At 66.6% G+C, this 57204-nt stretch carries 56 protein-coding genes, 1 other RNA gene and 1 riboswitch (2 of these 58 cut by a window edge); of the genes, 24 read left to right on the top strand and 33 right to left on the bottom strand.

All coding sequences use genetic code 11. The features are described 5' to 3' along the window. From panB to OG716_RS41630, 4 genes are all read left to right on the top strand, one after another. Positions 1 to 11: the 3' portion of a 3-methyl-2-oxobutanoate hydroxymethyltransferase gene (gene panB, locus OG716_RS41645; RefSeq protein WP_405140284.1), read on the top strand. The gene continues 823 nt to the left of window position 1, outside the view; the window shows 11 of its 834 coding nt (coding positions 824–834); the start codon falls outside the window, past its left edge; its stop codon occupies positions 9 to 11. A 165-nt stretch (positions 12 to 176) separates the two neighbouring features. Continuing rightward, positions 177 to 653: a hypothetical protein gene (locus OG716_RS41640; protein WP_405135653.1), complete on the top strand. Its 477-nt coding sequence runs from the start codon at positions 177 to 179 to the stop codon at positions 651 to 653. Continuing rightward, positions 653 to 1609: a prolyl aminopeptidase gene (gene pip / locus OG716_RS41635; RefSeq protein WP_405135652.1), complete on the top strand. Its 957-nt coding sequence runs from the start codon at positions 653 to 655 to the stop codon at positions 1607 to 1609. The genes OG716_RS41640 and pip overlap by 1 nt, the downstream gene beginning before the upstream one ends. Next, positions 1610 to 2683 carry a CHAD domain-containing protein gene (locus tag OG716_RS41630; RefSeq protein ID WP_405135651.1) on the top strand — a complete coding sequence of 358 codons (1074 nt, stop codon included), beginning with the start codon at positions 1610 to 1612 and terminating at the stop codon, positions 2681 to 2683. A 10-nt stretch (positions 2684 to 2693) separates the two neighbouring features. Here the strand turns inward: OG716_RS41630 and OG716_RS41625 are convergent, their stop codons facing one another. Next, on the bottom strand, positions 2694 to 3002 hold the full coding sequence (locus OG716_RS41625) for a Uma2 family endonuclease (RefSeq protein WP_405135650.1): 309 nt from the start codon (positions 3000 to 3002) through the stop codon (positions 2694 to 2696). Between OG716_RS41625 and OG716_RS41620 the strand changes: the two genes are divergently transcribed. Further along, entirely contained in the window at positions 2997 to 3128 is a 132-nt protein-coding gene (locus OG716_RS41620; protein WP_405135649.1) for a hypothetical protein, read from the top strand. The two genes, OG716_RS41625 and OG716_RS41620, sit on opposite strands and share 6 nt — an antisense overlap. A gap of 139 nt (positions 3129 to 3267) precedes the next feature. On the opposite strand, the gene OG716_RS41615 is transcribed toward OG716_RS41620, so the two are convergent. The 4 genes from OG716_RS41615 to rnpB form a co-directional block, all read right to left on the bottom strand. After that, positions 3268 to 4740 carry an RNB domain-containing ribonuclease gene (locus OG716_RS41615; protein WP_405135648.1) on the bottom strand — a complete coding sequence of 491 codons (1473 nt, stop codon included), beginning with the start codon at positions 4738 to 4740 and terminating at the stop codon, positions 3268 to 3270. Positions 4741 to 4769: 29 nt separating this feature from the next. Further along, positions 4770 to 5138 (bottom strand): hypothetical protein, encoded by a 369-nt coding sequence (locus OG716_RS41610; protein WP_355127024.1) that lies wholly within the window; start codon positions 5136 to 5138, stop codon positions 4770 to 4772. A gap of 383 nt (positions 5139 to 5521) precedes the next feature. Beyond that, positions 5522 to 6415: a slipin family protein gene (locus tag OG716_RS41605; protein WP_405135647.1), complete on the bottom strand. Its 894-nt coding sequence runs from the start codon at positions 6413 to 6415 to the stop codon at positions 5522 to 5524. An 84-nt stretch (positions 6416 to 6499) separates the two neighbouring features. After that, an RNA gene (rnpB, locus tag OG716_RS41600) (RNase P RNA component class A) lies at positions 6500 to 6924 on the bottom strand. A gap of 30 nt (positions 6925 to 6954) precedes the next feature. On the opposite strand from rnpB, the gene OG716_RS41595 reads away from it, so the two are divergent. Continuing rightward, positions 6955 to 7842: an alpha/beta hydrolase gene (locus tag OG716_RS41595; RefSeq protein ID WP_405135646.1), complete on the top strand. Its 888-nt coding sequence runs from the start codon at positions 6955 to 6957 to the stop codon at positions 7840 to 7842. A gap of 180 nt (positions 7843 to 8022) precedes the next feature. Here OG716_RS41595 and OG716_RS41590 read toward each other — a convergent pair whose 3' ends face one another. Both OG716_RS41590 and OG716_RS41585 read right to left on the bottom strand, forming a co-directional pair. Further along, complete coding sequence (locus OG716_RS41590) at positions 8023 to 9711, bottom strand: bifunctional RNase H/acid phosphatase (RefSeq protein WP_405140282.1); 1689 nt, start codon at positions 9709 to 9711, stop codon at positions 8023 to 8025. Between the two features lie 456 nt (positions 9712 to 10167). Continuing rightward, a complete protein-coding gene (locus OG716_RS41585; protein ID WP_405135645.1) occupies positions 10168 to 10905 on the bottom strand; it encodes a zinc ribbon domain-containing protein in 738 nt (245 codons plus the stop codon). A 156-nt stretch (positions 10906 to 11061) separates the two neighbouring features. Here OG716_RS41585 and OG716_RS41580 point away from each other — a divergent pair, with 156 nt between their 5' ends. Then, complete coding sequence (locus OG716_RS41580) at positions 11062 to 11505, top strand: OsmC family protein (RefSeq protein ID WP_405135644.1); 444 nt, start codon at positions 11062 to 11064, stop codon at positions 11503 to 11505. 82 nt (positions 11506 to 11587) lie between these two features. Here OG716_RS41580 and OG716_RS41575 read toward each other — a convergent pair whose 3' ends face one another. Beyond that, positions 11588 to 12688: a Nif3-like dinuclear metal center hexameric protein gene (locus tag OG716_RS41575; protein ID WP_405140280.1), complete on the bottom strand. Its 1101-nt coding sequence runs from the start codon at positions 12686 to 12688 to the stop codon at positions 11588 to 11590. Between the two features lie 95 nt (positions 12689 to 12783). Then, complete coding sequence (gene cobC, locus OG716_RS41570; protein ID WP_405140278.1) at positions 12784 to 13863, bottom strand: Rv2231c family pyridoxal phosphate-dependent protein CobC; 1080 nt, start codon at positions 13861 to 13863, stop codon at positions 12784 to 12786. Between the two features lie 388 nt (positions 13864 to 14251). On the opposite strand from cobC, the gene OG716_RS41565 reads away from it, so the two are divergent. The 4 genes from OG716_RS41565 to sigJ all read left to right on the top strand — a co-directional run bounded on the left by OG716_RS41565 (position 14252) and on the right by sigJ (position 17802). Then, complete coding sequence (locus OG716_RS41565; protein WP_405135643.1) at positions 14252 to 14743, top strand: low molecular weight protein-tyrosine-phosphatase; 492 nt, start codon at positions 14252 to 14254, stop codon at positions 14741 to 14743. 17 nt (positions 14744 to 14760) lie between these two features. Further along, positions 14761 to 15657: an SURF1 family protein gene (locus tag OG716_RS41560; RefSeq protein ID WP_405140276.1), complete on the top strand. Its 897-nt coding sequence runs from the start codon at positions 14761 to 14763 to the stop codon at positions 15655 to 15657. Positions 15658 to 15699: 42 nt separating this feature from the next. Continuing rightward, on the top strand, positions 15700 to 16734 hold the full coding sequence (locus tag OG716_RS41555) for a cobalamin biosynthesis protein (protein WP_405135642.1): 1035 nt from the start codon (positions 15700 to 15702) through the stop codon (positions 16732 to 16734). Between the two features lie 114 nt (positions 16735 to 16848). Beyond that, positions 16849 to 17802 (top strand): RNA polymerase sigma factor SigJ, encoded by a 954-nt coding sequence (sigJ, locus tag OG716_RS41550; RefSeq protein ID WP_405135641.1) that lies wholly within the window; start codon positions 16849 to 16851, stop codon positions 17800 to 17802. Between the two features lie 193 nt (positions 17803 to 17995). On the opposite strand, the gene ald is transcribed toward sigJ, so the two are convergent. Both ald and OG716_RS41540 read right to left on the bottom strand, forming a co-directional pair. Next, complete coding sequence (ald, locus tag OG716_RS41545; RefSeq protein WP_405135640.1) at positions 17996 to 19105, bottom strand: alanine dehydrogenase; 1110 nt, start codon at positions 19103 to 19105, stop codon at positions 17996 to 17998. 249 nt (positions 19106 to 19354) lie between these two features. Next, positions 19355 to 20143 carry an MBL fold metallo-hydrolase gene (locus OG716_RS41540; RefSeq protein WP_405135639.1) on the bottom strand — a complete coding sequence of 263 codons (789 nt, stop codon included), beginning with the start codon at positions 20141 to 20143 and terminating at the stop codon, positions 19355 to 19357. A gap of 71 nt (positions 20144 to 20214) precedes the next feature. Here OG716_RS41540 and OG716_RS41535 point away from each other — a divergent pair, with 71 nt between their 5' ends. From OG716_RS41535 to OG716_RS41520, 4 genes are all read left to right on the top strand, one after another. After that, positions 20215 to 21183: a GlxA family transcriptional regulator gene (locus tag OG716_RS41535; protein WP_405135638.1), complete on the top strand. Its 969-nt coding sequence runs from the start codon at positions 20215 to 20217 to the stop codon at positions 21181 to 21183. 154 nt (positions 21184 to 21337) lie between these two features. Further along, positions 21338 to 21853: a gamma carbonic anhydrase family protein gene (locus tag OG716_RS41530; protein ID WP_405135636.1), complete on the top strand. Its 516-nt coding sequence runs from the start codon at positions 21338 to 21340 to the stop codon at positions 21851 to 21853. Positions 21854 to 21995: 142 nt separating this feature from the next. Next, on the top strand, positions 21996 to 22169 hold the full coding sequence (locus OG716_RS41525; RefSeq protein WP_355127036.1) for a hypothetical protein: 174 nt from the start codon (positions 21996 to 21998) through the stop codon (positions 22167 to 22169). A gap of 104 nt (positions 22170 to 22273) precedes the next feature. After that, on the top strand, positions 22274 to 22906 hold the full coding sequence (locus tag OG716_RS41520) for a TetR/AcrR family transcriptional regulator (protein WP_355127037.1): 633 nt from the start codon (positions 22274 to 22276) through the stop codon (positions 22904 to 22906). Positions 22907 to 22953: 47 nt separating this feature from the next. Here the strand turns inward: OG716_RS41520 and OG716_RS41515 are convergent, their stop codons facing one another. The 7 genes from OG716_RS41515 to OG716_RS41485 all read right to left on the bottom strand — a co-directional run bounded on the left by OG716_RS41515 (position 22954) and on the right by OG716_RS41485 (position 28946). Continuing rightward, positions 22954 to 23856: an SGNH/GDSL hydrolase family protein gene (locus OG716_RS41515; RefSeq protein ID WP_405135635.1), complete on the bottom strand. Its 903-nt coding sequence runs from the start codon at positions 23854 to 23856 to the stop codon at positions 22954 to 22956. Between the two features lie 160 nt (positions 23857 to 24016). Next, positions 24017 to 24646, bottom strand: coding sequence for a DedA family protein (locus tag OG716_RS41510; RefSeq protein ID WP_405135634.1), 630 nt, complete (start codon positions 24644 to 24646; stop codon positions 24017 to 24019). 577 nt (positions 24647 to 25223) lie between these two features. Beyond that, positions 25224 to 26669, bottom strand: a complete 1446-nt coding sequence (gene gndA / locus OG716_RS41505) for an NADP-dependent phosphogluconate dehydrogenase (RefSeq protein ID WP_405135633.1) — start codon at positions 26667 to 26669, stop codon at positions 25224 to 25226. 158 nt (positions 26670 to 26827) lie between these two features. Then, positions 26828 to 27106: an alpha/beta fold hydrolase gene (locus OG716_RS41500; protein ID WP_405140274.1), complete on the bottom strand. Its 279-nt coding sequence runs from the start codon at positions 27104 to 27106 to the stop codon at positions 26828 to 26830. An 83-nt stretch (positions 27107 to 27189) separates the two neighbouring features. Continuing rightward, entirely contained in the window at positions 27190 to 27549 is a 360-nt protein-coding gene (locus OG716_RS41495; RefSeq protein WP_405135632.1) for a hypothetical protein, read from the bottom strand. Positions 27550 to 27750: 201 nt separating this feature from the next. Next, positions 27751 to 28236 (bottom strand): MarR family transcriptional regulator, encoded by a 486-nt coding sequence (locus tag OG716_RS41490; RefSeq protein ID WP_405135631.1) that lies wholly within the window; start codon positions 28234 to 28236, stop codon positions 27751 to 27753. Further along, entirely contained in the window at positions 28233 to 28946 is a 714-nt protein-coding gene (locus OG716_RS41485; protein ID WP_405135630.1) for an SDR family NAD(P)-dependent oxidoreductase, read from the bottom strand. The genes OG716_RS41490 and OG716_RS41485 overlap by 4 nt, the downstream gene beginning before the upstream one ends. Before the next feature lie 96 nt (positions 28947 to 29042). On the opposite strand from OG716_RS41485, the gene OG716_RS41480 reads away from it, so the two are divergent. Continuing rightward, positions 29043 to 30050: a PHP domain-containing protein gene (locus OG716_RS41480; protein WP_405135629.1), complete on the top strand. Its 1008-nt coding sequence runs from the start codon at positions 29043 to 29045 to the stop codon at positions 30048 to 30050. Positions 30051 to 30259: 209 nt separating this feature from the next. Further along, a complete protein-coding gene (locus tag OG716_RS41475; protein WP_405135628.1) occupies positions 30260 to 31057 on the top strand; it encodes a HugZ family protein in 798 nt (265 codons plus the stop codon). Between the two features lie 231 nt (positions 31058 to 31288). Here OG716_RS41475 and OG716_RS41470 read toward each other — a convergent pair whose 3' ends face one another. Beyond that, entirely contained in the window at positions 31289 to 32020 is a 732-nt protein-coding gene (locus tag OG716_RS41470) for a VIT family protein (RefSeq protein ID WP_405135627.1), read from the bottom strand. A gap of 252 nt (positions 32021 to 32272) precedes the next feature. Between OG716_RS41470 and OG716_RS41465 the strand changes: the two genes are divergently transcribed. Next, a complete protein-coding gene (locus tag OG716_RS41465; RefSeq protein WP_405135626.1) occupies positions 32273 to 32980 on the top strand; it encodes an MgtC/SapB family protein in 708 nt (235 codons plus the stop codon). A gap of 4 nt (positions 32981 to 32984) precedes the next feature. On the opposite strand, the gene OG716_RS41460 is transcribed toward OG716_RS41465, so the two are convergent. Further along, complete coding sequence (locus tag OG716_RS41460) at positions 32985 to 33140, bottom strand: hypothetical protein (RefSeq protein ID WP_405135625.1); 156 nt, start codon at positions 33138 to 33140, stop codon at positions 32985 to 32987. A gap of 4 nt (positions 33141 to 33144) precedes the next feature. On the opposite strand from OG716_RS41460, the gene OG716_RS41455 reads away from it, so the two are divergent. The 4 genes from OG716_RS41455 (at position 33145) to OG716_RS41440 (ending at position 36822) form a co-directional block, all read left to right on the top strand. Further along, the gene (locus tag OG716_RS41455; protein ID WP_405135624.1) at positions 33145 to 33294 is read left to right on the top strand and encodes a transposase; all 150 of its coding nucleotides are present in this window, start codon (positions 33145 to 33147) and stop codon (positions 33292 to 33294) included. 514 nt (positions 33295 to 33808) lie between these two features. Then, on the top strand, positions 33809 to 34513 hold the full coding sequence (locus OG716_RS41450) for a hypothetical protein (protein WP_355127050.1): 705 nt from the start codon (positions 33809 to 33811) through the stop codon (positions 34511 to 34513). Between the two features lie 106 nt (positions 34514 to 34619). Next, the gene (locus tag OG716_RS41445; protein WP_405135623.1) at positions 34620 to 35630 is read left to right on the top strand and encodes an alpha/beta hydrolase; all 1011 of its coding nucleotides are present in this window, start codon (positions 34620 to 34622) and stop codon (positions 35628 to 35630) included. A gap of 355 nt (positions 35631 to 35985) precedes the next feature. Further along, positions 35986 to 36822 (top strand): cutinase family protein, encoded by an 837-nt coding sequence (locus OG716_RS41440; RefSeq protein WP_405135622.1) that lies wholly within the window; start codon positions 35986 to 35988, stop codon positions 36820 to 36822. Between the two features lie 69 nt (positions 36823 to 36891). Here OG716_RS41440 and OG716_RS41435 read toward each other — a convergent pair whose 3' ends face one another. From OG716_RS41435 to OG716_RS41425, 3 genes are read right to left on the bottom strand one after another with little or no spacing between them, the layout of a single operon-like run. Then, positions 36892 to 37713, bottom strand: a complete 822-nt coding sequence (locus tag OG716_RS41435; protein WP_327141237.1) for a YceI family protein — start codon at positions 37711 to 37713, stop codon at positions 36892 to 36894. Next, complete coding sequence (locus OG716_RS41430) at positions 37710 to 40409, bottom strand: MFS transporter (protein ID WP_405135621.1); 2700 nt, start codon at positions 40407 to 40409, stop codon at positions 37710 to 37712. The genes OG716_RS41435 and OG716_RS41430 overlap by 4 nt, the downstream gene beginning before the upstream one ends. A gap of 11 nt (positions 40410 to 40420) precedes the next feature. Beyond that, entirely contained in the window at positions 40421 to 40912 is a 492-nt protein-coding gene (locus tag OG716_RS41425) for a MarR family winged helix-turn-helix transcriptional regulator (RefSeq protein WP_405135620.1), read from the bottom strand. 519 nt (positions 40913 to 41431) lie between these two features. On the opposite strand from OG716_RS41425, the gene OG716_RS41420 reads away from it, so the two are divergent. Further along, positions 41432 to 43198 (top strand): FAD-dependent oxidoreductase, encoded by a 1767-nt coding sequence (locus OG716_RS41420; protein ID WP_405135619.1) that lies wholly within the window; start codon positions 41432 to 41434, stop codon positions 43196 to 43198. 11 nt (positions 43199 to 43209) lie between these two features. Here the strand turns inward: OG716_RS41420 and OG716_RS41415 are convergent, their stop codons facing one another. From OG716_RS41415 to OG716_RS41385, 7 genes are all read right to left on the bottom strand, one after another. Beyond that, the gene (locus tag OG716_RS41415) at positions 43210 to 43824 is read right to left on the bottom strand and encodes a TetR/AcrR family transcriptional regulator (protein WP_405135618.1); all 615 of its coding nucleotides are present in this window, start codon (positions 43822 to 43824) and stop codon (positions 43210 to 43212) included. Between the two features lie 134 nt (positions 43825 to 43958). Further along, on the bottom strand, positions 43959 to 45440 hold the full coding sequence (locus OG716_RS41410) for a glyceraldehyde-3-phosphate dehydrogenase (RefSeq protein WP_405135617.1): 1482 nt from the start codon (positions 45438 to 45440) through the stop codon (positions 43959 to 43961). A gap of 471 nt (positions 45441 to 45911) precedes the next feature. After that, positions 45912 to 46988, bottom strand: a complete 1077-nt coding sequence (locus tag OG716_RS41405) for a HoxN/HupN/NixA family nickel/cobalt transporter (protein ID WP_405140272.1) — start codon at positions 46986 to 46988, stop codon at positions 45912 to 45914. 90 nt (positions 46989 to 47078) lie between these two features. Next, a riboswitch (cobalamin riboswitch) is annotated at positions 47079 to 47210 on the bottom strand. A 41-nt stretch (positions 47211 to 47251) separates the two neighbouring features. Beyond that, a complete protein-coding gene (locus OG716_RS41400; RefSeq protein ID WP_405135616.1) occupies positions 47252 to 47491 on the bottom strand; it encodes a hypothetical protein in 240 nt (79 codons plus the stop codon). Positions 47492 to 47710: 219 nt separating this feature from the next. Further along, positions 47711 to 48871 carry a helix-turn-helix domain-containing protein gene (locus OG716_RS41395; protein WP_405135615.1) on the bottom strand — a complete coding sequence of 387 codons (1161 nt, stop codon included), beginning with the start codon at positions 48869 to 48871 and terminating at the stop codon, positions 47711 to 47713. Positions 48872 to 49254: 383 nt separating this feature from the next. Then, positions 49255 to 50283, bottom strand: a complete 1029-nt coding sequence (locus OG716_RS41390; RefSeq protein ID WP_405135614.1) for a GlxA family transcriptional regulator — start codon at positions 50281 to 50283, stop codon at positions 49255 to 49257. Positions 50284 to 50285: 2 nt separating this feature from the next. Further along, the gene (locus OG716_RS41385; protein ID WP_405135613.1) at positions 50286 to 51164 is read right to left on the bottom strand and encodes an alpha/beta fold hydrolase; all 879 of its coding nucleotides are present in this window, start codon (positions 51162 to 51164) and stop codon (positions 50286 to 50288) included. A 338-nt stretch (positions 51165 to 51502) separates the two neighbouring features. On the opposite strand from OG716_RS41385, the gene OG716_RS41380 reads away from it, so the two are divergent. Then, a complete protein-coding gene (locus tag OG716_RS41380) occupies positions 51503 to 52315 on the top strand; it encodes a hypothetical protein (RefSeq protein ID WP_405135612.1) in 813 nt (270 codons plus the stop codon). Position 52316: 1 nt separating this feature from the next. Here the strand turns inward: OG716_RS41380 and OG716_RS41375 are convergent, their stop codons facing one another. The 3 genes in view from OG716_RS41375 to OG716_RS41365 are tightly spaced (at most 59 nt apart) and all read right to left on the bottom strand, a layout consistent with a single transcriptional unit that may run on beyond the window. Then, positions 52317 to 54047, bottom strand: coding sequence for a hypothetical protein (locus OG716_RS41375; protein ID WP_405135611.1), 1731 nt, complete (start codon positions 54045 to 54047; stop codon positions 52317 to 52319). A 59-nt stretch (positions 54048 to 54106) separates the two neighbouring features. Next, entirely contained in the window at positions 54107 to 55927 is a 1821-nt protein-coding gene (locus OG716_RS41370) for a hypothetical protein (protein WP_405135610.1), read from the bottom strand. Further along, positions 55924 to 57204, bottom strand: partial view of a hypothetical protein gene (locus tag OG716_RS41365; RefSeq protein WP_405135609.1) — the 3' portion only. The gene runs 486 nt beyond the window's last position; the window shows 1281 of its 1767 coding nt (coding positions 487–1767); its start codon lies beyond the right edge, outside the window; it ends in the stop codon at positions 55924 to 55926. The genes OG716_RS41370 and OG716_RS41365 overlap by 4 nt, the downstream gene beginning before the upstream one ends.

Raw genomic sequence — 57204 nt, 5'->3', positions numbered from 1 at the left:
ACAGCTACTGATCCGCGCCATGAGGTTCGCCCCCGTGAACCACGACGGGGGCGGGCTACGATCCGGTTGATAGCAGATCGCTATCGGCCCGGATTTCCCTACGGTCTTCACAGACCACCATCACATTTTGGTGGCAGACTCGGAAACAACGAGCTCTAACGACCAAAGGGAACTTCATGTCGCATCGCCGTTGGACCAGCACTCGCCTAGTTCGGCGCGCGCCGCTTTTCGTGATCACGGCGGCGGTCCTCGCATTGACCGCCGCCTGTGGTGGCAGCACGACCAGCGGATCGTCGCAGCCGCAGGGTTCTTCCGCACCGCTCACCACCAAATCGGGCGCGCCCACCACCAGCTCATCCACCACCCAGGCACAGGGCGAGCAGGTCACCGTCTCCGATGACGCGGCAAAGCAGCTGTGCGACATGCTCCGTCCGCAGCTGTCGGACTGGCGGGTGCAGGGGCCGACGCTGGGCAAGATCTCGCTCAATGCCTCCGTGCACGAGTGGGCGCTGCGCAATGGCGGCATCAATCTCAAGGTGCTCGGTGACAAGGAAGTGCTCGACCGGGTCACCACCAAGAGCTGCTCCGATGTTCGCGATCAGGCGATCTCGGCGCTGGAGATCCCGAATCTGGCTGCGGGGCTGGTGGGCTGATGCGCAGTCTGTACCCGCCGATCGAGCCGTACGAGCAGGGCATGCTCGATGTCGGCGACGGTCAGCAGCTGTACTGGGAGGTCAGCGGGAACCCGGACGGGAAGCCGGTGGTGTTCCTGCACGGCGGGCCCGGCGGTGGCACCGCGCCGTTCCATCGGCAGTTCTTCGATCCGGCCGCGTATCGCATCGTGCTGTTCGATCAGCGCGGATGCGGGCAGTCCACGCCGCATATCGCGGACGGGGCAAGCCTGGAGTCCAACACCACCTGGAATCTGGTGGCCGATATCGAGGCGCTGCGCACGCATCTCGGGGTCGAGCGCTGGCAGGTGTTCGGCGGGTCCTGGGGTTCGACGCTGGCGCTGGCGTATGCGCAGACGCACCCGGATCGGGTGACCGAACTGGTGCTGCGCGGGATATTCCTGTTGCGCCGCAAGGAAATCGATTGGTACTACAATGGCGCTGCGGGGTACGTCTACCCCGATGAGTGGGAGAAGTTCCTGGCGCCGGTGCCCGAGTCCGATCGCGGCGACGATCTGGTCGGGGTCTATCACCGGCTGCTGCACTCCCCTGACGAGAAGATCGCCACCGACGCCGCCGTCGCCTGGTCCACCTGGGAGGGCGCCACGAGTTCCCTACTGCCGCAACCGGATCGCGTCGCCGAAACCGCCGATCCGCGGTTCGCGCTGGCCTTCGCACGCATCGAGAACCATTACTTCCACCACCGCGGTTTTCTCGACGAGGGTCAACTCCTGCGCGATATCGAGCGCATCGCACACATTCCCGGTGTGATCGTGCAGGGCCGTCACGACGTCGTATGCCCGGCGGTCAGCGCCTGGGATCTGCATCGGGCCTGGGCGAATTCGGAATTGCACCTGGTACCCGATGCCGGTCACGCCGCCGCCGAACCCGGCATCACGCACCATCTGGTCGAGGCCACCGATAAATATAGGACGTAAATGAACACCACAGCCGGTCCCGCCCTGGTCGACGCCCTCGCCGCCGACGTGGACCGGCTGCGGGTGGCCGAACCCGAAGTCCGCCAGGACCTTCCGGACTCGGTCCACCAGATGCGCGTGGCCACCCGGCGCCTGCGCAGCCTGCTGCGCTCCTATCGCCCCGCCTTCGCCCGCGGCCCCGTCACCGAGCTCAGCGACGAATTGCGCTGGCTGGCAGGACTGCTCGGCGTTGCCCGCGACGCCGAGGTGCGCGCCGACCAGTTCGAGGCGCTGCTCGGCGCGAACGGCGCGCTCTTCGATGACGGGTCCGCTGCGGACGGCGGATTCGCTGCCGATGGCAAGAAGTCCGCAGACAAGAAGACCGCAGCGCCGACCGCGAGCAAGAAGACCGCCGCGGCAGCCGCGAGCAAGAAGTCCGCAGCGGCAGCCGCCGGGAAGAAACCGGCAGCGGCGGGCAAGCGGCCGAGTTCCGCGAACGGCAGCGGGAAAGCCGCGCGGGCAACTGTGAAGTCAACTGCCATAGTCGATTTCGGGACACAGCTGGTGGCCGAGGAGCGCGAGAAGTACGCCGCGGCACACAAGATCGCGGTGCAGGCGTTCGACACTCCCCGCTACCGGACACTGCTGGACAATCTGTCGGCGCTGCTCGCCGATCCCCCGCTGCGCGGTAAGGCCGGCAAGCCCGCCGCCGACCTCTTCACCGACGTACTGCACCACGATTTCGCCGCACTACGCGACCTGGTCCGTACCGAACCGAACATCACGGGCAACGAACATATCGAGCATCTGCACGATATCCGCAAGGCCGCCAAGCGATTACGCTATTCCGCCGAAGCCGCGACCGCCGTCCTCGGCGATCCCGCCGCCGACCTCGCCCGCAACGCGAAAAAACTCCAAACCGTCCTCGGCGATCACCGAGACGCCGTCGAAGGCCTGGAAACCCTGCACACCCACGCCTCCGCCGAACAGGAACCCGGCTACCAACGCCTGCGCGCCGCCGAAGAAGCCGCCGCCGCCCAAGCCCTCGACCAATACCCCGCCACCACAGCCTTCCTCGACCACCACGCGCTCTAGAGCACGGGCGTCAGAGGCTGTCGATATCGCGGAGGTCGATGTCGATATCGAACGGCACGGTCAATCGCAGCTGATCGTGATGAATGCCCGAGAGTGCGTAGCAGTTGGTCGCGGGATCGAGCTCGTACACGTACACGACCGGGCGACCGTCCGCGTTTTCCACTCGCCAGAAGTGCGGAATGCCCGCCTTCCCGTAGAGCTGCGGTTTGCGCTCCCGATCGCGACTGCGTGATTCGGGGGACACGACCTCAACCACCAGCACGACGTCTTCCGCCCGATAGGAAGTCAGGTCGAGATCACCATCCCGATCGGCGTGCACGACGAGCACATCAGGTTCTGGTCGCTGATTCCGTTCCACGTCACCGTCATCCCGCGGCGTGTGCGCATCGACTTCGGCGTGGACCCGCGCAGACCACTCTCCAACAGGCTGACTGCCAAGACGTGAAACTTCGCCTGCGGGCTCACGAAGGCGAGACTCCCGTCGATCAGTTCGGTGTGCGGAGGCAGGCCGGGCAGGCGATCTAGATCCTAGGCGACGAATCCCCCGGTCGGTGGACGCAGCCACTGCGGAAACGGCTCGACGGTCATGACTTCGAGTATGTCACCGAGGGTGCAGGTAAGGCGGGGAAGGCGAAGGTGACCGTGCGGGTGGCGGGGTCGGCGGTGGTGAGGCGGACGGTGACGTGCTGACCCTCGGGTGGGGTGCCGGTGCATTTGGCGAGGACGGGTGGGTCGGCTACGAAGATTTCGGCGGTGCGGTTGCCGTTGGTTTCGCGCAGGACCACGGCGTCGAAGTCGGTGCCGAGGCGGGGGGCCAGGAGGGTGGCCTCGGTGAGGTCTATGCAGGCGCGTTCGAGTTTGCCGACGATGGCGTCGCTGCGGCGCATGGATTCGACGACCGGGGCGAGGCCGTCGCGGACCCATTGGGGGACTTCGGTTCCGGCGCAGTGGGCCAGGCAGATCTCGGTGGCGTAGCGGTCGGGCAGCCGGCGCAGGGGTGCGGTGACGTGGGCGTAGGCCGCCCCGATTCCGCTGTGCTGCAGGGTGTCCGGGGGCTGCTGGTCGAGCAGGGTGTAGGAGGCGCCGCGCAGCAGGCTGGTGGCCTCGGACATGAGGACCAGGGCGGCGGGGGTGTTGGGATCCAGGCTCGCCAGCATGCGGCCGACGGATTCGGCGGCGGGCCACTGCACTTTGACGGCGGCGGCGGTGCGGCGCATGGATTCGACGGTGGCGACGGCGGGCGGCGGCATGGTGCGCAGCAGGCCGAGGCGATCGGTTCCCTGGTATTCCAGCATGATTCGCGCGGCGCACATGCCGGTGAGCAGTGAGACCTGCTCGTTCCAGTCGTCGGCGGCGGTGCGCGGTTCGATGACCAGTTGCCAGTGATTGCGGCCGTCGGCCTCGGAGCCGTCGCGGATCACGCTCTGGGCGGGCAGTCGCAGCGAGATCGCGCCGCGCTGCACACCGGCTTCGATCCGCAACCGGCCGAATTCCGGAAGCGCGGCAATCGAGGGGTGCAGGCGTCCGGCATCGGCATCACTCTGCACGCCGGCGTAATCCAGGCGGGCACGGGAGCGCACCAGGGCGCGCGTCACCGAATACCGCTGGGGCTCGGCGTTTTCATCGCATTCGATGGTCCACAGCGCCGCCGGGCGATCCTGATCCGGCAGCAGGCTGGCCCGCCCCTCGGACAGGACGAGCGGATGCAGCGGCACGGTGCCGTCGGGGAGGTAGAAGGTCTGGCCACGAGCCAGGGATGCGCGTGCCAGCGGCCCGTCGGGAACGACGAAGGCGGCGACATCGGCGATCGCGTAGTAGAGCAGAAACCCGGTCGGCGTGCGCTGCAGGGCCAGCGCCTGGTCCAGATCCATCGAGCCGGGCGGGTCGATGGTCACCAGCGGGATATCCCGGCGATCGACCCGAGCGCCCGCGAACGCGTCAACCGCGCTGCGGGCTTCCGAGACGGCCTCGGACGGATAGTCCGAGGCCAATCCGAATTCGGTTCGGACGGCGCCGAAATCGACCGGCGCCGACACGATCCGCTGATGCAATTCCACTGCGGTGGGTGGGGTCTGTCAGCCCAGCCCTACTGCAGAGCCAGCATCGTGCCGTTCAACTGATCGAACGGACCGTAGACAGTGAAGACCACTCGGCCGTTGGGGTACTCCGTCGACAATGCGGCGGCAGAATCCAGCGACTCACCGAAAGACGCGGCCGACGGATGCGGCAGGCCCGCAATCGCCTGACCGATGTGGGAACTCGCGACCCAGGCGGTATCCGCCGGGGAGAGATCCACCTGCACCCCGCCCGGAAGCGGAGTCACCACGAGAGCCGAAGCGGCACCGGAGCCAAGCACAACCGAGACGGAGGCGGCAGCGGCGAGAATCGCACCGGCTGCCAGTTTGCGAGCAATTCGCATATAGACGAGACCTGCTTTCCGACGTTTGTTGAACACCCTTTGCTCCGCTGCATGGCCGCAACGGAACATTCCAACGCGCACACTTTATGACGTCGATCACGTCTGGTGCCAGTCCCGGGTCAATCACCCAGTCGACACGCCGAGCCGCGCCGATACACGCCATGCGACGCGCTGTCATTGTTGTCCAACTCGGCGGTTTTCGCACCCGTACGGCAAAGCGGTGTGGCTCACGCCGCTCTGCCGTGCCCGACAGCAGCTATCTCCTGCGTGCCTGGTGGTTATCGCCCGCCCGCCCGGCGGCTACTCGCTGCGTAATCCGGTCGGGTACCTGGTGGACAGCAGTTTGAACAGGTAGGCGATCACGAACAGCACGATTACCGCCAACGGCTGGATCAGTACGGACATGGTCTTGCTCCTCATCATTTTTCTTCGATCGCACCGGGGCCGTCTGCCCGCGGTTGCGCCGCTTTCTCATTCCCATCGGCTATCGCCGATTGTTGCGATCCGATGTCTTTCGCGGCCGAGTCCGCGGCCGCCGCACGCTCATTGGCCTTGGTGCTGCTCTCCAGGAAGCGCAGTAGCTCCACCGGGAACGGCAGCACCAGTGTCGAATTCTTTTCCGCAGCAACCTGAACAACCGTTTCCAGCAGGCGAAGTTGCAGTGCGCCCGGGGCCTCGGCCATCTTCGTGGCGGCATCGGTCAGCATCTGCGAGGCCTGCAGTTCGCCCTCGGCGGAGATAATGCGGGCGCGGCGTTCACGCTCGGCTTCGGCCTGCCGGGACATGGAGCGTTTCATCGAATCCGGCAGTGCCACATCCTTGATCTCGACCCGATCGATGTGCACACCCCAGCCCAGCGCCGGATTGTCGATCATGATCTCGAGGCCCTTGTTGAGCTCTTCCCGATTGGAGAGCAGATCATCCAGATCACTCTTGCCGATGACCGAACGCAGCGAGGTCTGCGCCACCTGTCCGATGGCGAACAGATAGTTCTGCACCTCGATAATCGCGCGCAGCGGGTCGACGACCCGGAAGTAGACGACCGCGTCCACCCGCACGGTCACATTGTCGCGAGTGATCCCGTCCTGCGCGGGCACCGGCATGGTGATGACCTGCGTAGAGATCTTGCGCATGCGATCCACGCCCGGAATCAGCATTCGCATACCGGGTTCACGCACCGCGCGCACCCGGCCCAGCCGGAAGACCACGCCTTTCTCGTATTGGGCGATCACCCGAACCCCCGAGGCGAGCACCAGCCCCGTCACCACGAACAGAATTGCGATCACTGCGATCAGCACAGACAGAACGTCCATTGCGCGCCAATTTCCCACCGTGCCACGGGTATCCGGCCGCAGCCCACCACCATCATGGCACCGCGCGATCATGACCGAAAGGGGCGAACGAGTCGGTCTGTAAGCCGGATCCTGTCCCCGGTGCGAACACCGGGTGGCGACCATCCATCTGGACACACCGTTGCCGGGTGCCTCGAGCAGTCAACCCGCAGGCTCGGGCGAGCAGCCCTCAGGCACCTGCGCAGCCGCACTCTCGCGAGTGCGACCTTCGACCTTGCTCCGGGCGGGGTTTACCTAGCCGCGCCGGTCACCCGGCACGCTGGTGCGCTCTTACCGCACCGTTTCACCCTTACCGGCAGCGCGCTCTCGCGAGCACGCCGCCGGCGGTTTGTTTTCTGTGGCACTGTCCCGCGGGTCACCCCGGGTTGCCGTTAACAACCGCCCTGCTCTGTGGAGTCCGGACTTTCCTCGGCGACGGGCGGCGGCATTCGCATGCCCGTTCCCATCACCGCGGCCGCCCGACCGACTCGTCCGCGCGCACCAGGGTACGGTAACGGGTCATGGAGCGTGTCGAGGTGGGGTTCCCTTCTGGTGGTGAACAGTGTGCGGGGTGGCTGTATATGCCGGACGGGCCGATGCGGCCGCGACCGCTGGTCGTTATGGGACACGGGCTCGGGGCGGATCGCGAAATGGGACTCGATCGGTATGCGCGGCGCTTCGCCGCGGCCGGAATCGCGGTGCTGGCCTTTGATTATCGGCATTTCGGTGCGAGTGGGGGTGAACCCCGGCAGGTCATCGATATCGGTAAGCAGCGGGCCGACTGGCATGCCGCAATCGCCTACGCGCGCACGATTCGCGGTATCGATGCGACGCGAATCGCGCTGTGGGGCAGTTCGTTCGGTGGCGGGCACGCGCTGTCCGTAGCGCCGGACGACCACTACCTGGCCGCCGTGGTCGCGCAGTGCCCGTTCACCAGCGGCTGGGCTTCCGCCCTGGCGAAGGGGCCGATCAGCCTGGTGAAGACGGGGACGCTGGCCCTCACGGATCTGATTGTGAGCCCGATCATCCGGCGGCCGATCTCGGCGCGGCTGGCGGGTAAGCGGCATTCGTCGGCGCTGATGAGCGCCTCCGATGTCCCGGAGGGGTTCGGGCGGCTGGCCGAGGAGAGCACCCACTACCGGCCGAAAGTGCCCGCGCGGGTTGGTATGTCGACACTGTTCGACGCTCCCGCCCGGCGCACCAAAGACATCAAAGCGCCGGTGTTCTACGCGATCTGCGAGAACGACAGCGTCGCGCCCGCCGGGCCCACGCTGCGCGCGGCCGAACGCACCAAGCACGCGGTCGTCAAGCAATACCCGATCGGCCATTTCGACATCTACTTCGACGACTGGTTCGAAAAGGCCGTCTACGACCAAACGGAATTCCTCACCGCCGTGCTGAGACCCTGAACGACCGAGCCGATACATCAGTCGCCATCCCAGCCCGAATCTCACGGCATCCCGGCATGAGTTGCTCTCATCATCCCGGCATGCTTGCGGCCGGGATCTCCCCCGGCACAGCGGATCCCGGCCAAAGCACGCCGGAATGAGGGGTCCGGCAGTGCCGTAGCGGCGTAGAGCGCCGGAGCGCTAGAGGTATGAGGTGTCGTTGGCCAGGCGGACGGAGGAGCCGCCGTCGGGGTAGAACTCGGCGATCGAGAGGGATGCCAGGTCCAAATGCAGGCGGTACAGGAGCGAGGGGCCTACGCCGAGGGCCAGTTGCAGGAGGGTTTTGATCGGCGTGACGTGGCTGACGACAAGGACATTCGCGCCCGGGTAGAGGGCGACGAGGTCGCGGCGAACGCCTTCGATGCGCTCGCGCACCTGGTCGAAGCTTTCGCCGCCGCCGGGCGGGGGCACCGACGGGTCACCGAGCCAGCGGGCGTGCAGTTCCGGATCCTGCCGGGCCGCCTCCGGGAAGGTAAGGCCTTCCCACGCACCGAAATCCGTCTCGATCAGGCCGTCGAGGACGCGCACCGGCAGGCCGAGCGCCCGTCCGGCCGCCTCGGCCGTCTCCCGGGCCCGGCCCAGTGGTGACGACACGATCGCCGCGATATTCCCCTTGGTCGCAAGCATTTTCGCGGCAGCGGCTACCTGCTCGCGCCCCAGCTCCGTCAGCGGCGGATTACCCCGGCCCGAATAACGCCGTTCCACCGACAACTCCGTCTGCCCATGCCGCAGCAGTAGCAGGCGCGTCGGCTTCCCCATCGCACCGGTCCAGCCGGGCGCCGAATCCTTAGCGCCCGATGCCGATCCCGCGCCGACCGACGATCCAGCATCGGACGAGGCTGCGGAGGGTGATCCGGCGTCAGCCGAGGTTGCAGCCGATGATCCCCCATCGGCCGAGGTTACAGCCGACGATCCCGCGTCAGCCGAGGTTGCAGCCGATGATCCCCCATCGGCCGAGGTTACAGCCGACGATCCCGCGTCAGCCGAGGCTACAGCCGACGATCCCGCGTCAGCCGAGGTTACAGCCGACGATCCCGCGTCAGCCGAGGCTACAGCCGACGATCCCGCGTCAGCCGAGGTTACAGCCGACGATCCCGCGTCAGCCGAGGCTACAGCCGACGATCCCGCGTCAGCCGAGGTCACCGCCGACGATCCCGCGTCAGCCGAGGCTACAGCCGACGATCCCGCGTCAGCCGAGGTCACCGCCGACGATCCCGCGTCAGCCGAGGTTACAGCCGACGATCCCGCGTCAGCCGAGGTCACCGCCGACGATCCCCCAGCGGCCGAGGCTGCGGCCGATGATCCCGCGTCCGCTCGAGCGGGACTCGCGGCGGTATCGGCTGCCGACGAGAACGCTTCCGCGCGAGCCGATTCCACGGCGAGGTCGGCCGGCGACAACAGTGCCGTGCGCACCTCGTCGACAGTGGGCGCATCATCCATTGCCTCATTGGCGAGGCGGTCGGCGTGCGAATTCTCGGCCCGTGGAATCCACGCGAAACTCACCCGATCGAATCCGGCGACCAGCCGGCGAGCACGATCGGCCAGCGGAATCATGGCCGGGTGCTTGACCTTCCAGCGCCCGGACAGCTGCTCCACCACCAGCTTGGAGTCCATCCGCACCGAAACCTCACGCGCCCCCAACTCGGCGGCAGCCTCCAGCCCGGCGATCAACCCCCGATACTCGGCGACATTATTGGTGGCGACCCCGAGGAATTCCTTCCGCTCGGCCAGCACCCGCTGCCGATCGGCATCCCACACCACCGCGCCGTACCCGGCCGGCCCCGGATTCCCCCGCGACCCGCCATCCGCCTCGATGATCACCTTGTCCACCACCGCTACACACCCTCCATAGGTCTGGAAGTCGCTACCGCAACCGCGACACCACCGCCGAGCCGCATGCCCGAATCGATCGCCGCACCCTGCACTGTCCCACGCCGCCCCCCGGCACGAGCCGAGCACCGCTGCGGACGGTTCCGTGATCTCTGCGAGCGACCGTAGTCGGCATCGACCACCGCCACGGGTCGCAGGTCGGTCGGCGGCTCCGGCGGGTGCCCGAGTCGCGCCGCGAGGACCTCGGCGCACCCGTCCCACAGTCAGACACGTGACCGCCATGCCGCACAGCTCCCGCCGGTGCTCGAGTCCTGAATCGAGCACCTGGCTCGCCTTCGACCATGCGATGCACCGAACTGGATGACTCGGCTCAGCTGATCGCCGAGGCGGGTTATGTCCGGGTGCGGTGGAGTCCGGACGGAGGCCTGGCGGCAGGTTGGCGGTGGCCTTCGTCGATCAGAGGCCGGAGTGCTTGGTGCGCACCAGGATTGCGTTGCATTCGGGGCAGCGGACGACCACGTCGGGGGCGGTCTGGGTGATGCGGGAGATTTCGCCGCGGTCGATTTCGATGCGGCAGGCGCCGCAGCGGCGGGCCTGCAGGAGGGCGGCGCCGATGCCGGTGGACGCGCGCTGCTTTTCGTAGGCGGCGATCAGGTCGGCGGGGAAGGACTTGGACAGCGCCTCGCGGTCGGAATTGCAGCGCTGCTGGGCCACGGCCAAGTCGGCCACGGCGTCGTCGCGGCGGCGCTGGGCGTCGATCAGATCGGTCTCGGCCTGGTCGAGATTGGCGCCGGCGTGCGCGTGATCGGCGGCGGCGGCCTCGCGGCGCTCCAGCACATCGATCTCGTCGTCCTCGAGCACCTTGCGGCGGCGCTCCAGGCTGGTGAGCTCGTGCTGCAGCTCCGAAAGCTGCTTGGCGCCCACCGAACCGGAGGTCAGCATGGTGCGGTCGCGGTCCTCACGCTTGCGGACGGCGTCGATCTCGCCCTCCAGCTTGCGGATATCGCGGTCCAGATCGTCGATGAGGATCTGCACCTTCACGGCCGCGTCCTTGCGGGATGTCCGCTCGGTCTCCAGCCGCTGCACCTCCTGCTCCTCGGGCAGCACCTTGCGGCGATGCTCGATCCGGGTCAGCTCGGCGTCGACAGCGGCGAGGTCGAGCAGCTTGGACTGGATCGAAGGTTCGGCATTCAACGCGGAGTGTCTCCTGGACGCTATGGACGGTTCAAGACTGCCAGCGTACCCGCCCGAACAGGCCCGATCGGCCAACCCCGCATCTAGCTGGACATTCGATCGTGAAGGCCGGAAATCCACGGGCGCGTGACGGCGGGAATATGGCAGTGTCGAGCCATGGGAGAGCACACATATGAGGTCGAGGTCACGTGGTCGGGCGCGACCACCGGCTACCGCTCGTACTCACGCGACCATGAGGTGCTGGCAGCGGGTCGCCCGCCGATTCCCGGGACAGCCGACCCGAAATTCCGCGGCGACAAGAGCCGGTGGAATCCGGAACAGCTGCTGGTCGCGGCCCTGTCGGAGTGTCACATGCTCTGGTATCTGCACCTGTGCGCCGAGGCCGGGGTGGTGGTGACCGAGTACCGCGACAGCGCGATCGGGACCATGGACGACGAGCGATTCCAGCGCGTCACACTGCGCCCCGCCATCACGGTGACCGAACCCGGCATGCTCGAGACCGCCGAGCGATTGCATGTGGATGCGCACAAGAAATGCTTCATCGCCAATTCGGTGAATTTCCCGGTGGGGCACGAGCCGACGATCGTCGCGGAGGCGTGAAATCCGGCCTGAGCGGTCAATTTTCGCTGCAGGGCGTCAAATATTGACGGTCTGCGGCGGTCTTTGACCGCTCAGGCCGGTATCACTCAGCAGACCCGATACTCCAGGGATCCGTCCGCACACCCGACACCCGCGTCTCCACCCCTGGCAGCGCCGCACGCACAATTCCTTCAGCCTGTGTGCACCAAGGGAATTCGGTGGCCCAGTGGGCAGCGTCGATCAGCGCGGGCCCACCGGCACGCAAATGTTCGTCGGCCGGGTGGTGGCGCAGATCCGAGGTGACATACGCGTCGACGCCGAGCCGCGCGACGGTATTCAGGAACGAATCACCCGCACCGCCGCACACCGCCACCGTGCGAATGATCCGGTCGGGATCACCGGCGGCCCGCACACCCCAGGCGGTCGGGGGCAACCCCGCTCGGACGCGAGCGGTGAACTCGCGCAACGTTTCCGGCGCAGCGAGCTCGCCCACCCGCCCGATTCCCAGGGTGGACGGCAGCTTCGCGCGCTCGGTCACGTCATAGGCCGGTTCCTCGTACGGATGGGAGGCGCGCAGCGCAGCCAGCACCGCCGCGCGCCGGGCGGGCGGCGCGACGACCTCGAGGCGGTAACCCTCGGAACTGTGCAGTTCGCTGATCGCGCCGAGGGTCGGATTCGCACCCTCCATGGGACGGAACTGGCCGATGCCCTCCGCACGCCAGGCGCTGTCCCGATAGTTCCCGGTCGCGCCCGCACCCGCGGCGAAGAGGGCGTCCAGCACCGACTCTGCATGCGACGTCGGCACCATCACCACCCAGGTATCCAGAGCCGCAAGAGGTTTCGGGTCCAACGGCCCGGTCACCGTCAATCCGATGGCAGCCGCGAGTGCATCCGAGACGCCCGGATCGGCGGAGTCCGCATTGGTGTGCGCGGTGAACAGCGCGCACCCGGAGCGAATGAGCCGGTGCAGCAGTGCGCCTTTCGGGGTGCTCGCCGCCACCGTGTCCACCCCGCGCAGCAGCAGCGGATGGTGCACGACCAATGCCTGTGCGCCCCAGGCGATCGCCTCGTCCACCACCGCGGCGGTGGCGTCCACGGCGAACAGGACGCGCGACACCGAATCGGCCGGATCACCGCTGACCAGCCCGACCGAATCCCACGATTCGGCGAGCCTCGGCGGATATGCCGCATCCAACGCCGCCATGACATCGGAAAGTCGTACCGTCTGCGCGCTCGCCGTCACCACAACCGAACCTCCTCCGAGACACATTCACCAATATCACCCGCGGTGCGGGTGATTCACAGACCGACTTCCCGAATGGCCGCCACCAGCCGATCGACTTCTCCGGCCGGGCGTACCGCCAATCGCAGGAATCCCGTTTCCAACCCGGGGAACGTATCACCGCGGCGGACCGCAATTCCCTTGTCGGCAAGCTTCTTTCGCAACAGTTCGGCATCGGGGACCCGAATCAGCAGGAAGGGGCCGTGCGCCGGTTCGTGCACGTCGATACCGAGTTCGCGCAGTCGGGGAATCATGGCACGCCGGTTCATGACGATCGCCTCGGCCTGACGCTGTGATTCGGCGACGGCCGCGGGCGGGCTGGTGGCCGCGATCGCTTCCAATTGCAGTGTGCCCAAAGGCCAATGCGGGCGGCCGTGATTCAACCGCGCCAACAGTGCCGGTTCGCCGAGCAGGTATCCGCACCGCAGTCCCGCCAACGCCCAGGTCTTGGTGAGGCTGCGCAGTACCAGCACATCGGAAGATGATTCTCCCGCAAGGGATTCCGGCTCACCCGGCACGGCATCGGCGAATGCCTCGTCCACCACCACGATTCGCCCCGGTCGCCGCAGCGCCCGCAGGCTCTCGGCCGGATGCAGCACCGATGTCGGATTGGTCGGATTGCCCAGCACCACCAGATCCGCAGCCTCCGGCACCTGCGCCGAATCCAGCGTGTACGGCGCCTCGAGCACCACTCGGGCCACCGGAACCCCGGCCTCGCGCAGCGCCAGTTCCGGCTCCGTGAACGAAGGATGAATCACCGCGGCAAGTTTCGACCCCAATCGCGGCAGCAGCGCAAACCCCTCCGCCGCACCCGCCAGCAGCAGCACCTCCTCTGCCCGCCGCCCGTGCCGCGCCGCGACCACCCCCCGCGCAGCCCGCTCCTCCCCCGCATCCGGATACCGCCCCAGCTCCCCGAGCCGCCCCGCCAGCCGCTCCCGCAACCACTCCGGCGGCGCACTCCCCTGCACATTCACCGCGAAGTCGACCATCCCGGCATACGCCTCGACATCCCCGTGATGCCGCAGCTTCGAGTAGTCGACAGAACTCTCGTCATGACCGAGCCCGACCGTCGGTTCGCTCCCAAGTGCGCCGCCCACCACGGGCGCCGTATTCGCAGTGACGATCCGGTCGCTGCTTGCGGGAGAGTTCGATGTTCGCCCAAAGGCAGAGACCGTCTCGCCTCCCACCAAATAGGCCGCGGCGACGATCGGGGCGATGCTCGTAGCGCCGTCCGATTTGTCCCTAGGGCTGGATGCCAACTCGCCGCCCACGGCATCGGCGGTCTCACGGCGAGCACCGGTGTCCGCCGCAAGGGTCTCGGCGATGGCCGGGGTCATGTCCGCGGAGTTCCGGGCGGTGCCGGCGGCGAGACCGGTCGCGCGGGCCGGGGCACGGCTCGCGGCGGGGTCTGGGTCGCGGCTTTCCGCCGTGTTCTGCGGCACAGCGAACACCCTACGTGGCCGGGCTCGGGGGTCACCGGACAGAATGGCTGTCGTGGGCGAGCTGCATGTGACATTCATCTGCACGGGCAATATCTGCCGTTCTCCGATGGCCGAGAAGATCTTCGCGGCGCATCTCGAGCGGGCGGGTCTGGCCGATCGGGTGCGGGTGAGCAGCGCCGGGACCGGGAGCTGGCATGTCGGCGACGAGGCGGACCGGCGCACGACCGGCGAATTGCGGGCGCACGGCTATCCGGTCGGGCATGCCGCGGCGGTGATCGGCGACGATCATCTGGACGCGGATCTGCTGGTCGCGCTGGATTCCGGGCACGAGCGGGCGCTGGCGCACCTGGGTGTGCCGCTGGAACGAAGGCGACTGCTGCGCAGTTTCGATCCGGACGCCGACGGGCCGGATGTGCCCGATCCCTACTACGGCGACCAGTCCGATTTCGTCCTGGTGCGCGAACAGATCGAGGCGGCAATGCCGGGACTGCTGGAATGGGTACACGCACAGCTCGGTGCGGGCGATCGCGCATGAGCTCGAAAACCGCACTGCTGCGCCGCTTCACCTTCCTGCTGCGACCGAGCTGGCTGATCCTCGCCGCGGTGGTCGCCGGATTCGCGTACCTGTGTTTCACGGTGCTCGCGCCGTGGCAGCTGGGGAAGAACACCACCACCTCCGCGCGCAATCAGCGCATTGCCGATTCGGTGCACGCCGCGCCGATCGATGTGGGCACGCTGCTCAGCGGGTCCACCAAGGACACCGAATGGCGGCGGGTCACCGCCAGCGGCAGTTACGTCCCCGAGTCGACAGTGCTCGTGCGCCTGCAGCATCTCGGCTCCGCGCCCGCGTTCTCGGTGCTCTCGGCCTTCACGCTGGACGACGGCCGCACCGTCCTGATCGACCGCGGTCTGCTGGCCGCCGTCAACGGCTCCGGCACACCGCGGGTACCCGACGCGCCCGCCGGACCGCAGCATCTGGAAGCGCGCGTCCGAGCCTCCGAAGGCATCATCGATTCCAAGCCCCCCATGTCCGGAGACGGCTACCGCCAGGTCTATTCGATCGACACCCAGCAGGAATCGACCGTTCTCGGCATCCCCCTGACCCCCCTCCCCACCAACGCCCGAGGCGGCTACCTCCAACTCGACGAGCACCAGCCCGGCGCCTTCACCCCTGTAGACCTCCCCCAACTGGACGCCGGCCCCTACCTCTCCTACGGCCTCCAATGGCTGGCCTTCGGCATCATGGCTCCACTGGGCCTCGGCTACTTCGTCTTCGCCGAAATCCGCGCCCGCCGCCGCGAACGCGCCGAGTCCGCCCCCGCCGACCAACCAATCCCCACCGGCGACCCCAACACCCCCACGCCCGAAACCCCCACCCCACCTCCCGCACCCAAACCCCCGACCACCGAAGCCCGCCTGGCCAGCCGCTACGGCGACACCCGTCGCTGACCCCAGCACAACCGCGCATCCCACGGTGGATAACCTCGCCGGGTGCGTACGGGGAGTGTTGTTGCGGCCGGTTTGGTGGTGGGGGCTGCCTTGGATCGGGTGTTCGGGGATCCGCGGCGCGGGCATCCGGTGGCTGGGTTCGGTTCGGCGGCACAGGCTTTGGAGAAGGTCACGTATCGGGATGGGCGCGGGGCCGGGGTGGTGCACGAAGTCTTGCTGGTCGGGGCGGTCGCGGGCTTCGGGGTCGGGGCTCGGCGGGCGGTCCGCGAGCCGCGGCGGGCCGGGCTCGATCGGTCTCACACGGCGGGGATGGCCCTCGGCGGCGGCCCGAATGCCGAGGCGGGTTCCGGGAGGAGTGGCGCTGGGCGGGCGGTGGGCGAGATTCTGCTGACGGCGGCGGCTACCTGGACTGTGCTGGGCGGGACCACGCTGGCGCGGACGGGGCGGGAGATGGCGGATCGGCTGGAGGCGGGGGATGTGGCGGGGGCGCGGGAGTTGCTGCCTTCGCTGTGCGGGCGGGATCCGGAGTTTCTCGATGCGGACGGGCTGGCTCGGGCGGCGCTCGAGTCGATTGCGGAGAACACCTCGGATGCGACTGTGGCGCCGCTGTTCTGGGGTGCGGTGGCGGGGGTGCCGGGGCTGCTGGCTTATCGCGCGATCAATACGCTCGATGCGATGGTCGGGTATCGCAATGAGCGGTACAGGCGGTTCGGGTGGGCTGCGGCTCGCACGGATGATGTGGCCAATCTGGGGCCTGCGCGAGTGGCGGGCGTAGTCACTACGGTGCTTGCGCCGGTGGTCGGGGGCAGGCCCGCCGATGCGTGGCGGGCGTGGCGGCGCGATGGCGGCAAGCATCCCAGCCCGAATGCCGGTGTGGCGGAAGCCTCTATGGCCGGTGCGCTCGGGGTGCGGCTCGGTGGGCTCACGCAGTACCAGCACGGTATCGAAATGCGGCCCACGCTCGGGGACGGCCCTGCCCCCAGGGTGCGTGATCTGCGCCGCGCGGTCCGGCTCTCCGAGGCCGTGCAGCTCGCCACCGTGCTGGCCGCCGCAGCAGTTGCATTCACCCGCCGCTGAATCCGGCCCGGGACTCGGAACGCAACGCGGCAATGTCACAGTGGACGCGTCTGTTTCGTCGGTTGGGTGAGTGATCGTCCGGACGGGCGAGTGGAAACGAACGGTGAGGCGACAATGAGCAGCGACGAACGGCACGGTGCACCCGGTCAGGACGAGTTGGCGCGCCGATTCGAGGAGCATCGCGGATATCTGCGCCGGGTCGCCTACAGCACGCTCGGCAGTCTCAGTGATGCCGACGATGTGGTGCAGGACGCGTGGCTGCGGCTGCAGCGCTACTACGAGGCCGGCCCGGACGGCGCCGAGATCGAGAATCTGCGCGCCTGGCTGACCACCGTCACCGGACGCCTGGCGCTGGACCATCTGGGCTCCGCGCGCGCCCGGCGTGAACAGTACGTCGGCGAATGGCTGCCCGAACCCGAGATCACCAATTGGGATGATCCGGCCGACCGCGTCACCCAGGACGAGCGCGTCACCACCGCACTGCTCGTGGTGCTGGAATCGCTCTCCCCCGCCGAACGCACCGCGTTCGTGCTGCAGGATGTCTTCGGCATGACGGGTCCGGAGGTGGCCGAGGTGGTGGGCCGCACCCCGGCGGCGGTGCGCCAGTTGGCATCTCGCGCGCGCAAGCATGTGGAGTCGGGCACCCCGCGCTTCCCGGCCGATCCGGCCGAGCACGAGCAGGTGGTATCGGCCTTCTCCGTAGCCTGGCGCTCGGGTGATCTGAGCGCCCTGCTGGGCGTACTGGATTCCAACGTCACCTTCACCTCCGACGGCGGCGGCAAGGTGCAGGCGTTCCTGCATCCGCTGCACGGTTCGGGCGCGGTCGCGGACACGCTGGTGAAGTTCCAGCAGTTCATGACGAAAACCGGTGGGGCATGGGGCCGTTCGGTGCTCGTCAACGGCCGCCCCGGCCTGGTGGTGTTCGACGGCAAATTCCTGGGCGTGCTCTCGTTCACCATCGACAACGGCCGCATCACCAATATCGATGTGGTGCGCAATCCCGATAAGCTGCACAATCTTCCGACCGAAGCCGACGCCGACTGGACGCTGGGCGAGCACGCCGGCTGATCCGCTGATCAGCGGGCCTGCCGCCGGATTCGATCCGGCGGCGGGCCCGCTGTCTGTGCGCTGGGCTACCCGCCTGTCCGTCCGATGGGCTACCCGCCTGTCCGTCCGATGAGCTACCCGCCTGTCCGTCCGATGGGCTACCCGCCTGTCCGTCCGATGAGCTACCCGCCTGTCCGTCCGATGAGCTACCCGCTCAGTGCGCTGCCCGGCCGGCGGGGTGCAGACCGTGTGCCGCAGCGACCTCCGGCGAATACAGCTGCCCGGCATCGGCCGTAAGCCCCTGCGCCAGACCGGGATCGCCATCACACGCGACTCGCCAGCCCAGGTCTGCGATGGCGCGGGCATACGGGAGCGTGGCATTGGTGAGCGCGACCGTGGCGGTGTGCGGCACCGCCCCCGGCATATTGGCAACGCAGTAGAACAGCGAATCCACCACGCGGAAGGTGGGTTTCGCATGCGTGGTCGGATGCGAGCTCTGGAAGCACCCGCCCTGGTCGATGGCGATATCCACCAGTACGGAACCCGGGCGCATGCGGGCGACCAGGGTGTCGGGTACCAGTTTCGGCGCCCGGGCACCCGGTACGAGAACCGAGCCGATCACCAGATCCGCTGCCAGCACCGACTTTTCGACCTCGACGGCATTGGATCCGATAGTGGTGATCCGCCCGCCGAACTGCGCGTCGAGCTGGCGCAGTCGCGGAATATTGGTGTCCAGCACGGTGACTCGCGCACCCATGCCCACGGCGACCCCGGCGGCATTACTGCCCGCCACCCCACCGCCGAGCACCACCACATCGGCGGGCCGCACACCGGGCACCCCGCCCAGCAGTACGCCCTCCCCACCCTGCGGTGACATCAGCTGATACGCGCCGACCTGGGTGCCAAGCTTTCCGGCGACCTCACTCATGGGCGCCAGCAACGGCAGCGAACCGTCCACCGCACGCACGGTCTCGTAGGCGATGGCGGTGATTCCGGAATGCAGAATCGCCTCGGTGCACTCGCGGGAGGCCGCCAGGTGCAGGAAGGTGAACAGCACCTGCCCCGCTCGCATCCGCGGATACTCCTGAGCGATGGGCTCTTTCACCTTCAAGACCAGCTCGGCCGCACCCCACACCTCATCGGGAGTGGCCAGCATGCGCGCCCCGGCGGCGACATAGTCGGCATCCACAAATCCGGAGCCGATGCCGGCACACGCCTCGATCACCACCTCATGCCCCTGCCGCACCAACTCCCCGGCCCCGGCGGGGGTCAGCGCGACCCGAAATTCCTGTTCCTTGACCTCCCGTGGCACACCGATTCGCATACCCGCCATGGTGTCCCACTCACCCGGCCGCCGCCACCACCGCCACGGCTCGACTTCTGTGGCGAGAGCTGGGCCTTCGACTGCGAATGCCAGCCGGAATTCACCGAATCCGCAGGAGCACCGCCGGTGTGGACCCCGGCCGAAATGCATGCCGGGATGACGAGAGATGACATGCCGGCGACGGCGGGGATGGCATGTGCGCGCTCGGTCACTGTGCCCGGCCGGATGCCGGGCACAGTCGTGTGACGGCTAGTGGGCGGCTACCGCGAGGGTTTCACCGGGGATCGGGATGACCAATTGGGCGGCGCGGCCCGCGTATTCGAAATTGCGGGCGAGGTAGTCGAGGGTTTCGGAGAAGTGGCCCCAGCCTTCACCGTGCACCGGGACGATCACGGCGTCACCGAGGGCAGCGGCGGCGCGGACGGCGCTGCGGCCGTTGAGGGTGACGTCGCTGTCGCCGAAGCGGTCGACATTCGCGGCGCCGACGAAGAGGAGGGCGATATCGATGCGGCCGATGCGCTGCGCGATCTGCTCGACGAGGTCGACGGAGGCATTGTCGCCGGAGACATAGATCGTCGGCAGCTCGGCGGCCTGCAGGACGAAACCGGTGACCACGCCCGAGAGCGCTTCCGCACCCTCGGGGCCGTGCAGCGCGGGCACGCCGGTGACCGTCACGTCACCGATGGTCACCGATTCCCAGTTCCGCAGTCCCTGAACGCCTTCCATGCGCCCGGCGGCGTCGGGGGTGGACAGCACCCGCTCGACGGTGGTCAGGAATTCACGGCCGGCGGGGTCGAGATTGTCGGAGTGCTGATCGTGCGAGAGCAGCACCACATCGACCGGGCCGACCTGATCGGCGGGGATGGCGGGGCCGGTCAGCTTGTGCAGGACGAGGGGGCCGGAGGGGTAGTCGCCCGGCTCGTCGAACGTCGGATCGGTCAGCCAGGTGAGGTTGCCATAGCGGAAGCGCACGGTGGGGCCGCCGATGTGCAGGAGGTCGACGGTGGTGGAAGCGGTGCGATCGATCGTGTTCGTCATGACATGAAGTTTGCCCGGCTCCCGCACCGGCGAACAGTGGCCCGAAGGCCGCTTATCGATATAATCGGGCCATGCGTTCGGTGGCGGTCCTCGCGTTCGATCAGATCAGTCCCTTCCACCTCTCCGTGCCCAGCCTGGTGTTCGGCCAGGTCGGCACGAGCGGCGAGAAGGATGCTCCCTACCGCGTCGACATCTGTGCCGAGCAGGCCGGAATCCTCTCTACCCCCGCAGGATTCGAGATTGTCGTGCGGCACGGCCTGGATGTGCTGGAGCGCGCCGATACGGTGATCATTCCGAGCTGGAAACGACACCAGCCACTCAGCGAGCCCACGCGCGCGGCACTGCAGCGGGCGCACCAGCGCGGGAGCCGCATTGTCGGACTGTGCCTGGGCGCCTGGGCCGTCGCCGGCAGCGGTCTCGCCGACGGCCGCGAGATCACCACGCACTGGTCCGCGGCAGCCGAGTTGGCGCGCGCGTTTCCGGCCGTGCGGGTGCGCGCCGACACCCTCTGGTCCGACCACGGCGATCTGGTCACCTCCGCCGGTGTCGCCGCCGCTCTGGACTGCTGCTTACATCTGGTGCGCAGCGATCTCGGCAGCCGCACCGCCACCGAATTGGCCCGCACCCTGGTACTGGCCCCGCATCGGGGTGGTTCGCAGGCGCAGTACATTCCCGTCGCCGTTCCCGAGGCTCTCGACAACGACCCCATCGAGCACGCAATGGTGTGGGCGCGTACCCATCTCAGCGAACCGGTCGATCTGGATACCTGGGCCCGCATCGCCCTCATGTCGCGCCGCACCTTCACCCGCCGCTTCCGCGACCGCACCGGTTCCAGCCCGCAGCAGTGGCTGTTGCATCAGCGCATCGACCACGCCCGCCTACTGCTGGAATCCACCGACGACACCATGGACCGCGTTGCCGCCGACGCGGGGCTGGGCACCGCAGTCAACCTCCGCCAGCACTTCCACCGGCAACTCGGCACCAGCCCCGCAACCCACCGCACGCAATTCCGCCTCTCCGGAACTTCAGCGGGCGGCTGAGTTCCCAACCGGCCATGCACCCGTGCCGGCGGTTAGGTGCTGGGCGGGTTCTGGGGGTACCCCGGGAGTTACCCCGACGCTCACGAGATCAGTTGTCGCCTTCGCGACGCGGGGCGGTGCCGCAGCGGGCGACGCGGACGATAGGTTCTCGAGTATGAGGATTCAGCTGGGTGAGCATGCTCCGGAAATTGACGAGAGTGCGTGGATTGCGCCGAATGCCACGGTGATCGGGCGGGTGCGGCTGGCGGCGGAGGTGAGTGTCTGGTACTCGGCGGTGCTGCGCGGGGATCTCGAGGACATCAGTGTCGGCCAGGGCAGCAATATTCAGGACGGGTCCGTGCTGCATGCCGATCCCGGGTTCCCGTGCACCGTCGGTGCGGGGGTTTCGGTGGGGCACAATGCGATTCTGCACGGGTGCACCATCGGTGACGATGTGCTCGTGGGCATGGGCGCGACGGTGCTCAATGGCGCGGTGATCGGTGCGGGCAGTTTGATCGCCGCGAATGCGCTGATTCCGGAGGGGGCGCAGATTCCGCCGGGGTCACTGGTGGCGGGTGTGCCGGGCAAGGTGCGGCGCGAACTGGGCGAAGCCGAGTTGGATCGCATTCGGCTGAATGCCGCAGTGTACCTGCACAACACGAGTCTGCACCGTAACGGTCAAGAGGTGTGACTCGAGAGGGTGTGTGAGAGTTCCCACACTGAACAAGCGACCATATGGTCCGCTGTTAGCATTCGGCATAGCGTTCCCGGCGGCCCGGGCTGTGCCGCCGCCTGCCGGGCGCGTGCTCGTGGCTAGCAGGAGGTTTCATACGGTGTTGTACGAGCAGAACGGTATGCACCGGCAGCGGATCAGCGTGGCCGATATCGCGGACCAGCCGGGGGGCATCGAGGCGCTGCAGCGCCGAGTACACGAATTACGTTCCAATGGAATCGATTTCGCGGCCAATGCGATAGAACGCGAGATGGCCGCACTCAACGTCCACTGAGTGGACACCAGTCGACCGCCGACATTCGGGACTTCGCGCGCGATGCGATAATGACGCGTTCCCACCGCAGCGTCGCGGATGTCAACCGATCGACTGGAGACTCGATGCCGTCCGTGCCCGCCATCCTGCAACGCATTCTGGAGAAGCCCCGGGCCGAAGGCGAACAGCTCCTGGAGAGCGCGCTGTCGGCCTTCCTCGACTTCGGAATCAAGCGAACCAGCATGGGAGAGATAGCACGTCGCGCCGGCATCAGCCCCGCCACGCTCTACCGCCGCTTCGAATCCAAGAACGATCTGGTCGAGGCCGTGAGCGTGCGCGAGGCGCAGCAGTTCATCGCCGAGATCGACCAGCGGGTGCGGCAGCTGTCGCACAACGGCCAGGCCGGTGAGGATCAGCTGGTCGAGATCTTCGTCGCCTTCATCACGAATCTGGCGAACAACAAACTGCTGCAACGACTCCTGCGCACCGAACCCGATGTGATCCTGCCCCGGCTCACCACCGAGGCCGGTCCGGTGCTCGCGGTCGGCCGCACCTATCTCGCCGAAAAGCTGCGCGGGCTACAGGAATCCGGGAGCGTGGGCGATTTCGACGCCGACCTGGTGGCGGAAGTTCTCGCGCGACTGGGTCAGTCACTGGCCCTGACGCCGGACGGGCTCATCCCGCTCGGCGACGAACAGGCCGCCCGCGAATTCGCCCGGCGCACCATACTTCCCATGATCGGCGTACAGCCGAGCTGACCAGGCCGTCGTGGATCCCCGCCAAAAGCGTGCCGGGATGACGGGAGTCACTGCATATATCTGTCGTAGAGGGCGCCCGCGACCACCGAATCACCCTTGGCCGAAGGATGGAACGGGAGGCCGCCGGGATCCGCGCGGAAGTCGCCGAAACCGTTGAGCCAGGGCTGATCCGAGCACAGGCCGTGACCGGCGGTCGGGGTGCGGTTGTCCAGGAAGTCGATGCCGAGCAGGCCGGCGGCCTCGCGCTGCGCCCGGTCCATGCGGTCGAGGAATTCGATGAGGGCCCGGCCGCGCGGCTGGATGTAGGGGGCGACGCCGAGCACGCTGATGCAGAGGGCGTCCTGCCCCGAGGGGAACAGCTCCGGATAGCCGACCAGCACAATGCGCGCATTGGGCGCGTAGTACTTGATGTAGGTCACCGCATTGCTGATGCGCTGTGCGTAGATCGCACCCGAAACGCCGTGGTAGTCGGGCATCCGGTCCTGATCCACCGCCTCCGGCCCACAGCCGTCGACCAGATCGAAGACGCATTTCTGCAGTGCCGACCAGAGGGTCACATCGTTCGAACCCCAATGATCGTTCAGTCCGAACTGCAGTGTCACCAGTTTGGTGCGCGGCCCGAAAGCTCCCGCCTGGTCGGCCATCCTCGTCTCGATACCGAGGGTGTACCCCGGCGGAGTGTCGATGGAGGCGCCCGGGCACGACCCGTCGAGCAGGTCGGAGCCGTGCATGAGCCCGGCCAACCGCGTGGGCCAGGAGGTGTCGCCGTGTACGCATTCGGCGTTCTCGGAGAAGAAGTCCCACTTGTTTGCACTGTACGAATCACCAAGCACCACAACGGCTTTGCCGCCAGGTGCGGCATCCGCTCCCGCCGCTCCGGCCCCGCTCACCGAGGCGGCAATCGCCAGGGCGGCCGCACACATCCACCGGGCGCTGTTCCCGAATTGCATGAGATCCTCGAATCATGAACTGAAGTGTTCGTCATTCACTCCAGCGCGAGTGTACAAACCCGCAAAGGCCCCGCAGCCTCGTTCCGGGAATCCCTCCCGCCCCCAATTACCGGGGCAGCCCCGCCGCGACCCGACCGGATCCAGCAGGGTTGCCCGGCCTTCACTCCGGATCGGAGTGCACGGCTTTGCCGGCCTGCCGATGCTGCCGCCATTTCCAATAGGCCAGGCCGAGTATCAACAGCACCGGAATGACGATCGCCAGATCGGAATCGATCTGCTTCAGGATTACCGCGAACGATTGACCCACCAGATATCCCGCCAGCACCATCGCCGAACCCCAGATAACCGCGCCCCCGAAGCTGGCCACCAGAAACCGGCTGTAGGACATCGGTGACATGCCGACCAACTGCGGCAGCATGGTTCGGAAGAACGTGCTGAAGCGGCCGAAAACAATCGCCCAGCCGCCGTGCCGGTGCAGAAAGTCCACAGCCTTCTCGAGATTCGTACGATACCTGTCGAAAATCGACCACTCCAGCACGCGCACGCCGTAAATCTTGCCGATCGCGAATCCGACGCTGGCGCCGACTACCGCTGATACAGCTACCAGCGCCATCGCGGCCGGCAGATTCAAATGCCCTCGACTGGCCGCCACCCCCGCGAAGATCGCCGCCGTATCCCCGGGCACCAGCAGCCCGAAAACCATCGCCTCCTCGGCGAATACCAGCAGGGCGACCGCCAGATACGTCCATACCGGAGAAAAACTCACAATTCGCTGTACCAGCGAGTCCATGGAGACGACGCTAGCTCTCCGAACCTCGGAAACACAGGAGGAACTCGCTCCACACATCTACAGGCGAAAAAAAGTGGCGTCCGAATCGGCCGGCATGCTGAACCCCCTACGGCCGCACGACGAGTCCGATTCGGACGCCACTACCGATTCAATCCGCACACAGGTCGACCGAACCCGGAAGTAATCCGGTCAACCGCGATGATCAGAATGAATCGGAGACATTCCCCGCCGCGGCGCCGGCAACGCCGACTGAGCCTGCGGCTGCGGCGCTGCCCGCGCAGAGACCAAGAAAGAGAGCTGCTAGAAGACCTGTCCCGACGACCTCTCGAACCATCCATTCCCAATGAAGCAATTCGAAAACTACTGCAGCCCACGCACTTTGCCGAGCCCCGCAGCGGTATTCCCGGCAGACTCCATGACGATCCCCAGAAACCTCTCAGGCAGCCCTGAGCCGGCCCTGTGCTATGCCGGCGAACAGAAAGAGGGCGGAGCCTGCCGGATCGGCACAGGCTCCGCCCTGGTCGGCGGGATTCGGAACACTCAGTCAACTACGCAGCCGGTGAACGGCAGCTGTGAACTACCCCGCGGAGATCTCGCTGCGGTCGCCGCTCCACAGCGTGTGGTACTTGCCTTCCGCGTCGATGCGCTCATAGGTGTGCGCACCGAAGAAGTCGCGCTGCCCCTGGGTGAGGGCCGCCGGGAGCCGCTCGGCGCGCAGGGCGTCGTAGTACGACAGCGAGGAGGCGAACGCGGGCACCGGAATTCCGAGCAGCGTGGCCGTGGCCACCACCCGGCGCCAGCTGTCGATGGCCGTCTCGATGGCCTCGCGGAAGTACGGGGCCAGAATCAGGCTCGGCAGCGCCGGGTTCTCGTCGTAGGCCTCCTTGATGCGGTTCAGGAAGCGGGCCCGGATGATGCAGCCGCCGCGCCAGATGGTCGCCAGATCGCCGGGGTGCAGATTCCAGTTGTATTCGGCGCTGCCCGCCTCGATCTGATCGAAGCCCTGCGCGTACGCGACGATCTTGGACGCGTACAGCGCCTGCCGGATGGCCTCGGTGAATTCCGCTACGTCGGTGGGCTTTTCGGCCAGCTGACCGGAAGCCAGGCCGACCGCGGCCTTACGCTGGGCCCGCGAACCGGACAGGGCGCGCGCGAATACGGCCTCGGCGATACCGGTCACCGGCACTCCGAGATCGAGCGCGGACTTGACGGTCCAGCGGCCGGTGCCCTTCTGCTCGGCGGCATCGACGATGACGTCCACGAGCGGCTTGCCGGTCTTGGCGTCGACCTGATTGAGCACCTCGGCGGTGATCTCGACCAGGTAGCTCTCCAGATCGCCGGAGTTCCAGTCGGTGAACACATCAGCGATCTGCTTCGCGTCGAAGCCGAGCGCATCGCGGAACAGGTTGTAGGCCTCGCCGATCAGCTGCATATCGGCGTACTCGATGCCGTTGTGCACCATCTTGACGAAGTGGCCGGAGCCGTCCGGGCCGATGTGGGTGCAGCACGGGGTGCCGTCGACCTGCGCCGCAATGGATTCCAGCATCGGGCCCAGGGATTCGTAGGACTCCTTGGGGCCGCCGGGCATGATGGCGGGCCCGTTGAGCGCGCCCTCCTCACCACCGGAGATGCCCGCACCCACGAAGTTCAGTCCGCGCGCGGCCATGGCGGCCTCACGGCGGATGGTGTCGGTGTACAGCGCATTGCCGCCGTCGATGATGATGTCGCCGGGCTCCATGGCCGCGGCCAGTTCCTCGATGACGGCATCGGTGGGGTCGCCGGCCTTGACCATGATCAGCACGCGGCGCGGCTTCTCCAGCGCGGCCACGAACTCCTCGACGGTCTCGGTGCGGATGAAGTCACCGTCGCCGCCGTGCGCTTCGAGCAGCGCGTCGGTCTTGCCGATGCTGCGGTTGTGCAGCGCGACCGTGTAGCCGTGCCGTGCGAAATTGCGGGCGATATTGCTACCCATGACCGCCAGGCCGGTGACGCCGATCTGGGCACGCGCTGTAGAGGTCGCCATGAAACAGCCTCTCTCCGTTCGACAGATGTAGTTGCGAGGCCGCACGAACCCGGTCCGGCGGCAGCATCGGGGAAGACGTCGGTCTTCACAATGCCTGGACCTTTTCTACCGCACGCGGCAATCGCCACCCAGCGCGGATGCGGCCCGCACCTGCGTCCTCAGCGCTCGCCGGGGAGCTGGAACCCCACTTCCGCGCCGCCGCCGGGGCGGTTGGCGGCGAAGACCGAGCCGGAGTGGGCGGTGATGATGTCGTGCACGATAGCCAGGCCCAGACCCGATCCCGGGGTGGCCCGGGTGCGGTCGGCCCGGTAGGCGCCCGACAGCACGATCGACTGCACATGGCCGGGATGCCGCTGCGCGTAGATCGGGAGCAGATAGGTTCCGTATGAGATCCCGTACGGAATCACCTTGTCGATCCCGAGTTTCGCGCGCTCGATGTCAAAGCCGGGTCAGACAAACGGCAAAGGCGTGTAAGAATCCGCTACGCAACCGAAATCTCTTGCACGACAAACCAAATGAACTATCTGAACGCCGCGAGAATGAGAGCGCCGAGCAGCGTCAGGCCGAACGCGGCCACTACGGCGAGCACCAAGGGCCGGAACAGACCCGGCCCCACCGCCCGCGCGATGAAATACCCCGCAATGCCGCCGAGCAGCGCCAGCACCACACCCTCACCCATGACCAGGTAGAACACTGAGGCCAGCGCCGCATTGAGGGCATCCCCGGCACCACGCGCATTGTCGCCGAACGGGATCGGAAACCGATACACGATCCCCACGAGCGCCGCCGCGATCGGAGCCGTCAGCACCGCGGCGATCGCGGCCCACGCCGCCACCGCCCACAGCACCGGCCCGCCAGTCCGATTCTCCTCGAACCCCATGTGCGCCTTCCCGATTCCAGGTAGCCCGAGATGACTCAACGTGGACCCGCACACAGTCGCGGCCCTACCGCGTCGAGCACGTGGTCATCCGTCGCACGGTTCACGGGACCATCTTGCCGGAACCGCAAGATTTCGTACCACACCGTGGTGTGTCGGGCGGATATCCTCCGCGAACTGATCGGCGGCTCTACCCGGCGTTGATCAGGAATCCAGCGGCGGCAGCGCGGACAATTCCGGTTCTTCGGGTGCGGCGGCATCTGCCTCGAGAAGGCGCGTGAGAAGGCCGGTGAGCTGCCCGAGGTCCTCGGCCGGGAGTTCCCGGATCGCCGGGGGCGGGCGGAGCAGGATGGTGTCGGCGGTTGCGATGGCGGCGTGCCCGGCGGCCGTGAGCGTGACCAGTTTGCGACGCCTGTCATCGGGGTGCGGACGGCGTTCGACCAGGCCGTGCGCCTCCAATTTGTCGACGATCAGGGTCGTGTAGGGGGCGTCGACGCCATTGGCGTCCGCGAGTTCGCGCAGGGTGGCCGGTCCTTCGCGGAGCTGGAAGAGGATTTTGCCGCGGCCGCCACCGAGCCGGAATCCGAGCGCCGCGGCGAGTTCGCCCCGGCGATTGTGGGCCTCGACAAATCGGTGCATGAGCACCCACGCCTGTTGGACCGGATCGGCAGATCGCGCGGAGACGTTCACCACGCCACCGTCCGGCCGAGGAAGTCGACGTACCGCAGACCGGGCACCCCGCGCAGGGACTCGATTGTTTTGACGATGTTCGGGATGCTCTCGTCGATGCTGTATCGCGCGTCGGGCCCGCCGAGTTCGGTGCGCACCCAGCCGGGAGCCATGAGGACCAGCGCGCGCTGACCACCCTGCCGTGCCGCATAGCTGCGCATGAACGTATTGAGCGCCGCCTTGCTGCCGCGGTACACCTCGTGCCCGCCGCGCACGTTATCGGCCACACTGCCCTGACCCGAGGACATCGCTCCGATCGTGCCCGCGGGCTCGACCCGGTCCTGCAGCGCCTCGATGACACGCAGTGGGCCGAGCGCATTGGTGACCATCACCCGGTTGAATTCCTCGGTCGAGGTCTCCGCGACCGTGCCTTCCGGCTCGTTGGTGACACCGGCGTTCACGAACAGCAGGTCGAACATGCGGTCCGCCAGCCGATCGTGCAGCGCCGCGATCTGCGCGGGCTCGGTGATGTCGACGGATTCGATTTCGATGCGCCCGGCGGAGTTCTCGGCCAGATCGTGCAGCGGGGTCCGGCTCGAGCCGCGGACGGTGGCCACGACCTGCCAATCGTTGTTCGCCCACTCCTGAGCCAGTGCGAGGCCCAGGCCACGAGAAGCGCCGATCAGGAGTACTCGTTTACCCCCATCGGAGTTCGAATTAGTTGTAGTCATAACAATCATTGTATATTGTACAAGCAGTTCCGCCAAGGAGCGACTCGGCGAGCGATCGAGGCCCGCTCGGCGGCGATCCCCGGGCACACTGGAGAGATGGACCCCGTGGTCGCCCTGCGCCGGATCGCGTACTACAAGGACCGAGCCCGCGAGGACTCGCGACGTGTGATGGCCTATCGCAATGCCGCCGATATCGTCGAGCGGCTCGACGATGCGCGGCGGGCGACGCTGGGGAAGTCGAACGGCTGGCAGTCGCTGCCGGGCATCGGCCCGAAGACGGCCGCCGTGATCGCGCAAGCCTGGTCCGGGCGCGAGCCCGACGCCCTGGTCGAATTGCGAGCCGCGGCAAAGGATCTGGGTGGCGGGGCATTGCGGGCCGCGCTCCGGGGCGATCTGCACCTGCACTCGAACTGGTCGGACGGGTCCGCGCCGATCGCTGAGATGATGGGCGCGGCAAAGGAATTGGGGCACGAGTACTGTGCGCTCACCGACCACTCGCCCCGATTGACCGTCGCCAATGGGCTGTCGCCGGACCGGCTACGGCAGCAACTCGACGTCATCGACGAACTCCGCGAACAGTTCTCGCCGATGCGCATTCTCACCGGTATCGAGGTCGATATTCTCGACGACGGCTCGCTCGATCAGGAACCCGAATTGCTCGAACGACTCGATATCGTGGTGGCCAGCGTGCACTCCAAGCTCGAGATGGACTCCGCCGCGATGACCAGGCGGATGGTGCGTGCGGTCTCGGGCGGGCAGGCCGACATCCTCGGGCACTGCACCGGCCGGCTCGTCGAGGGCAATCGGGGCACCCGGCCGGAGTCGGCGTTCGATGCCGAGCAGGTCTTCACCGCCTGTCGTGACCACGGCACCGCCGTCGAGATCAATTCCCGGCCGGAACGCCGTGATCCGCCGACCCGGCTCTTGCGGCTGGCACTCGATATCGGCTGCGATTTCTCCATCGATACCGATGCGCACGCTCCCGGCCAGCTCGATTTCCTCGGGTACGGCGCGCAGCGCGCGCTGGATTGCGGCGTGCCCGCCGAGCGGATCGTCAATACCTGGCCGGTGGACAAACTGCTGACCTGGGCAGCATCCGGATGAGGCCGTTGCGGGCCGAATACCCGGGACAGCCGTGGACCCCGGGCGAGCACTTGCGCGGCGAGCCGGTCACAGCCGCCTGCTGTCCGGAGCGGCCGCCGTCCGCGACGTCCGGGGACCGGCCCTGACGCCGGCATCAGATCGCGCGCTGCCTCGACTCCGGCGAATCGCGGCGGGCCGGGCCGGTGCGATCGGCGCGTAGCCTGTGAGGCGTGCCTCTCGATCACGGTGACCCGGGCGATGCCCCGTCCACTCCCCCGCCGCTGACAGCCGTCCTCAATGCTGATCGGCCGTCTCCCGCCGAGGAAGCCAGAACCGTTGTGGCGGCTACGAATACCGCCACGCTGGCGAGTCTCACGGCCGACGGTGCGCCCTGGGCCTCCTTCGTCACCTACGGACTACTCGATGGTCAGCCGGTGCTGTGCGTCTCGCGGATGGCCGAGCACGGCCGCAATCTCGCCGCCGATCCCCGGGCGAGCCTGTCGATCGTCAGCCCTGATCTGCCGTCCGATCCGCTGGCGGGTTCGCGAGTCACCGTGGCGGGCACAGTCGAACAGCCGCAGGGTGACGAAGCGGCTGCGGCTCGCGAGGCGCATCTGGCCGCGGTTCCGGCCGCCAAGTACTACATCGACTTCAGCGATTTCACGCTGTGGGTCATGCGCGTGGAGCGGGTCCGCTGGGTCGGCGGCTACGGCCGCATGGATTCCGCTACCGCAGAACAGTATTACGCCGCAGCCCCCGACGCGGTCGTGTCCGCGGCGGCCCGCGCCATCACGCACCTCAATGACGATCACGCCGACGCCCTGCTCGCCATGGCCCAGGCGCGCGGCGGCTACCCGGACGCCACCGCCGCCGTCTGCGAACGCGCCGACCGCTACGGCCTCGACCTGCGCGTCACCACCCCGCGCGGCATCGCCGTCACCCGCATCGGCTACGTCGCACCCCTCGATTCGGTCGGCGAACTCCGCGCCGCCACAGTCGAATTGACCCGGCTTTCACGCGCGGAGTAGCAACGATCGACAGCCTGCGCGCGGATCGAAGCCATCGACCCGGCCCGCGCGAGTCAGCGGTTCAGTCCATATCCGTCAGCAGCTCCGTCCTCACTCCGCCAGCCGCTCGACCTACGCGGTCAGCGACCCGGGCCACACCGGTCTGGTCGAGGCCGACCCGTGGCCGACCCGTCCAGATCGGCGAACCGCGCCGGCATCCACTTGCTTTCGCGATCCCCGGAAGTCGGCTCGCTACACCGCGATTCCGACCAGGTGGCCGATGCAGTAGGTCACCGCCATGGCGAGCGCCCCGCCGATCGCTATGCGAATGGTTGACGGGAGCGGCGCGGCGCCGCCGAGGCGGGCACTGATATTGCCGGTCAGGATGAGCGCGATCATGACCGCGGCGAAGGTGACCGGTAGTCGGTCGGCGGCGGGCGGGATCAGAATCGCCAGCAGCGGCAGTAGCGCTCCGAGGATGAACGACACCGCCGACGACAGGGCGGCATGCCAGGGGTTGGTGAGATCGTCGGGGTCGATGCCGAGTTCGGCTTCCGCGTGCGCGGCGAAGGTGTCGTGTGCGGTGAGTTCTTCCGCGACGGTCTGCGCGGTGGCCGCGGTGAGCCCTTTCGCACGGTAGATCGCCGCGAGTTCGGCAAGCTCGGCTTCGGGCTCCTCCGTGAGTTCGCGACATTCGGTGGCCAGCAGCGCACGCTCACTATCACGCTGCGTGCTGACCGAGACGTATTCGCCCAGGGCCATCGACACCGCACCGGCGGCCAGCCCCGCGATCCCCGCGGTGAGAATCGGCGTGCGCTCGGAGGTGGCGGCCGCGACGCCGATCACAATGCCCGCGACCGACACAATGCCGTCGTTCGCGCCGAGCACCCCCGCACGCAGCCAGTTCAGCCGGGACGCCAGGCTGCCCGTATGCGGCTCGGACTCATGCGGCACAAGCAGGTGTTCGGCGAGTTCTTCGCTCATAGCGGTCACCGTAACCAAAACCGCAGCAGCTCTCCAGCAATGAGAGCCTCACCAAAGTGAGGTAATGCGCTGCATACCAAGGTATTTCAACCCTAACCCGCAGCCCGCCGAGCGCACCGCCGCGGACCTCTCACCGGCCGAGCGGTTTGCCGAGTGTTCATCCAGCAACCACGAGATCCTCGAGTGCGCCCCTTATCCTGCCCGTTAACCGGCAACCCGAGGTATGCCGCCGAAACCTCTGGGAGTGCACCGATGACAACGTGGGAGATGTTGCTCCGACTGGGAGCAGGCGTCGGCCTGGGCGCGCTCATCGGCGTCGAGCGCCAATACCGCGCACGTATGGCGGGCCTGCGCACCAATGCCCTGGTCGCCGCGGGCGCGACCCTGTTCGTACTGCTGTCCGCGCACGGATTCAACGGCGGCACCGCCGACCCCACCCGCGTGGCGGCCCAAATCGTCTCGGGCATCGGCTTTCTCGGCGCGGGCGTAATCATCCGCGACGGGATGAATGTGCGCGGCCTCAATACCGCCGCCACCCTGTGGTGCGCGGCGGCGGTCGGTGCCCTCGCCGGATCCGGTATGTACGTCACCGCCGTGGCCGGAACCCTCGCGGTCGTCGTGGCAAATATCGCGCTGCGCGCGGTCGGGCACGCCGTCGACAAACGCCCGGAGTCCGGGGAAGAACAATCGGTCGCCTACGCTTTTGCCGCCGTCACCGACGACGACAACGAGGCCCATGTGCGCGCACTGCTGGTACAGGCCTTGACCCGCACCGACTTCCGGCTGGTCGCGGTGGCCAGCGAGAACACCGGCACTCCCGGCCGCGTCGAGGTCCGCGCCGAACTGATCGGCGAGCGGCGCGACGACCGGCAGATGGAATCGGCGGTCAGCCGCCTCAGCATGGAACCGTCGGTGACCAGCGTCGGCTGGAAGACCGGCGCATCGGCCGAAGCGGTCTGACCACTCACACTTGCGACGGGCACGGCTCGTGTTCGATGCCTTCATGCTCGGCGACGCGGCCGAAGCGGAGCAGTCGCAGCGCGTTCGCCACGACCAGGAGCATCGAGCCTTCGTGGACGAAGACCGCGCGACCGATCGGCAGGGCCGCCTGCTCCCTCAAAGGAGTGTCAACGCACTATCTACGCAGGGAGTGCACCGACCATCTCCACCAGCACCTGTGGGCCGAGCACTGCTGGTCACCTTCGTACTTCGCTGATGGTGTGCCCCTATCGGCCATCAAGGAGTACATCGAGACTCAGAAGCCTCCGAAGTGACACGACTCCTCCTGAGCCCAGAAGGGCCAGACGAAAGATGAAGCGACGGAGAAGCATCCGGCGCAGGCCGAGGAGTCGAGATCACCCAGCAGAAGCCGAGCGAGGAGATCTTCCCAATGTCGAATCGAGAGAACGGATTGTCAATGTGGAGGTTGCGGGTTCAACTCCCGCCGGCTCAGCCACCAATGGGCCGTAGCTCAATCGCAGAGCACCGCGTTCATCAGACTGAGTCCGTTCTCAAACGTGTCGGCGTGTTGCAAATGGGCGGACACCGAGGCCCCGGGGCAGGCTGGTCCCCGGGGCTTCCCCATGTCTCCACCGTGGTGATCGATCACCGTTCCGAGGCTTTCCAACTTGTGACATAACAACATTTCACTAGTTTTCCGATTCCTTAGACAAGCGTCCAGTAGGTGCCGTTTACTCATACGCCAGATGACCTGTCACCGCCGAGCGGGACAGGTCATCGATCGATGAGGAATCGGTTCCGGAAGCCCTGGAACCACCGGAAGGAAACATGCGCCACACTTCACGATTGCTCGCGGGAATCGCGGCTTCCACCCTGATCGTCGCCGGTGCCGGCACTGCACTGACGACCGGAGTCGCGACCGCCGATACATCGGCCTGCTCGGTGACCAGCCATGCCACCAAGAACGACATCAGCACGGTCGGCATCACCCACGTGTACGACAAGACCGTCAGCTCCGGTTCCATCGGCGTCGGCACGACCGTCACCTACACGATCGTCGTCGGCACCACGAGTATCGGTAATCCGTATGTGAATACGATTACCGACTACCCGCCGGCCGGTTTCGCGGCGCCCATCAAGACCACCATCACCGCGTATCACGCAATCGGAGGCCAGACCACCGAAGACGTGACCCCCGAGCCGAATGCGGGCGGCTGGAAGGTCACCAGCACCGGCTGGTTCGTCAATTCGGGCAACCCGGTGACCATGACCATCACCTACGCGGTGCCCGCCAGCGTCTCGGCCGGTCAGATGATCACCAGCGGTGGCATCGGCGTGGCCGGCACGGTCGGTGTCAGCAACAACCTGCCGAACCTGACCGCATGCTTCACCGCGCGCAGCGCCAATGCCGGTGAATCGCTGCTGGGCAGCCTGGGCAATAACGGCCTCGGCTCCTCCGACGGCCAGCTCAGCTCCACCGGTTCGGTCGGCGACCTCCTCACCGGAGTGCTGAAGAACCTGATCGGCAGCTGATCTCTCCGACTGTGGCCGGCAATGCTTTTCGCCGGCCACAGTCCGGGGTGAGCGGACCCGCCCGGAATTCCGTCACCATCGAAACATTCCCCCCGAGGACCATGTCTTGCTCGCGCGTAAACATGCGGTGCTGATCGCCGCTTCCGCAGTCGCCCTCTCCCTGTTGTCCGGCGCGCCGGGTTCCGTGGTTGCCGCCCACGCCGAACCGACCGTGTCGCATCTGGACCACATAGACCGCGCCGGGCAACGGCAGCAAACCTTTTACGTGTATTCGGCCGCGATGGACCGCGTGATCCCGCTGCAGGTGCTGACACCTTTCGATACGAGCGCGCCGCGCCCCACCCTCTATCTGCTGAACGGCGCGGGCGGCGGCGAGGACATCGCGAGCTGGTACAACCAGACCGATATCGTGCAGTTCTTCGCCGATAAGAACGTGAACGTCATTACTCCTGCCGCAGGGGCCTTTTCGTACTACACCGATTGGCAGCGGGACGACCCGAAACTCGGCCGCAACCAGTGGGAGACCTTCCTGACCCGCGAGCTGCCGCCGATCGTGGATGCGGCCCTGGGCGCCTCGGGCGTCAATGCGATTGCCGGTGTGTCGATGTCGGCCACCTCGGTCCTGGATCTGGCCGGTACCGCACCGGACCTCTACCGCGCCGTCGGCGCGTACAGCGGCTGCGCCTCCACCTCCGACCAGGCGGGCCGGACCTATATCCAACTGGTGATGGCACGCGCGGGCGCCGACCCCAAGAACATGTGGGGCAGCGACAGCGACCCCGCCTGGCGCGATCACGACGCACTGCTCAATGCGGATCGCCTGCGCGGCAAGGCAATCTATCTCTCCAGCTCCAGCGGCCTCCCAGGCCCCGCCGAGGCCATCGTCCCCCCGTTCACCGTCGGCCAGGCCGCCACGAAGGCGAATCAGATTCTGCTCGGCGGCCTGATCGAAGCGGCGACCAATTCCTGCACCCACCAACTCGCCGATCGACTGAACGCCCTGAATATCCCCGCCCAGGTCGAATTCCGCTCCGCCGGAACCCATACGTGGCACTACTGGGAGGACGACCTCCACAAGTCGTGGCCCCTGTTTGCGCAAGCCCTCGGCACGAACTAGCTCCGGCGGTATCCGGCCCGGCATCCAGAGCGGCACGGCGGCTCACAGACACGCGGTGTGAGATGCGGAAATGCGAGGGTCTGCGGACTTGCGGGCGAAGCGCCGACAGGACTGGGCAGTTTCTTGGTATGTTCGGCGCGGTTCTCCTCCGCTTGCCGGATATTGGCTAGAACTCGGGCAGCAGCTCTGTGCGGGGGTGTGACCGCGAGTTGCTGAACTGCCAACCTAGGTACGGTCTGAGCAAGGAGTGTGGGCCTTGTCATTTCGAACAACTCAGTCTTTCAGAACAGTATGCGCTGCCGCCGCATCGACCGTGGCCGTCGCGGCAGGTTTGCTATCGACGGCCGGCGCACCGTTGGCTGTCGCGGCGCCGGGTAATTGCCCGGACCTCAATGTGATCGCCGTGCCGGGCACCTGGGAAACCTCCCGCGACAATCCGCATCCCGGCATGCTGTCCCAGGTCACTCGCGGACTACCCGGCAATGTGCGCACCGACTACGTCAGCTACGCGGCCACCGCCCTGCCCTGGGAGGGGGAGGTCTACGGCCGTTCGAAGCGGGAGGCCGTCGCCAATGCCCGCGGCATGATCGCCGATATGGCGGCCCGCTGCAGCGCAACGCGTTTCGCACTGGTCGGCTACAGCCAGGGTGCGGACGCGGCCGGTGATCTGGCGGCGGAGATCGGCTCGGGACACGGTGTGGTGCCGCCGGAGCGAGTGGCGGCGGTCGGTCTGCTGTCGGATCCGCGGCGCGGGCCCACCGATGCGCTGATCGGCCCGCCGGTGCCCGGCGCCGGTGCGGGCGGGGCGCGGATCGGCGGCTTCGGGTTCCTGAGCCAGAATGTGCGAACCTTCTGCGCGGCGGGCGATTTGTACTGTTCAGTGCCCACCGATGATCTGGCCGGACGCTTCGCCGGATTCCTCACCCAGCTGTCCGCACCCGATCCGCTGCAGATCGGCAACTACGTGCTGACCGTCCAGTCGATTCTCGGCGAGGCGCTGCTGCCGGGCGGATCGGCCATCCTGTCGGCCTCCCCCGACGATCCCGCCGGCGAACAATGGACCCGCCAGGTGCAGGATTTCCTCTCCTCCGGTGTTCACCAGTCCTACCCGCGCTACACGGTGGATGGCAATGGCGAGACAGCGACCGCGTGGCTGCACAACTGGCTCGCGGACGTCGCCGAGCACCCCTGACAGACCGCACAAAAGCGGGGCCTGTCACCGATTCCGGTGGCAGGCCCCGCTTTTCGTGACAACGAGCGGCTAGAACGCCGGCAGTCGATCTCCTTGCACCAGCTCGATGTCGAGCTCGACCTTCACGGTGGTACCCACCGCGGCGATGCCCGCCCGGACCACAGCGTTGTAGTCGATGGCGAAATCGTCGCGGTACAGCAGGGTTTCGGCATGGAATGCCGCGCGCACCCCGCCCCACGGATCGGGACCGTGACCGCCGTAGGTGACGGCGAGATCGACCGGGCGGGTATGACCGTGCAAGGTCAGGTCGCCCGGCATCACCCAGGTGTCGGCGCCGGTGCGGCGAAAACGCTTGCCGGTGAACGTGATCACCGGAAACCGCTCGACGTCCAGGAACTCCGCCGAGCGCAGATGATCGTCCCGCATACCGATACCGGTGTCGACGGTCGCCGCCTTGATCTCGGCGTAACCCGCTGACTGCTCGAAGGTTTCGGCGATATCGAGTCGCCCGCCGACCTCGGCGAAGCGGGCCTTGATGCCCGCGATGCCGAGATGCCGCGCGGTGACGATGACCGTCGAATGCATCGGATCGATCGTCCACGGCCCCGGCGGCGGCACGGTCACCGCATTCGCCTCCGGCGCCAGCATGATCTCACCCAGCGTGCCCGTGCCCGCCGCAGAGATGCGGGCGAGCTGCGCCACCGGCTGGTGACCGGGCGCGGTGATCACCGCGGTATGCATGCCCGGAGGCAGCGGATCGGTCTCCGCCGCCCCGGTCGCACCGGCCACCGCACGGGCGAGCTGCTGCCCGGTCAGATCGGTGACGGTCAGCACCGCACCGGATACCGGCCAACCCTCCGCGCTGCGAATCTGTGCGGTCAGGCCACTCATGACAACTCCGTGGACCGTTCGGCAGCGGATTGCTCGGCACCGCGGCCGAGCTGCGCATTGTCACCGCGGCCGAGCTGCGCATTGTCACCGCGGCCGAGCTGCGCATCGTGGTCATAACCGAGTTCGACATCATGGTCGATCTCGCCGCCGGTCAGGCGCACCCGGCTGGTCACCGGCGGATATCCGCGCGCGACGACGGTGTACCCGCCCTCGACCAGATCGGGCACCGTGTAGCGGCCCTGCTCATCGGTGCGGGCGGTGCCGATCGCAGTGCCCTCATCGTCGAGCACGGTGACCGAGGCGTCCGGCACCGGTCTCCCCTGTGCCCACACCTTGCCGGTCAGCATGGCCATCGCGGTCAGTTCGAGGTCGTAGCGCAGCAGACCGCTGTCGGGCACGACCAGGGCGGCGGCGGTCGGCCGCATATGCTCGGCCGCCGCGACCAGCGTGTAGGCGCCCGACACCACGCCGAGGCAGACATATCCGCCATCGGGCCCGGTGACGGCCGCGCCGACCACTTCACCGCGCGGATCGGTCAGCGTGATCGTGGCGCCCGGCAACGGTTCTCCGCGACCGGCCGTGCGCACGGTGCCGGACAATTCGCCCGAACCCTGCAGGACCAGATCGCGATGCTGCGGGCGGCTGTCGACCGTGACGTTCACCGCGGCGGGCAGATGCCCGCCCGCCGAGACGATCAGCACATAACTGCCGGACGCGGGCGGCTCGATGGCGTAGGCGCCACCACTGTCACCGGTGGTGCGCGAAACCTGTTGCCCGCGTTGGTCGATCAGCGTGACCGCGGCATTGGGCACGGGACGGCCGTCCTCGCGCTGCACCCGTCCGCCGATCGAACGACCGCCGGTGGAGGCACTGACGACCGGCAGGGTCGCCGTCGCGGCGCCGGCCGAAACATGATGTGCGCCATAACCATTGGTACCGGCGATCGGCGCGGCGGCGGCGATGCCGTTGACCTGCGCACCGGCCTCGTAGCCGTCGGCGGTATGCCGTCCCGCGGCCGCGAGCACCGGTTCGGGCTGCGAGATCGCCTGTGCGGCGCCCTCCCAGACCTGCTCCTCGGACCACTCCGCCTCGGCGGCCTGCTCGGGATCTGCGGGCACGGGCGCGGCCGGCGCGGAATCCTGCAACGGAATCTCCTTCATGAACAGCAGCACCACGCAGGCCAGCAATGCCACACCGGCCGCAACCCAGAACACGCCGTGCATGGCATTGGTGAAGCCGATCAGGATCGGATCACGCACCTGCGCCGGAAGCGCCGCGATGCCCGCGGTATTGGACTGCACGCTGCTGAGCTTCGACGCGTCGAATCCGGGCGGCAGATGCCCGCCGAAGGCGTCGACGATCTTATTGGGCAGCAGGTTGAACAGAATCGTCAGGAAGACCGCGACACCCAGCGTGCCGCCGACCTGACGGAAGAACGTCGCCGATGCGGTCGAGACACCCATATCCGAACGCGGACCGGCATTCTGCACGGCGATGATCAGCGTCTGCATACAGCCACCGAGGCCGAGGCCGACAATGCCGCTGAAGAGCAGCGGCTGCCACAGCGCGCTGTCGTAGTGCACCGTCGCGTACAGCGCCGCACCGCAGGCGATGATGAACGTGCCCGCCACCGGCAGAATCTTGTAGCGGCCGGTGCGCTTGGTGACCTGCCCGGACGTCAGTGAGCCGATCATGATGCCCGCCACCAGCGGCAGCATCAGCAGACCCGCCTTGGTCGGCGAGAAACCACGCACCACCTGCAGGTACAGCGGGACCATGGTGATCGCGCCGAACATGGCGATACCGACGATGAAGCCGCCGACGATGCACACGGTGAAGGTCGAATTCTTGAACAGGCGCAAGGGAATCAGCGCCGCGTCCTTCATCACGTGCTCGATCCAGACGAACAGCGCCAGGCCGATGACACCGATGACGTAGCAGAGAATCGCCCGGCCCGAACCCCAGCCCCAGCCGCGACCCTGTTCGGCGACGATCAGCAGCGGCACCACGCAGATGGTCAAGGCCACCGCGCCGCCCCAGTCGACCTTCAACTGGCGGCGCTGCTGCGGCAGATTGAGCACCTTGGCGACCACGATCAGCGCGATGATGCCGACCGGCACGTTCACCAGGAACACCCAGCGCCAGCCCTCGATGCCACCGAGGTGGTCGAAGCCGGACAGCCAGCCGCCCAGCACCGGGCCGAGTACGGTGGCGATACCGAAGACCATCATGAAATAGCCCTGATACCGGGACCTTTCACGCGGCGGGACGATATCGCCGATGATGGTCATGGCCAGCGACATCAGACCGCCGGCGCCCAGGCCCTGGAATGCGCGGAATCCGGCCAGCTCGTACATGGAGGTGGCGAAGGTGCACGCCGCCGAGCCGATGACGAACAGCGCGATCGCGGTGAGGAAGAACTGCTTCCGCCCGTAGATATCGGCGAGCTTGCCGTACAGCGGGGTGCTGATGGTGGCGGTGATCAGATACGCCGTCGTAGCCCACGCCTGCTGATCGAAACCGTGCAGACTGTTCGCGATCTTGACGATCGCCACGCTCACGATGTTCTGGTCCAGCGCCGCCAGGAACATCCCCAGCAGCAGACCGGACAGGATGGTGAGGATCTGCCGGTGCGACAGTTTCGGCGGGGCTGCCGCCTGCACGTCCGGCGACGCCTCGAGAGTCGCAGATGTCATGTTTCGAAGCCCTATTTCGGATCGGTTGTCGTGGTAGTTCTTTCGATGTCGCTCACGAGTCGCTCGAGCAGTTGGGTCAGCGTCGAACGGTCGGCCGCGGACCAGTCCGCCAGGAATCCGGCGAGCCAGACATTGCGCAATCGGCGGTTCTCCGCGAAGACACGCTCCCCCTCCTCCGTGGCCTTCAGCACGCACGCGCGGCCGTCGATCGGATCGGCCCGGCGTTCGACCAGACCGTGGCCGACCAGGGTTCTGGTCTGCCGGCTGATCGTCGAGATCTCGGCGTGCAATGACTCGGCCAGTTTCCCGGTACGTTGCGGCCCGTCGTGGACCAGGCAGAACAGCACCGCGTACGCGAGTTGCTCGAGCCCGTCGGGGCCGCTCTTGATCACCCGGTGCTTGGTTCTGCCGATGGCCCGCATGAGCCGAACCAGCTGTGCGCCCAATAGATCGGCGCCCTCGAGTTCGGTCGTAGCACTGGGATCACTGGCAACATTCGCCATGATCGGCCCTTCTCTTTACCACTTATTTACTTAGCGAATACAACTACTTGCCTTCGCCAACTATACACAAAGCGAGGGCACGGTTGAAGGGGTGCCGGGCATTCGCTACGGACCCGTTCACATCATCGGATATCAAGCGTTACTCGCGAATTGAGCACCGCGGTCAGCGAGAGGCCGAAGGTGCGCCGGAAGGTCTCGCTCAGATGGGCACTTCCCCACAACTACGCCCTCATGCCCTCCCCCGACGGACGCGCGGCCCGCAGGATCATCGTCGACGCCTGCCGCGCCCCGCATCAGGCGTCTGCCATCGACCCGAAACCCAGCCCGCACAACGCCGGGCGATAACCACCGGCAACCCGAGTCGCCATTCCGGCGAGAATCGCACTTTTCTCTCGGCGCTCCTCTCGAGCGGCTGCTATTTTCACTGTGACAATGTCCCTGACATTGTCACACTGCTGCTAGCCGAACAGCGTGTGGCACAACGGCACACCGCGTTCGCGAATCGCGAGAGATACCCATATGGCTGATTCAGAGTTCTCCCGCCGGACACTCCTCCTCGGCGCGGCCGCGGGTGCGGTTGTCGCGAATACCTCGTTCCGGCGGGCGGGCGCCGCCCCACCGGGACGGCGAGTTGCGGTGCTGGGCGGGGGAATCGCGGGCCTGACCGCTGCCCACGAGCTCATCGAGCGCGGCTTCGAGGTGACCGTATACGAGCGTCGAATGCTGGGCGGGAAGGCGCGCAGTATGGACACCGATCTGCCGGTGACCGACGGCCGGCGTCCGCTTCCCGGGGAGCACGGGTTCCGGTTCTTCCCCGGCTTCTATCGCCACGTGCCGGAGACCATGCGCCGAATACCGTTCCCGGGCAATAGGAATGGCGTGTGGGACAACTTCGTGCCGGTGCTCACCGCAACGGCGGCGATCGACGGACCGAACCTGACCGCGCCGTTCGAGCTCAGCCTCGAAGCCATCGGAAAGTCCGTTGCCACACCGGAATTGCTGCTGGACACCCTGCTCGGCGGGCTCACCTACGTACCCCGGGTGCCGTATCTCGATCTGCTCGGCTTCGCGCAGCGGCTGCTGACGTATTTCACCAGTTGCGACGAGCGGCGGCTCGGGCAGTGGGAACGTATGGCGTTCATCGACTTCGCGCGAGCGCGGGGTGCGAATCCGAACTATCTGTTCGTGATCTCCACCGTCACCCGCACGCTGGTCGCGGCGAAGGAGAACCTGGCCAGCGCGAACACCATCTGCAAGGTGGCCGAATCGTTCCTGCTCACACTGATCGACCGCGGTTCCGACGGTGCGCCGGACCGGGTGTTGAATGCGCCGACCAATGAAGCCTGGATCGATCCCTGGGTGGAGTACCTGAAACAGCGCGGCGTGCGGTTCGAGGTCGGCAGCGAGGTGCAGGGACTGGAAGTCGAAGGCGGACAGATCGGTTCGGCGGTCGTGCGCTCGGCGGGTGGGGCGGCATCGCGGGTGGAGGCGGACTATTTTGTCGCCGCACTGGCCGCCGAACAGGTGGTCCGGCTGTGGAGTCCCGAAGTGCTGGCGCTGGATCCGGACCTGGAGCGGATCAGTCAGCTGTTCGTGGACTGGATGACCGGTATCCAGTTCTATCTGCGCACCGACAATCCGATCTCGGCGGGGCATATCGGTTTCATCGAATCACCGTGGCGGCTCACCGGAATCAACCAGGCACAGTTCTGGAAGGGCCGCGATATCGCACGCGATTACGGCGACGGCCAGGTCCGCGACATCCTGTCGGTCGACATCTCCGACTGGGATGCCCCCGGCATGCTGTACGGCAAGCCCGCCAAACAGTGCAGTCCAGACGAAATCGCCAGGGAGACTTGGGCTCAGATCATGAAGACGCAGTCCGGACGATTGCTGCTGCCCGACACACTGCATGACAGCGATCTGCATTCCTGGTTTCTGGACCCGGGCATTCACTGGGACCCTGCGGCCGGCGTCAACTCCAATGACGATCCGCTGCTGGTGAATACGGCCGGATCGTGGGACAACCGCCCGACCGGCGCCACCGGAATCCCGAATCTCTTTCTGGCCGGGGACTATCTGCGCACCAATGTCGATCTGGCCACTATGGAGGGCGCCAATGAGGGTGGGCGGATGGCGGCCAATGCGGTGCTCGATGCCGCGGGTTCCCCGGCCCCGCGCGCGGCGCTGTTCCCGCACGTTTCCATTGCCGAGTTCGACGGAGCGCGCGCCCTGGATCGGGACCGCTGGTTCGCCGGCCGGCCGAACCTGTTCGACCTACCGTGAATCCGATGCGCCTATCTGCGCTCATCCTCGGCGGATTGCGAAATCCCGTGCAGCACAAGTGGAACAATGGCGGCCCGCACAAACCCGCGCGCCTGCTGCGCATCCGAGAAATCCGAACCGCCCACCGGAGTGAGCAGCAGCGAATGCGCGAACCGGGCGAGCAATTCGGCCACCGGCCGCGGATCGTACCGCGCGATCACCCCGCGCTCCTGCGCCGCTGCGAGCGCCCCCGCGATGTAATCGATCCCCAGCCCGACACCGACTTCCCCACGCACCGTGTAGAACTCGAGAATCTCCTCCGGCGCAACCTCGAGCAACTGCTTCACCAGCGGATGACTACGAGTCTGCTCGATGACATAGAGCACCGTTTCCTCGATCTGAGCCGATATCCCCGCGACAGCCGCTCCGATCTCCGAAACCCCCTGCAGTACACGCTGATTCTCCCGAACCAGCACCGCATCAACCAGCTTCTCCTTACTACTGAACCGCCGGTAAATAGTCATCCGATTGACCCCGGCCCGCCGAGCGATATCATCCAAACTGCTCCGCCGAATCCCCACCTGCAATATCCGCGCCAACGCGGCATCAAGGATCTTCTCGCCGGTCTCATCACGCGCGGAATCCATGCGGCAATGCTACGTGCCCTGCCACTTCGCACACCGGCGTCCTGCGACGGTCTCCGACGTCGCAACCCTGCGACCTACCCGGTCGCCGCCGGGGCAGCACAGCGGCTGCACCGGCGCATCTTTCGGACCGCGAGCTATCCCGCGGCGGCTGTCACAGGCGTCGGGACATCGCCCGCCTGCGCGACCATCTGCGGATACGTCGGGTATTCGATGCCCGAGATGTACTGCACCGTCCGGACAACCTGGCAGGAATAGCCGAATTCGTTGTCGTACCAGAGGTAGAGGATTGCGGTGTCGCCGTCGACGATGGTGGCGTTGGCGTCGACGATGGAGGCGGCGCGGGATCCGATGAAATCGCTCGAGACCACGTCGGTGGCGGCGGTGTAGTCGAGGTTGCGGCTCAGGGGGCCGGAGAGGGAAACCTGGCGGAGGTAGTCGAGTACTTCGGTTTTGGTGACTTCGCGCTCGAGTTGCAGGTTCAGGATCGCGACCGAAACATCGGGGGTGGGAACGCGAATCGAGTTGCCGGTGATCTTGGCTTTGAAGTCCGGCATGGCCTTGGCGACGGCGGAGGCGGCGCCGGTTTCGGTCAGTACCAGGTTGAATGGGGCGGAGCGGCCGCGACGGTCGGCGGGGTGGTAGTTGTCCAGCAGGTTCTGGTCATTGGTGAACGAGTGGACCGTCTCGACGTGGCCGCGGACGATGCCGTATTCGACGTCCATCGCCTTGAGCGGCGGCACGATCGCATTGGTTGTGCACGAGGCGCAGGAGACGATCTGCTCGGAGAGATCCAGCGCGAGATGGTTGACGCCGTGCACGATATTCGGGACGTCGCCTTTACCGGGCGCGGTGAGAAGGACTTTCGCGATACCGGGGCGCAGGTGTTGCTCCAGGCCCGCACGGTCGCGCCACTTACCGGTGTTGTCGATCAGGATGGCGTTGTCGATCCCGAATTCGGTGTAGTCGATGGTCGCCGGATCATCGCTGTAGATGAACTTGATGACATTGCCGTTCGCGATGATCGCGTTATCGGCGGCGTCGACCTTGATCGTTCCGTTGAACTGCCCGTGCACCGAATCCCGGCGCAGCAGCGACGCGCGCTTGGCCAGATCGTCGGCGCCGCCCTTGCGCACCACCACGGCCCGCAGGTTCAGCCCGTTGCCGGAGCCGGTCTTCTCGATGAGCAGGCGGGTGACCAGACGGCCGATCCGCCCGAAGCCATAGAGCACCACATCCCGGGGACCCTGCGACTGCGCCTTGTTGCCGTCGGTGACATCGGCCAGCACCGCGGCGGTGAACTCCGGAATCGACAGCCCGCGGCCATCGGCGCGGTAGGCCATGACCAGGCGGCCGAGGTCGATCTTGCACGGACCCAGATCCAGCCCGCTGAGCACCTCGAGGATCGGCAGGGTCTCGTCGATCGACAGTTCCTCGCCCTCGATCTGGCGCGCGAACCGGTGCGTCCGCAGAATGCTGATCACCGATTTGTTCACCAGCGACCGGCTGTGCAGGAGGATGGTCACCCCCTTCTCGCGATAGAGCCTTCCGATAATCGGAATCATCGCCTCCGCCGAGGCTTCGTGAGCGTTCCAGCGGTCAAGATGGTCGTTAGTCAACACACGTCCTCGGGGTTTCCTAGATCTGTTCGACAGTTCGATGCTATCCAGCGGCGCGATGTCACAAAGCCCCGCTACCCCGCTGTGAGGTCGAACAGCCGCGGCCGCGCACGATCATCGGCGAATTGCCTTGGGAGGCATCGCCTGCCGTCACTGTGACGGGTACGTCACATTTGCGGCGTCCTCGCCGCGCTGGTGGCCGCGGCGGGCATCGCGGTCGAAGATCCCCAGGAACTCGCACGGCCGGCCGCCCTCGGCGCCGATGGCGTGCGGCAGCATGGTCGGAAATTCCGCCGACTGATTGGGCTCGATTTGGAGACCACATCGTCGGTGGCGGTCTCGACCAGCTGGTCGAGCGAGGTGTCCAGCGCGCGGGCGAGGGTGACGCAGGGCACGGATGCGTTTGCGCACGAGGCTGTCCAACTCACCTTTCAGGCCGTGCTCGGCTGGACCGGGCTGCGGTCCACCCCTTCAGTCCATAGGTGCTGGAGCCCAGCGCTGTTCGACCTTGGCGATGCGCCAGTAGGCCACGGCCGCGATCCAGGCCAGGACGAACAGCGCGACTATGGCGAATCCGACATTGTTGAGATCGATTCCGGCGATGGCGTCGGTGACGGGATTGCTGAAGCCCGCATCGTCGTGCAGGACGGTGATGAGTTCGATGGAGCCGATGAGCAGGGCCACCGCGATCGACAGACCGGTGATGGTCAGGTTGTAGTAGATCTTGCGGATCGGATTGGCAAAGGCCCAGTCGTAGGCCACATTCATGAACAAGCCGTCGATGGTGTCCATCAGGCTCATGCCCGAGGCGAACAGCAGCGGCAGCACCAGAATCGCGTACCACGGCAGCCCGGCGGCGGCGCCCGAACCGGCGAGAGCGAGCAGTGCGACCTCGGTGGCGGTATCGAAGCCGAGACCGAACAGCACCCCGACGGGGTACATCTGGAACGGCCGCTTCACCCCCCGCATGATCGGACCGAGCAGACGCGCCAGGAATCCGCGCGCCTGCAGCGCGGCTTCGAGTTCCGCGTGATCGAATTCGCCCTGGCGGGTCCTACGGTAGACCCGCCAGATCCCCACCAGGGCAACAATATTGACCAGCCCGATCAGGTACAGGAACGATCCGGACGCCAGGGTCGACACGATTCCCAGATTCTTCCGGGTGGGCGAATCGTCCTCGACGAGCGTGCCGACCACCCGCGCGCCCGCCACCACCAGCCCCGCCATCACGAACACGATGGTCGAATGCCCCATGGCGAACCAGAATCCGACCGCCTTGGGCCGGTGACCGTCGCCCATCATCTTGCGGGTGGTGTTGTCGATCGCGGCGATATGGTCGGCGTCGAAGGCATGCCGCAGCCCGAAGGTGTACGCGGTCAGCCCCAGGCCGACACCGAAGACCTGGGTCCCGATCTGATAGCTGTGCGGTGCGATCGCCCCGAACAGCAGCCCGAACGCCACCGCGTGCATAACGGCGACCACCCCGAGCAGCACCCCCGCCTCGACCCAGTCCCGACGGGTCCAATCGTGCAGGACATGGCGCAGCATTCGCCCACGGACAGCGGGAGTCGTGCCGGATTCCGGCGTGGGCTCGATAGCCATATGTCGCTGAAACCTTCCAGGGCAGCCGCGCCCCCGAACGTAGGGACGTGACAAGGCGAGGTCTGGCTCCCAGCCGAAACTGGACACAGTGGCGCGACCGCACCGGATTTACACCGGTTTCCCGTCCTCATCACGAGTTTCCAGCGGACTATACCGACCGGCCGAAACCCTCCAAACGGGCTGCACAGCTACCTCAGGCGCCGCCCGGCCTAATCCGAAGTCACCGCCAACTGCCCGAACCGATTCACAGCAGCATGGTGGTGCCCATCAGGGCTGGTGAGCACTACCTCCGTCGGATTGGTCAGAGCGATACAGCAGTAATTCCCCCGATCCTGCTGCACGCTGATAGACAACAACCGCTTGTTATTCGCCAGCTGCCATCCCTCCATGCTGTCGTACAGCCCCCGCATGGAAGGGTTTTCGAAGTACACAAGATTCTGCTTGTTCATATCCGGCATGACACTGCTCTCCATTCCAGCAACGGGGCAGTCCACAACACCCCTTCACCCATGGTAGAACGCCACGACAGTCGCTCTGACACAACAGATTTCACAACGGAAATCCGCCGATGATCCGCACCCACGCGGTCGCCGAAACATATCGACGACCGACAGAGCCGTGGCAAGCCTGCTGTTACACAACCGCGCGGCCGGTATATCAGGCCCGCCCTAAGTGGACGGGTAGATGTCGCGGAACGCTTCCCGAACAATGGCCGCGTCGGCTGCCCCGCGGCCTTCGATACCGGAGACCACCTCGGCCACCCGCCAGTAGTTCGACGGAACCAGACGTCCGGATTCCACAGCAGTCAGAGCCACGTCCGCGGCTTCGTCGGGCTTGTCCGCCACCACGAGGGCCAGGCCCAAATCCAGGTTCGCCGAAGCGATTCGACGTGGACGTACAAACGCAGCGCCTGCGAGATCGGCGAGAACATGCCGGGCGTAGGACTCGGCCGCAGGATCGCCGAGCCACGCCAGCGTGGTGGCGACGTAGGCATCCGACTTTGCGGGGTCATACCGGAAGTGATGCTCTGGCCGATCCGGAACGTTCAGCCCGGACACCAGCCTGGCGACTCTGCGCAACGCACCGTATGTGCCCTCGCGGTCGCCGAGCCGTGCCAGAGCGCGGCCCTCCTGAGCAGTGGCCTGTATGAACGCCGAGCTGTCGTCGGGAGCAATGACCTGCGCGGCGCGGGACAGTTCCGCCGCCACCGCGAAGCCACCTCTCGTGAGCTGTTGCCATGCCCGTGTTTCGAGGCACCACGCCGCTATCTCGCGATGCCCCGCTTCGTCTGCGAGCTTCCACGCCAGGTGACCGCGCGCCGCCGCGGCCGGCAACTCCCCCAGGTCGATATGGCAGGTGCTCGCCAGCAGCGAGAGCCAGCCGACCGTGACGAGCAGACGGCGATGCTGGGTCAGCGTCTTGCGGCTGTCCATCAGGCGTCCGGCATAGCCGAGATGCTGCCGGATACGAACCAGCAATTCACCCGGAGGAGTCGTTGGATACGCTGCCGCCAGATCGTCCACCGCCAACTCCAGGCGGTCCAGCGCATCGCCTCCGATGTCCGACAACGCAACCCGCTCAATCCATTCGGCCGCTGCTTGTTCGCCATCGGAGGGTTCGACGAACAGAGCACACCCGATCCCCAGCGCATCGGCGTAGGCACTGACATGCTCGGGCCAGACCTGACGCTGCCCCGTTTCCAGCATCCCGAGCAGCGCCTTGCTGTAGTGCGTGCGCGCCGCCAGGGCAGACAAACTAAGCCCCGCAGCCTCCCGGGCAGCCCGCAGCCGGGCACCCGAGATCGCGGAGTTCAGGTCTCCGGGGTTCATGAAAGACACGATAGGCGCGGGATGTGGTCCTTGTGGACGGTTGTGGACGGCAAGGCGGTTACCGGGCCAAACACGCACGGATAGCGTTGTTTTCGGCCCCATCGCCGTGTAGCTGCCGTGCCCCGCTCGATCCCCGGTGGTGGGTCCTCCCCAACCGCACTACCGAAGGGGCGGCTCGTGGACATCCCCACACCACACGATGATGAGGACGCTCGGATAATGGCGCTGGCTCCGGACGACGGCGTACGCCTTCTCCAACACCAGGATGGGTCATGGGGACTGGTCGGCGACGACGGATGGGAGATTGATCCGGAGGCGCTCCACGAAGCCCACGCCGACACGCTGCGCGCGCTCGCGAGCGTGAAGCCGGTCGTGTGTCTGGCTTATGAGGCCGTCTCGCCGGGAGCTGTGCCGGTGGCGAAGTGGCGGCGGTAGCGCTCGGGGGTGGTGGAGAGGCGGCGCGTGAAGAGGCGGTGGAGGGTTTCGGCGTGGCGGTAGCCGACTGTGCGGGCTATGGCGGTGATGGTCAGGTCGGTGGATTCTAGGAGGCGGCGGGCGGCTTCTATGCGGAGGTCTTCGACGAATGTGGCTGGGGTGGTGCCGGTTTCGGCGCGGAAGGCGCGGGCGAAGTGGCGTTCGCTCATGCCGGCGCGCGCGGCCAGGGTGGAGACTGCCAGGTTGCCGGCCAGGTGGTCGGGGAGCCACTGCTGGACGGCGCGGATGGCGGGGGTGCGGGCGGGCTGGGCGCGCATCTGGGCGCTGAATTGGGCTTGGCCGCCGGAGCGGCGGGTGAAGACGACGAAGGCGCGGGCGATCTCCTGAGCCTTCTCACGGCCGTGATCGTCCTCGACGAGAGCCAGGGCCAGGTCGATGCCCGCGGCGACGCCGGCGGAGGTCCAGCGATTGCGATCGTGGACGAAGATGCGGTCGGGCTCTACGGTGACGCGCGGATAGGTGCGCGCCAGCCGATCCGTTGTGCCCCAGTGGGTGGTGGCCCGGTAGCCGTCGAGCAGACCGGCGGCGGCGAGCAGCAGCGCACCGGAGCACACCGAGGTCACGCGGCGGGATTTGCGGGCCAGGGCGGGCAATTCGCGGACCACCTCCGCCGACACCGGCCCGGTGATCCAGCCGCCGACGACCAGCAGGGTGTCGATCTCCTCGGCGGAGGCGGCCAGATCATGCAGCGAATGCTCGACCGCAATGGTCAAACCGCCGTCCGCCGTGATCGACCGGCCCGCCGGCGAGGCCGTGACGAGCCGGTACACCTCATCCTCGGCGAGCGCGTTGACAAACCCGAAAACATCCATCGGCCCGGCCAATTCGACCAGTTGCATCCCCTGATAGGCGACAAAAACAATGGTGCGCGGCGCGGGCATGCCGCCATCATCGCAGCCGGGCCGCATGTCCGCCATGGTCAGCGCATGATCGTGACGGCCGTCTGCTCACGCACCGCATGCTGTTCGAGGAATGGGATCACCACCGCGGCAATCCGATCCGCGAACTGAGCGTGCGGATAGTGCCCGCCGTTGTCGACCATCACGACCCGGCCCGCACCCTCCGGCATGGCGGCCACGATCGCATTCGCCTCGGCCTCGGGATCGGCCCAATCCGGCTCCGCCGAACCCATGATCACCAGGGCGGGACAGCGGACGTCCGCCAGCCGGGCCTGCGCATCCGCAGGGGTGGTCTTTTGGGTTTTCATGAATTCCGCCCAGCGCCCCGGCTGCCGCAGGGTGTTCTCGAGTCCGGCGAGATACTCGCCGAAGTCGGCGGGCTTCGTCGGATAGGCGACGTCCAGATACCGCCGCCACCAATCCGGCGAATTCAGCATTGCGGTGAGCGCGAGGCGGACCATGCCGCGGCGATACCGGCGGCGGGCGAAAAGCGCTCCGATATGCAGACTCTGGGTGAGGGTGAAGGGTTCGATCTCGACGATCGCGCTCACCAGTTCCGGAGCCTGCGCCGCCGCGATCGTCGCCGAGCCACCCGACAGCGAATGTCCCAGGATCACCGCCGGACCGCCGAAGTGCCGGATCACACCCAGCAGATCCCCGGCCACGTCGGTACGGCTGATGGCGGCCTTCCCGGTCACCGACGGCCAGTCGAGACTGGACTCCCCGTGCCCGCGCATATCCACATTGACCACCCGGTAGCCCGCGGCGACCAGCGGGCCGACGAGATGGCGGAAATCCTGCCGCACGGTGCCCATACCGTGCGAGAGCACCACCAGCGGCCCGTCACCAGCCACATCGCAGGCCAGCCGTCCGTGCTCGAGCGTCACATACTCGGTCATTGTCGTTTCCTTCCAGCGGAGTCATCCGGTGGCCGCTGCCGCGACCTGCTGAAAGTGAACGCCGGAAACGCGGTTCGGCCGATACCGAAGGCCGGAACGGTCAGCCGCCCGGCCGATTTCGTCAGGCGCTGACCGAGGTCGCCACGAAACCGGCAATCTTCCAGCAGGACCCGCACAATGCGGGATTCCCGACAACTCGGACGCGTACCAGATTATGCCGACCTACGGCGCCGGCCATGCGCAATACTGTGCCGCAGTGCGCCGGCTCCGAGCTGGTGGACGCGATGCGAAAGGAGTCCGAATTGGCAATCCTTGGTGCACTTTTGGTGATTGTGAGTATGTTCGCTTTCGTAGTCGGGTTCATCGCACTGTTTCAGGGTCATATAAAAACGTTCCGAATCAACGATAAGAAGGCAGCGGTCGCGCTGCTGGTAGTCGCTTCGCTGATGTTCATCGGCGCGGTCATCATGCTGCCCTCCAGTCAATCGCCTTCTACCGCTTCGACAACGGCCGCTGCCCTGCCGACGAATGCGGACACCGTGCCCGCATCGAGTCAGACGACCTCCGACCCCGCGACCGCGATCTCCCAACCAGCGCCGAATGCGGTGCGCGGAATCCTGAGCCCGGTCGACTACTGGCGGCAGACATTCGCTCCCGACACCTCGAATGACTGTGTGGCAGAGGGCGAAAACCAGCTGAACTCGCAAGACGCCTGGCGATTGCCGGGGGCGGCCCTCGCCTGCGCCCAGGATCCGATCGCCCCGATCGCGAATGCTTGGAACGGGTCGATAGTCAGCGCCGACGTCTACTTCAACCCGCATCAGGATGCCGCGGGAGCGCTGGCGGCCGCCACGGCGCTGCTGCCCGCCGATATCCAGCAAATCGGCGCCTATGACGGCGTCGATACCACCGCGGCGTACCCGAACGGCTCATGCCATACGGTCGTCTACCATTCCGACGCGGCCGCCGCCGCGGTCCGCCAGACCCAGCCGACCTGGACCGATCCCGATAAGGTCTCGATCACGCTGTACACCGGAAACACCACTCCGGCAGACGGTTCCGACAGCACCTACGTGCCGACCGATGTCCACCTCGCCATCGTCGGCATCGGAGGCGAGAACCGCGGCGCGGACGGCACCGTGCACTGCTGAATCAGCAACCCGCGCGCGGGGCAGCCGCCAGCGGGTGACCGGCGTCGGCGGCCTCCTGCGGCCGGTTCGGGCCCTCCGGGCGACCCCACCAATTGTCCTGCGCAGCCAGTGACATGCCGGACACGGTCACTTGCGAACCGCCCGCAGCGAAGCAGTTCATCCCGGCACCGCCCAGCGAGCCGCCTCCGAAATCGATTGCGGCGCTGCCGATCGTCCCGTCCCGACTACTGACCCGCACCAGCGCCTGTTGCGCACCGGCAACGGTGGTTCGCGCGACGCTCCCCTCCAGCACCGCCGTGTCGCCGACATTGGCAATGTTGATGCCGTTGGCAGCGGTGGAGCTGACCGATGTGTCGCGGATATCGAACGTCAATGCCGCAGTGGAGGGTTCGGAGCCTTGCGGAGTGAACGCGATCAGGCCGATGCCGTCCGCACTGCAATTCGCGAAGTCGGAGTTCGCGACACTGAGGTGAGTGTGACCGGTTCGGCCGAAATTCGTTGTGACCAGGCATGTTCCGAGATTCGCCGGGACGATCGGATTGAGCGCGGCCCCCGGGAACACCGAATTGAGCGCCCGGACATGATCCAGACTCAGTGAGTGGCGAGCGCCGTCGGTGCTGAGGTTGTAATTCTCGATGACGTCACCGGTGACCGTATCGAAATCGCTGTCGGTGACCGTGACTTCACTGTCGGGCGTGCCACTGGTGGTGACGTACTCCAGCCCGTTGGCCGAGAAATGCCCGCCGCCATTGCGGAATTGGTTGTTGGAGACGGTGACTCGCATCCGAGCCCGCCCCAGCGGGTTGATGAACAGCCCCTCGCTGTCCGCGAGACTATTGAGCGGTGACGTCGCGGGCGAGGCGATATCGGTCTGCGAATTGCCGTCGAGCGCGGCGGTCAGATCCGCCGAATCCGCGGCCTGTACACCGATCGCGAGCACCGACAGCTTCGCCAGGCCGAGGTTGATGTCCCGCAGTGCATTCCCCTCGACCTGAGCGGTCAGCTTGCTCGTTCCGGTGGCTCGCACGTCGATGCCGTCACCGCAGGCGGTGTCGTGGACGGTGTTGTGCTCGATCCGCACCGCGCCCGCCGCCGTCGAGAAGTCGGTCATAATGGCCGCCCAGCCATTGTTCAGCGTGATGAAATCGGGCAGCGGTGGCGCAGTCACCCCGACCGCGATCGAGGGCGGCAGGGTGAACGGTCCGATCATGAAGCCGTCCGCACAGCGCTGATTCGTGGCGGCCACATCATTGCCCGCGACCACCGAATCCACGGCATTCGAACCGTAGATGCCGCCCCGCAGCGCACCGGTGATGACAAGATTGCGCACCTCGCTACCACGGGCCAATTCGACGGCATCACCGTTTCCGGCGGTGGTGGTATTGGTCAGGCGCGGCAGGGCGGCACCGGGCGCACTGCCCTGCACCGCGGGGCCACCACCGATGAGCTTCTGCCCGGGCTTCAAGACGATTCCGCCATCGAGCGGCGGCACGTTCGCCGCCGCCGGCAGCACCAGGATGGTGTCATCCGCGCCGGCGGCGGCCGATACCGCGGCCAGTGAGCCGAACGGGGCGTCCATACTGCCGACGCCACCCGGAGCCGCGCCCGCCTCGACATACCAGGTAGCTGTATTGTCCTGCGCCACCGCAGGTTCCATCGATATCGCGCCACACGCCGAAACGGTGACCGCGAAGACCGAGGCGGCGCGCAGGGCGTGACTCCTGGTGTGCATCAATTGCTCCATCGGGAAAGCGAGTGAGGGTTCCGGGCCATATTGCGGCGCACAATAATTCAGCCCGTGGGCTGGGTCATGAACGCGGCGATATACGAACTCGCGGGCTCCGGAAGACCGTTGTTCTGCTTCTCGGCCGCGGTGACGACGTCGTAATGCCGGTATCCCGGAATGTATTTCGCGTTGTACGGGAGCAGACCGCCGAGCCCGGCGTTCTGGACCGGCGAATCCCCCGACAGCAGCGTCAGGTTCCGGCGTCCGGCGGGAGTGCTCTGCCAGCGGTCACCGTGCAGCAGGAAGTTCAGGATGCCGCCGGAGCGGTACTGCAGATTGGCGAGATCACCATCGCGCCCCAGCCCGAGGGCGAAGACCATATCGGTGATGAGCCGGAACGAGGTGTACTCCTCGAAGTAGCTGGTCGGCTGCCATCCCGGATTCATCGCGTGCGCGAACTGCCGGACGTCGGTGACCTCGTGATCACTATCGGTCGGCGGACCGTGACCGATGCCGGGTGCATCGATGCCGGAGGGCCAGACCTGATCGTAATTACGCCACCCGCACAACCGATCGTGAGCGGCGGGCGTGTAGTTCTGCCCGTAGCCGACCCGCATCGGGATGACGAACAGCGTCGGACCCAGAATCGGCACGGAGGCAAGGCCGTTCGGGACGGGATAGGTCTTCCCGGCCACCGGGCAGTCATAGAACCCGAGACCGGCCTGCAAGACGTACTCGGCGGAGTTCTGATCGAAATCCATTGCCAGAGCGGCGGTATTCGTCAGCCGGAAGTCGCTCGGCAGATTGGCGCCGGTGAACAGGTCCAGATAGTCCTTGCCGTAGAACGTGCGCATCCAGGGTTCGGTACGCAGATCACGCGGTATGACGGTCTTCAGATCGCTTTCCGCATCCGGCTGCTGATCAGCGGCCATCGCGGCCACCTCGTAGGCATGCAGCACCTCCGACGCCGACAGCACCGGGAACTGCGCGACCGAAAGCCCGCCCTGCAGTACCGCATTGATCATGTTCTTCACCGCTCCCCCGGCGGCGGAGGCGAATTGGTCGAGCAGACCGGTGCCGGACAACCCGGCCGGATCGGTCATGGCGAAACCGTCCTCCGGAATGATGCCGCCGCCGCACAGATTGAATCCGGCGTAGTCGGCGGCAGCCGGGTCGCCCGCGAAGTTCCAGGCCATCATCGGCCCGGTGAGGAACGCGCCCAAAGAGTGTCCGCCACAGAACATCTTGGTCCGCTGCCCCGGATCGGGCAGCAGATGTTCGATCACCGCACGCCAGTCGTCGAGCACCAGCGACAGCCCGTACTCGCCCAGGAACGCCAGATCCTGCGGCGTCTGATAGTGGTAGGTCTGCCCGTTCACCGGCTTGTCGTGGAAGTAGTAGTCGGCGGCGACATGGTAGTCACCGGCCTGCTGCGCGGCCTGCCAGCCGGTGCGGTCCTCGGCGCAGCTGCTGCGCCGGACCAGCGCGATGTACTCGACGTGTTTGCCCTGGGCGGCAGCCTTGCGTACCACCTGAGGTGCCTGGATATCGAGATTTGCCGCGCTGGAATAGGTTCCGGGCTGAACGGTCAACACGGCGTCGGCGTCGGAGGTTGCCGCCGGTCCCGTCGTAGACCGGTATCGCACATAGGAGATCCAGTCGCACGCCTCCGGATGAGCCATCGTGGAGAACGGGCTCGGATAGTGCAGGCGGACATAAGTGGCCTGCACATCGTCCCCGAGCCCCGGATCGCCGGTGATCGGCGTGACAATTTCCTGATCCGGAACTCCGGGGCGGGCAGGCTCGGCCGAGGCGAACGGCATCGTAGCGGCGGCGATACCCGCAAGCATTGTCACCAGCAGACTTCCGGCGCGGCGCGCGATCATCCGAGACTCCCGACGAACTGTGCCAACTGCTGACCGCTGTAGTCCGGCTGACCGTCGTTCTGGATGGCCGCGGCGCCGATCGTATCGATGTGGTCATAGCCCGGCAGCGTCACCACGCGGGCCGAAGCCGGTGGCGGGAACAGGGTTCCGGCGCTGGCCTGCACCGGACTGTCGCCCGCGAAGGCCACGAAGTTCGGTTTGGTGCGGCTCATGCCGTGATATTTCAAACCGGCCATCTCACCACTGCGGGCACCCCCGTAGCCCGCGCCGATATCGACGACCAGCCGCAGCGGAAAGTAGGTCTCCCAGTATGCATTCGGTGAGCCGGTCGCCAATTGCCTTGCGACGTCACGTATATCGGCGACTTCGCGACTGGGGCTCGTGAAGGGCACACCGCGCACATCGTCATAGTTCCGCCAGGTGTACAGCACCGTGCGATCGGTCGGCGCGACGCGAGTCTGATTTCCGGCGCTGATCCGCAGATAGCTACCCAGCAGCGGCAACTGGGTGAGCTCGCCCGGATTCGGGAAACTCTTGTCCTGCACCGGCCCACCGGCCAGCGCACCCACCCCCTGTTGGAAGAGCGAGAAGTTGCTCGAATTGTTGTCGATCAATACACCGAGCAGGGCGGTATTGGTGAAGCGGTAGTCGCGAATGGATCCGCTGCCATCGCCCCCATTGGTCATGAACGCCGCGTAGGTGGGAGCGAAAAGATAGTTCAGCGTCGAATCGATCTCGAAATCGTGTGGCAGATGCGCCAATAGCTGACTCTCACCGTCCGGATCGAGATGCGCCGCCAGCCCGGCCAGCCGCAGCAGCAGGAAGGCCTTGGTGCCCAGCACCGGAACCGGACCGAAGATACGAGGCATCACTCCCGCACGAAATCCCGCCTGCACCATGCCATCCGTGGGCCCGACAATGGCATCGGTCAGGGCATGCAGCACCGGAGTGTTCTGGATCGCCACCGGATCCGAGCTGATCATCGAGTCCTGGGCGGCGAAGGCGGCGCACTGGTCGGCACCTGATGCGCCGTCGAAATCCCAATCCGAGAAGAATCCGGTGACCAGGCCGCCGAGAGAGATGCCGGTGCACACGAACTTCTGCTGGCGGCGCGCCTGATCGGGAATCTCGTGCAGCATGATCGCGTACTGATCGCGCACGACCCGCTCCAGGCCCATGAAGTCCAGCACCGGCAGATCGGCGGAGGACCTGAACCCCGGAAAGGTCTGCCCGTCAATCGATTTGCCGTTGAAGTAGTAGTCGGCGGCATCGAGATA

This window comes from Nocardia sp. NBC_01388 (assembly GCF_045040085.1).
Classification (GTDB): domain Bacteria; phylum Actinomycetota; class Actinomycetes; order Mycobacteriales; family Mycobacteriaceae; genus Nocardia.
Note: the sequence above shows the minus strand (reverse complement) of the source record. Positions and strands in the feature narration are given on the sequence as shown.

Excerpts from the sequence above, each read along its gene's own strand:
- OG716_RS41640 (WP_405135653.1), top strand. The coding sequence starts at position 177 with ATGTCGCATCGCCGTTGGACCAGCACTCGCCTAGTTCGGCGCGCGCCG.
- pip (WP_405135652.1), top strand. The coding sequence starts at position 653 with ATGCGCAGTCTGTACCCGCCGATCGAGCCGTACGAGCAGGGCATGCTC.
- OG716_RS41630 (WP_405135651.1), top strand. The coding sequence starts at position 1,610 with ATGAACACCACAGCCGGTCCCGCCCTGGTCGACGCCCTCGCCGCCGAC.
- OG716_RS41605 (WP_405135647.1), bottom strand. The coding sequence starts at position 6,415 with ATGGACGTTCTGTCTGTGCTGATCGCAGTGATCGCAATTCTGTTCGTG.
- OG716_RS41595 (WP_405135646.1), top strand. The coding sequence starts at position 6,955 with ATGGAGCGTGTCGAGGTGGGGTTCCCTTCTGGTGGTGAACAGTGTGCG.
- OG716_RS41580 (WP_405135644.1), top strand. The coding sequence starts at position 11,062 with ATGGGAGAGCACACATATGAGGTCGAGGTCACGTGGTCGGGCGCGACC.
- OG716_RS41575 (WP_405140280.1), bottom strand. The coding sequence starts at position 12,688 with ATGGCGGCGTTGGATGCGGCATATCCGCCGAGGCTCGCCGAATCGTGG.
- OG716_RS41565 (WP_405135643.1), top strand. The coding sequence starts at position 14,252 with ATGGCTGTCGTGGGCGAGCTGCATGTGACATTCATCTGCACGGGCAAT.
- sigJ (WP_405135641.1), top strand. The coding sequence starts at position 16,849 with ATGAGCAGCGACGAACGGCACGGTGCACCCGGTCAGGACGAGTTGGCG.
- ald (WP_405135640.1), bottom strand. The coding sequence starts at position 19,105 with ATGCGAATCGGTGTGCCACGGGAGGTCAAGGAACAGGAATTTCGGGTC.
- OG716_RS41540 (WP_405135639.1), bottom strand. The coding sequence starts at position 20,143 with ATGACGAACACGATCGATCGCACCGCTTCCACCACCGTCGACCTCCTG.
- OG716_RS41535 (WP_405135638.1), top strand. The coding sequence starts at position 20,215 with ATGCGTTCGGTGGCGGTCCTCGCGTTCGATCAGATCAGTCCCTTCCAC.
- OG716_RS41530 (WP_405135636.1), top strand. The coding sequence starts at position 21,338 with ATGAGGATTCAGCTGGGTGAGCATGCTCCGGAAATTGACGAGAGTGCG.
- OG716_RS41520 (WP_355127037.1), top strand. The coding sequence starts at position 22,274 with ATGCCGTCCGTGCCCGCCATCCTGCAACGCATTCTGGAGAAGCCCCGG.
- OG716_RS41515 (WP_405135635.1), bottom strand. The coding sequence starts at position 23,856 with ATGCAATTCGGGAACAGCGCCCGGTGGATGTGTGCGGCCGCCCTGGCG.
- OG716_RS41510 (WP_405135634.1), bottom strand. The coding sequence starts at position 24,646 with ATGGACTCGCTGGTACAGCGAATTGTGAGTTTTTCTCCGGTATGGACG.
- gndA (WP_405135633.1), bottom strand. The coding sequence starts at position 26,669 with ATGGCGACCTCTACAGCGCGTGCCCAGATCGGCGTCACCGGCCTGGCG.
- OG716_RS41495 (WP_405135632.1), bottom strand. The coding sequence starts at position 27,549 with ATGGGGTTCGAGGAGAATCGGACTGGCGGGCCGGTGCTGTGGGCGGTG.
- OG716_RS41485 (WP_405135630.1), bottom strand. The coding sequence starts at position 28,946 with ATGACTACAACTAATTCGAACTCCGATGGGGGTAAACGAGTACTCCTG.
- OG716_RS41480 (WP_405135629.1), top strand. The coding sequence starts at position 29,043 with ATGGACCCCGTGGTCGCCCTGCGCCGGATCGCGTACTACAAGGACCGA.
- OG716_RS41470 (WP_405135627.1), bottom strand. The coding sequence starts at position 32,020 with ATGAGCGAAGAACTCGCCGAACACCTGCTTGTGCCGCATGAGTCCGAG.
- OG716_RS41465 (WP_405135626.1), top strand. The coding sequence starts at position 32,273 with ATGACAACGTGGGAGATGTTGCTCCGACTGGGAGCAGGCGTCGGCCTG.
- OG716_RS41450 (WP_355127050.1), top strand. The coding sequence starts at position 33,809 with ATGCGCCACACTTCACGATTGCTCGCGGGAATCGCGGCTTCCACCCTG.
- OG716_RS41435 (WP_327141237.1), bottom strand. The coding sequence starts at position 37,713 with ATGAGTGGCCTGACCGCACAGATTCGCAGCGCGGAGGGTTGGCCGGTA.
- OG716_RS41430 (WP_405135621.1), bottom strand. The coding sequence starts at position 40,409 with ATGACATCTGCGACTCTCGAGGCGTCGCCGGACGTGCAGGCGGCAGCC.
- OG716_RS41425 (WP_405135620.1), bottom strand. The coding sequence starts at position 40,912 with ATGGCGAATGTTGCCAGTGATCCCAGTGCTACGACCGAACTCGAGGGC.
- OG716_RS41420 (WP_405135619.1), top strand. The coding sequence starts at position 41,432 with ATGGCTGATTCAGAGTTCTCCCGCCGGACACTCCTCCTCGGCGCGGCC.
- OG716_RS41415 (WP_405135618.1), bottom strand. The coding sequence starts at position 43,824 with ATGGATTCCGCGCGTGATGAGACCGGCGAGAAGATCCTTGATGCCGCG.
- OG716_RS41405 (WP_405140272.1), bottom strand. The coding sequence starts at position 46,988 with ATGCTGCGCCATGTCCTGCACGATTGGACCCGTCGGGACTGGGTCGAG.
- OG716_RS41400 (WP_405135616.1), bottom strand. The coding sequence starts at position 47,491 with ATGAACAAGCAGAATCTTGTGTACTTCGAAAACCCTTCCATGCGGGGG.
- OG716_RS41395 (WP_405135615.1), bottom strand. The coding sequence starts at position 48,871 with ATGAACCCCGGAGACCTGAACTCCGCGATCTCGGGTGCCCGGCTGCGG.
- OG716_RS41390 (WP_405135614.1), bottom strand. The coding sequence starts at position 50,283 with ATGGCGGACATGCGGCCCGGCTGCGATGATGGCGGCATGCCCGCGCCG.
- OG716_RS41385 (WP_405135613.1), bottom strand. The coding sequence starts at position 51,164 with ATGACCGAGTATGTGACGCTCGAGCACGGACGGCTGGCCTGCGATGTG.
- OG716_RS41380 (WP_405135612.1), top strand. The coding sequence starts at position 51,503 with ATGTTCGCTTTCGTAGTCGGGTTCATCGCACTGTTTCAGGGTCATATA.
- OG716_RS41375 (WP_405135611.1), bottom strand. The coding sequence starts at position 54,047 with ATGCACACCAGGAGTCACGCCCTGCGCGCCGCCTCGGTCTTCGCGGTC.
- OG716_RS41370 (WP_405135610.1), bottom strand. The coding sequence starts at position 55,927 with ATGATCGCGCGCCGCGCCGGAAGTCTGCTGGTGACAATGCTTGCGGGT.